The 57671-nt window shown below is 44.8% G+C and carries 53 protein-coding genes and 3 pseudogenes (1 of these 56 running past the window's edge); 20 read left to right on the top strand and 36 right to left on the bottom strand.

The window, feature by feature from the left end:
* The 5 genes from RIE73_RS25160 to RIE73_RS25140 form a co-directional block, all read right to left on the bottom strand.
* Positions 1-155 carry the 5' portion of a general stress protein gene (locus tag RIE73_RS25160; protein ID WP_446403780.1) on the bottom strand. Its footprint begins 424 nt before the window's first position, so 155 of the gene's 579 nt are visible here — the first part of the coding sequence; it begins with the start codon at positions 153-155; its stop codon lies off the left edge, out of view.
* Positions 156-594: 439 nt separating this feature from the next.
* Entirely contained in the window at positions 595-1353 is a 759-nt protein-coding gene (locus tag RIE73_RS25155) for a HEAT repeat domain-containing protein (protein ID WP_446403779.1), read from the bottom strand.
* Positions 1354-1519: 166 nt separating this feature from the next.
* A complete protein-coding gene (locus RIE73_RS25150) occupies positions 1520-2029 on the bottom strand; it encodes a GNAT family N-acetyltransferase (RefSeq protein WP_446403778.1) in 510 nt (169 codons plus the stop codon).
* 419 nt (positions 2030-2448) lie between these two features.
* Positions 2449-2613 (bottom strand): hypothetical protein, encoded by a 165-nt coding sequence (locus RIE73_RS25145; RefSeq protein ID WP_446344043.1) that lies wholly within the window; start codon positions 2611-2613, stop codon positions 2449-2451.
* Positions 2614-2664: 51 nt separating this feature from the next.
* The gene (locus tag RIE73_RS25140) at positions 2665-4458 is read right to left on the bottom strand and encodes a sodium:solute symporter family protein (protein ID WP_446403777.1); all 1794 of its coding nucleotides are present in this window, start codon (positions 4456-4458) and stop codon (positions 2665-2667) included.
* Between the two features lie 287 nt (positions 4459-4745).
* Between RIE73_RS25140 and RIE73_RS25135 the strand changes: the two genes are divergently transcribed.
* The gene (locus RIE73_RS25135; RefSeq protein WP_446403776.1) at positions 4746-6704 is read left to right on the top strand and encodes a BamA/TamA family outer membrane protein; all 1959 of its coding nucleotides are present in this window, start codon (positions 4746-4748) and stop codon (positions 6702-6704) included.
* A 319-nt stretch (positions 6705-7023) separates the two neighbouring features.
* Here the strand turns inward: RIE73_RS25135 and RIE73_RS25130 are convergent, their stop codons facing one another.
* From RIE73_RS25130 to RIE73_RS25090, 9 genes and pseudogenes are all read right to left on the bottom strand, one after another.
* Positions 7024-7695 carry a Na(+)/H(+) antiporter subunit B gene (locus RIE73_RS25130; protein WP_446403775.1) on the bottom strand — a complete coding sequence of 224 codons (672 nt, stop codon included), beginning with the start codon at positions 7693-7695 and terminating at the stop codon, positions 7024-7026.
* Complete coding sequence (locus RIE73_RS25125) at positions 7695-8300, bottom strand: DUF4040 domain-containing protein (RefSeq protein ID WP_446403774.1); 606 nt, start codon at positions 8298-8300, stop codon at positions 7695-7697. The genes RIE73_RS25130 and RIE73_RS25125 overlap by 1 nt, the downstream gene beginning before the upstream one ends.
* The gene (locus RIE73_RS25120; protein ID WP_446386262.1) at positions 8293-8577 is read right to left on the bottom strand and encodes a monovalent cation/H(+) antiporter subunit G; all 285 of its coding nucleotides are present in this window, start codon (positions 8575-8577) and stop codon (positions 8293-8295) included. The genes RIE73_RS25125 and RIE73_RS25120 overlap by 8 nt, the downstream gene beginning before the upstream one ends.
* Positions 8561-8842 (bottom strand): hypothetical protein, encoded by a 282-nt coding sequence (locus RIE73_RS25115; protein WP_446403773.1) that lies wholly within the window; start codon positions 8840-8842, stop codon positions 8561-8563. The genes RIE73_RS25120 and RIE73_RS25115 overlap by 17 nt, the downstream gene beginning before the upstream one ends.
* A complete protein-coding gene (locus tag RIE73_RS25110; RefSeq protein ID WP_446403772.1) occupies positions 8839-9228 on the bottom strand; it encodes a cation:proton antiporter in 390 nt (129 codons plus the stop codon). The genes RIE73_RS25115 and RIE73_RS25110 overlap by 4 nt, the downstream gene beginning before the upstream one ends.
* A gap of 92 nt (positions 9229-9320) precedes the next feature.
* Entirely contained in the window at positions 9321-10754 is a 1434-nt protein-coding gene (locus tag RIE73_RS25105) for a cation:proton antiporter (RefSeq protein ID WP_446403771.1), read from the bottom strand.
* Positions 10751-11113, bottom strand: a complete 363-nt coding sequence (locus RIE73_RS25100) for a cation:proton antiporter subunit C (RefSeq protein WP_446403770.1) — start codon at positions 11111-11113, stop codon at positions 10751-10753. The genes RIE73_RS25105 and RIE73_RS25100 overlap by 4 nt, the downstream gene beginning before the upstream one ends.
* A 309-nt stretch (positions 11114-11422) precedes the next feature.
* A pseudogene (locus RIE73_RS25095) lies at positions 11423-11829 on the bottom strand (four helix bundle protein).
* Between the two features lie 101 nt (positions 11830-11930).
* Positions 11931-13370: a cation:proton antiporter gene (locus RIE73_RS25090; protein WP_446403769.1), complete on the bottom strand. Its 1440-nt coding sequence runs from the start codon at positions 13368-13370 to the stop codon at positions 11931-11933.
* 425 nt (positions 13371-13795) lie between these two features.
* Here RIE73_RS25090 and RIE73_RS25085 point away from each other — a divergent pair, with 425 nt between their 5' ends.
* Entirely contained in the window at positions 13796-14905 is a 1110-nt protein-coding gene (locus tag RIE73_RS25085; protein ID WP_446403768.1) for an AAA family ATPase, read from the top strand.
* Between the two features lie 154 nt (positions 14906-15059).
* Here the strand turns inward: RIE73_RS25085 and RIE73_RS25080 are convergent.
* The 7 genes and pseudogenes from RIE73_RS25080 to dnaK all read right to left on the bottom strand — a co-directional run.
* Positions 15060-15347: pseudogene (locus RIE73_RS25080) on the bottom strand (type II toxin-antitoxin system RelE family toxin); the annotation flags it as partial.
* Positions 15340-15594 carry a hypothetical protein gene (locus RIE73_RS25075; protein WP_446403767.1) on the bottom strand — a complete coding sequence of 85 codons (255 nt, stop codon included), beginning with the start codon at positions 15592-15594 and terminating at the stop codon, positions 15340-15342. The pseudogene RIE73_RS25080 and the gene RIE73_RS25075, both read right to left, overlap by 8 nt.
* 402 nt (positions 15595-15996) lie before the next feature.
* Positions 15997-16650 (bottom strand): restriction endonuclease subunit R, encoded by a 654-nt coding sequence (locus RIE73_RS25070; protein WP_446403766.1) that lies wholly within the window; start codon positions 16648-16650, stop codon positions 15997-15999.
* A gap of 91 nt (positions 16651-16741) precedes the next feature.
* A complete protein-coding gene (locus tag RIE73_RS25065; RefSeq protein WP_446403765.1) occupies positions 16742-17671 on the bottom strand; it encodes a hypothetical protein in 930 nt (309 codons plus the stop codon).
* A 17-nt stretch (positions 17672-17688) separates the two neighbouring features.
* The gene (locus RIE73_RS25060) at positions 17689-18996 is read right to left on the bottom strand and encodes a DEAD/DEAH box helicase family protein (protein WP_446403764.1); all 1308 of its coding nucleotides are present in this window, start codon (positions 18994-18996) and stop codon (positions 17689-17691) included.
* Between the two features lie 110 nt (positions 18997-19106).
* Positions 19107-20102: a DnaJ C-terminal domain-containing protein gene (locus tag RIE73_RS25055; RefSeq protein ID WP_446403763.1), complete on the bottom strand. Its 996-nt coding sequence runs from the start codon at positions 20100-20102 to the stop codon at positions 19107-19109.
* A gap of 196 nt (positions 20103-20298) precedes the next feature.
* The gene (dnaK, locus tag RIE73_RS25050) at positions 20299-22362 is read right to left on the bottom strand and encodes a molecular chaperone DnaK (RefSeq protein ID WP_446403762.1); all 2064 of its coding nucleotides are present in this window, start codon (positions 22360-22362) and stop codon (positions 20299-20301) included.
* Positions 22363-22435: 73 nt separating this feature from the next.
* Between dnaK and RIE73_RS25045 the strand changes: the two genes are divergently transcribed.
* Positions 22436-22594 (top strand): hypothetical protein, encoded by a 159-nt coding sequence (locus RIE73_RS25045; RefSeq protein ID WP_446403761.1) that lies wholly within the window; start codon positions 22436-22438, stop codon positions 22592-22594.
* A gap of 319 nt (positions 22595-22913) precedes the next feature.
* Here RIE73_RS25045 and RIE73_RS25040 read toward each other — a convergent pair whose 3' ends face one another.
* A complete protein-coding gene (locus RIE73_RS25040) occupies positions 22914-23261 on the bottom strand; it encodes a hypothetical protein (RefSeq protein WP_446403760.1) in 348 nt (115 codons plus the stop codon).
* Positions 23262-23454: 193 nt separating this feature from the next.
* Here RIE73_RS25040 and RIE73_RS25035 point away from each other — a divergent pair, with 193 nt between their 5' ends.
* From RIE73_RS25035 to RIE73_RS25015, 5 genes are all read left to right on the top strand, one after another.
* Positions 23455-25431: an AAA-like domain-containing protein gene (locus RIE73_RS25035; protein ID WP_446403759.1), complete on the top strand. Its 1977-nt coding sequence runs from the start codon at positions 23455-23457 to the stop codon at positions 25429-25431.
* Positions 25432-25948: 517 nt separating this feature from the next.
* Positions 25949-28324 (top strand): WD40/YVTN/BNR-like repeat-containing protein, encoded by a 2376-nt coding sequence (locus RIE73_RS25030; RefSeq protein ID WP_446403758.1) that lies wholly within the window; start codon positions 25949-25951, stop codon positions 28322-28324.
* 96 nt (positions 28325-28420) lie between these two features.
* On the top strand, positions 28421-29527 hold the full coding sequence (locus tag RIE73_RS25025; protein ID WP_446352127.1) for a glycosyltransferase family 61 protein: 1107 nt from the start codon (positions 28421-28423) through the stop codon (positions 29525-29527).
* Between the two features lie 12 nt (positions 29528-29539).
* Positions 29540-29884, top strand: a complete 345-nt coding sequence (locus RIE73_RS25020) for a hypothetical protein (protein WP_446403757.1) — start codon at positions 29540-29542, stop codon at positions 29882-29884.
* Between the two features lie 17 nt (positions 29885-29901).
* Positions 29902-31542 carry a glycosyltransferase family 39 protein gene (locus RIE73_RS25015; RefSeq protein ID WP_446403756.1) on the top strand — a complete coding sequence of 547 codons (1641 nt, stop codon included), beginning with the start codon at positions 29902-29904 and terminating at the stop codon, positions 31540-31542.
* Between the two features lie 23 nt (positions 31543-31565).
* Here RIE73_RS25015 and RIE73_RS25010 read toward each other — a convergent pair whose 3' ends face one another.
* The 5 genes from RIE73_RS25010 to iscB all read right to left on the bottom strand — a co-directional run bounded on the left by RIE73_RS25010 (position 31566) and on the right by iscB (position 37980).
* Positions 31566-32432 carry a sulfotransferase gene (locus RIE73_RS25010; protein WP_446403755.1) on the bottom strand — a complete coding sequence of 289 codons (867 nt, stop codon included), beginning with the start codon at positions 32430-32432 and terminating at the stop codon, positions 31566-31568.
* A gap of 40 nt (positions 32433-32472) precedes the next feature.
* A complete protein-coding gene (locus RIE73_RS25005; RefSeq protein WP_446403754.1) occupies positions 32473-33426 on the bottom strand; it encodes a hypothetical protein in 954 nt (317 codons plus the stop codon).
* Positions 33427-33755: 329 nt separating this feature from the next.
* Positions 33756-35123, bottom strand: a complete 1368-nt coding sequence (locus RIE73_RS25000; protein WP_446403753.1) for a protein kinase domain-containing protein — start codon at positions 35121-35123, stop codon at positions 33756-33758.
* A gap of 147 nt (positions 35124-35270) precedes the next feature.
* Positions 35271-36653: a serine/threonine protein kinase gene (locus RIE73_RS24995; RefSeq protein ID WP_446403752.1), complete on the bottom strand. Its 1383-nt coding sequence runs from the start codon at positions 36651-36653 to the stop codon at positions 35271-35273.
* A 7-nt stretch (positions 36654-36660) separates the two neighbouring features.
* Entirely contained in the window at positions 36661-37980 is a 1320-nt protein-coding gene (gene iscB, locus RIE73_RS24990) for an RNA-guided endonuclease IscB (protein WP_446403751.1), read from the bottom strand.
* A 448-nt stretch (positions 37981-38428) separates the two neighbouring features.
* On the opposite strand from iscB, the gene RIE73_RS24985 reads away from it, so the two are divergent.
* Positions 38429-38926, top strand: coding sequence for a hypothetical protein (locus tag RIE73_RS24985; RefSeq protein WP_446403750.1), 498 nt, complete (start codon positions 38429-38431; stop codon positions 38924-38926).
* Positions 38927-39039: 113 nt separating this feature from the next.
* Here RIE73_RS24985 and RIE73_RS24980 read toward each other — a convergent pair whose 3' ends face one another.
* The 4 genes from RIE73_RS24980 to RIE73_RS24965 all read right to left on the bottom strand — a co-directional run bounded on the left by RIE73_RS24980 (position 39040) and on the right by RIE73_RS24965 (position 47252).
* Positions 39040-40434: a hybrid sensor histidine kinase/response regulator gene (locus RIE73_RS24980; RefSeq protein ID WP_446403749.1), complete on the bottom strand. Its 1395-nt coding sequence runs from the start codon at positions 40432-40434 to the stop codon at positions 39040-39042.
* Positions 40427-41638 carry a hybrid sensor histidine kinase/response regulator gene (locus tag RIE73_RS24975; RefSeq protein WP_446403748.1) on the bottom strand — a complete coding sequence of 404 codons (1212 nt, stop codon included), beginning with the start codon at positions 41636-41638 and terminating at the stop codon, positions 40427-40429. The genes RIE73_RS24980 and RIE73_RS24975 overlap by 8 nt, the downstream gene beginning before the upstream one ends.
* A gap of 144 nt (positions 41639-41782) precedes the next feature.
* Positions 41783-45850: a PAS domain S-box protein gene (locus tag RIE73_RS24970; RefSeq protein WP_446403747.1), complete on the bottom strand. Its 4068-nt coding sequence runs from the start codon at positions 45848-45850 to the stop codon at positions 41783-41785.
* Between the two features lie 322 nt (positions 45851-46172).
* The gene (locus RIE73_RS24965; RefSeq protein ID WP_446403746.1) at positions 46173-47252 is read right to left on the bottom strand and encodes an alpha/beta hydrolase family protein; all 1080 of its coding nucleotides are present in this window, start codon (positions 47250-47252) and stop codon (positions 46173-46175) included.
* A 219-nt stretch (positions 47253-47471) separates the two neighbouring features.
* On the opposite strand from RIE73_RS24965, the gene RIE73_RS24960 reads away from it, so the two are divergent.
* The gene (locus RIE73_RS24960; RefSeq protein WP_446403745.1) at positions 47472-48239 is read left to right on the top strand and encodes a DUF7453 family protein; all 768 of its coding nucleotides are present in this window, start codon (positions 47472-47474) and stop codon (positions 48237-48239) included.
* Positions 48240-48460: 221 nt separating this feature from the next.
* Here RIE73_RS24960 and RIE73_RS24955 read toward each other — a convergent pair whose 3' ends face one another.
* The gene (locus RIE73_RS24955; RefSeq protein ID WP_446403798.1) at positions 48461-49090 is read right to left on the bottom strand and encodes an alpha/beta hydrolase; all 630 of its coding nucleotides are present in this window, start codon (positions 49088-49090) and stop codon (positions 48461-48463) included.
* Between the two features lie 285 nt (positions 49091-49375).
* Here RIE73_RS24955 and RIE73_RS24950 point away from each other — a divergent pair, with 285 nt between their 5' ends.
* A complete protein-coding gene (locus tag RIE73_RS24950) occupies positions 49376-49798 on the top strand; it encodes a hypothetical protein (protein WP_446403744.1) in 423 nt (140 codons plus the stop codon).
* 49 nt (positions 49799-49847) lie between these two features.
* On the opposite strand, the gene RIE73_RS24945 is transcribed toward RIE73_RS24950, so the two are convergent.
* A complete protein-coding gene (locus tag RIE73_RS24945; RefSeq protein ID WP_446403743.1) occupies positions 49848-50048 on the bottom strand; it encodes a hypothetical protein in 201 nt (66 codons plus the stop codon).
* A gap of 370 nt (positions 50049-50418) precedes the next feature.
* Here RIE73_RS24945 and RIE73_RS24940 point away from each other — a divergent pair, with 370 nt between their 5' ends.
* Positions 50419-51405 carry an NACHT domain-containing protein gene (locus tag RIE73_RS24940; RefSeq protein WP_446403742.1) on the top strand — a complete coding sequence of 329 codons (987 nt, stop codon included), beginning with the start codon at positions 50419-50421 and terminating at the stop codon, positions 51403-51405.
* Entirely contained in the window at positions 51335-51514 is a 180-nt protein-coding gene (locus tag RIE73_RS24935; protein WP_446403741.1) for an NACHT C-terminal helical domain 2-containing protein, read from the top strand. The genes RIE73_RS24940 and RIE73_RS24935 overlap by 71 nt, the downstream gene beginning before the upstream one ends.
* Before the next feature lie 304 nt (positions 51515-51818).
* Here RIE73_RS24935 and RIE73_RS24930 read toward each other — a convergent pair whose 3' ends face one another.
* On the bottom strand, positions 51819-52370 hold the full coding sequence (locus RIE73_RS24930) for a response regulator (protein WP_446403740.1): 552 nt from the start codon (positions 52368-52370) through the stop codon (positions 51819-51821).
* A 197-nt stretch (positions 52371-52567) separates the two neighbouring features.
* Between RIE73_RS24930 and RIE73_RS24925 the strand changes: the two genes are divergently transcribed.
* The 3 genes and pseudogenes from RIE73_RS24925 to RIE73_RS24915 all read left to right on the top strand — a co-directional run bounded on the left by RIE73_RS24925 (position 52568) and on the right by RIE73_RS24915 (position 54157).
* Positions 52568-52828 (top strand): helix-turn-helix domain-containing protein, encoded by a 261-nt coding sequence (locus tag RIE73_RS24925; RefSeq protein ID WP_446403739.1) that lies wholly within the window; start codon positions 52568-52570, stop codon positions 52826-52828.
* A pseudogene (locus tag RIE73_RS24920) lies at positions 52824-53021 on the top strand (NACHT C-terminal helical domain 2-containing protein); the annotation flags it as partial. The gene RIE73_RS24925 and the pseudogene RIE73_RS24920, both read left to right, overlap by 5 nt.
* Before the next feature lie 209 nt (positions 53022-53230).
* Entirely contained in the window at positions 53231-54157 is a 927-nt protein-coding gene (locus tag RIE73_RS24915; protein ID WP_446403738.1) for a histone deacetylase family protein, read from the top strand.
* A gap of 64 nt (positions 54158-54221) precedes the next feature.
* On the opposite strand, the gene RIE73_RS24910 is transcribed toward RIE73_RS24915, so the two are convergent.
* Positions 54222-54899, bottom strand: a complete 678-nt coding sequence (locus RIE73_RS24910) for a hypothetical protein (RefSeq protein WP_446403737.1) — start codon at positions 54897-54899, stop codon at positions 54222-54224.
* Positions 54900-54928: 29 nt separating this feature from the next.
* On the opposite strand from RIE73_RS24910, the gene RIE73_RS24905 reads away from it, so the two are divergent.
* Positions 54929-55093 (top strand): hypothetical protein, encoded by a 165-nt coding sequence (locus tag RIE73_RS24905; protein ID WP_446403736.1) that lies wholly within the window; start codon positions 54929-54931, stop codon positions 55091-55093.
* Positions 55094-55204: 111 nt separating this feature from the next.
* Here the strand turns inward: RIE73_RS24905 and RIE73_RS24900 are convergent, their stop codons facing one another.
* A complete protein-coding gene (locus RIE73_RS24900; RefSeq protein WP_446403735.1) occupies positions 55205-55405 on the bottom strand; it encodes a hypothetical protein in 201 nt (66 codons plus the stop codon).
* A gap of 219 nt (positions 55406-55624) precedes the next feature.
* Here RIE73_RS24900 and RIE73_RS24895 point away from each other — a divergent pair, with 219 nt between their 5' ends.
* The 3 genes from RIE73_RS24895 to RIE73_RS24885 all read left to right on the top strand — a co-directional run.
* Entirely contained in the window at positions 55625-55795 is a 171-nt protein-coding gene (locus tag RIE73_RS24895; RefSeq protein WP_446403734.1) for a hypothetical protein, read from the top strand.
* Positions 55796-55836: 41 nt separating this feature from the next.
* On the top strand, positions 55837-56499 hold the full coding sequence (gene msrA / locus RIE73_RS24890; protein ID WP_446403733.1) for a peptide-methionine (S)-S-oxide reductase MsrA: 663 nt from the start codon (positions 55837-55839) through the stop codon (positions 56497-56499).
* Positions 56500-57600: 1101 nt separating this feature from the next.
* Positions 57601-57671, top strand: a 71-nt coding sequence (locus tag RIE73_RS24885) for a DUF2887 domain-containing protein (protein ID WP_446403797.1), incomplete at its 3' end; no start/stop codon positions are given.

Below are 57671 nucleotides of genomic sequence, written 5' to 3'. Positions count from 1 at the left end.
CCAATTTTCTCATTGAGACTGGCGTCTTTAGCAATCACGGAAACTCGATCCAGATCAAATCCTCTATCTCTGAGTTCCATGAGCGCATTTTCTGCCTGTTGACGGCTAGGAAAGACACCAATTGCATGTCTTAATTGTGATTGTGCTACAGCCATATTTTTTCTCCCTATACTTCAAAACCGATCAACCTGTCAGAATGCAGGACTCGGATTATTGTTGCGTTGTTATTCACCTTTCTATTTTGGGAAAAGAACACGAAAAGTTCATCAGTCTGTAGAGAGAATCTGTTGATAGGCAATAGGGAATAGAGAGCAGGGGGAGCAGGGGGAGCAGGGGGAGCAGGGGGAGCAGGGGGAGCAGGGGGAGCAGGGGGAGATAGGGAAGATGAGGGAGATGGGGGAGATGAGGAAAATGAGTAAGTAAACTCAAAACTCTATCTTACCTGTTAAGCTGTCATGCATTTAAATTGGGAATGGGTAGCTACAAGGATTTCGCCATTATTGACATTAAGGTTTAAATGCCGAACAGCTTAACTGTTAACTGTTCCCTGTTCCCTATTCCCTGTTCCCTGTTCCCTAACATAAGACAAATCCCCTAAAACAATCCATCTAGTTCAATTGCCTCAATCATCTGTAAGGCACGAGGATCGCCCACTCTCAACAAAGCCGCTTTTGCATCTTCCCGCACGCCCATATCTTCATCTTCGGCAAAGGCTTCAATTAAACCATCAACCGCACCCGCATAGATAGCATTAGAGGGGAGTTCTCGACAAAGTTGCCCTAATGACCAAGCACAGTTACTGCGTACTGCTGCCATAGGGTCTTGCTTTAAGGCGGTAATTAACGGCGGAATACAGGCAACGATATCGTCATAGTCTAACTTCGCCATCTGTGCCAGAGAACTTGCTGCCCACAAACGCACGGCAGAGATATCTGTAGCTAAGGCATCAATCAAACTGGGCAATGCTCTGCGATCGCGGCAATTGCCTAATGCCCAAACAACCCCTTTACGCACATACCCATTCCAATCCCGGTTCAGTTGCCCAATTAAGGGATCGACGGCTGTTGGATCAGGATTGCGTCCTAATGCATAAGCCGCACTAACCCGTACTAAGGGACAGACATCGTTTAACAGATGAATCAGATGAGGAATTGCCCGTTCATCTTGAAGTTCACAAAAAGCCCGCGCCGCCAGCATCCGTTGGGGCGTTTCTGGAGCGGTTAGCAAAGCCAGCATTGCTTCTGGATCGGGTTGAGTCGCCTCTGAGTGGTCATCAATTGGCTCTATTTCATCCAGAGGGCTTTCTAGCTCACCTGCTGCCTCGATTAATCTTAGCTCGTCATTATCATACATATCTAAAAAAATATCTTATTCCACGGTTATTTGTCATGGGTCATGGGTCATTGGTCATTAATCCTTGGTTAACTTAATTCTCTCACTCAAAAGTATGCCCGTGAACAAAGTGAAGGGTCAAAACTCAGAACTCTTATCCAACCGCCAAAGTTCTACGCTTCTATCCCTAAGGATGAAGTGCGGATCGTTGACAGAGCGGTTTCACCATCCAAAGGGACTGGGTTTGGAATCCTAACTTATCGTAAAGGCTGACAGCCGATGGATTAGACTGAAACACTTGCAACCCAATTTGGCGATCGCCCCGTTCTCTCGCCCAGTTCTCAGCATGGCACATCAGTGCCGAACCAATACCCCGACGCCGATGCTCCGGCATGACATAGAGTAAAAAAACATGAGCATGGCGATCGCCCCTGACCTGATCCACGGCATTTCCCAGCCACAGACAAGCGACAGGTTGATGCGATGGCGCGACGTCACCCTTAGAATTGGCTACGTCTACCCACCACAAGGGTGTCTCTTGACAAAAATACCGCCGTATTGTTTCCTCTAAATGAGAAAAATCCTGCTGTTGAGGAAAAAGCTCTTGGTAACTCAGTTGGAGAAGCTTCAGCAGGGTGGCTTTCTCTAATCGAGAGCCAACTCGTAGCTGATAGCCCGGGATTAAAAATTTACGCATCTGATCGCAATAAGGGAACAGGGGTATGGTTGTAGGGGCGGGTTTTACCGATAACGTTTCGCAGACAACCTCAACTGAACTAAACCCGCCCTTTTTCAGGTGAAAGGTAAGGTGGAACGATGGCGAGCCGAGGGGGACAAGGAATTAGGGGCTGCTGAATAAGTCTTGTGGGAGGCTAGGAAGTTGGGGGAGCAATGATGCATAACACGAGTCATATCATGTCCGCCGAAATAACCGTAATATCCTTCTTCCTTGCAACCTTCCTCCTTCCCTTGGAGCCTTGGAGCCTTCTGCCCTCTGCCTTGTCTGCACCTAAATGTGAGTATTCAACCGGACATAATATCAGGGCGGATTTTGCACAACAGTTATCATGAACAGCGAGACGAAAGTCCCTAAACCCGCCCCTACAAACTCAATACTCAAAACATCCCCAATTCCCTCATACTTACTGAATTGGCATCTTCAATAGGTGCAGGCGCTGCCATATCATTGGGCAAAAAGATGCGAGCGCTAACGGCGAGTAACGCGACGACAAAAACTAAGACGATCAGAAAAGGGGCAATATACTGACGGAAAATAGACATAGGTATCCAATTGGATAAAGATTTGTAACGCCATTGTTATCTATCTTATAACTACTTGGAATTATCGTCTTGATCATCTAATCCCGGTCTGGGCATCGGTACAGCTTTTTTCCGATTAAGCTGACGTAGCAACATTGCCCCAACCACAGCGATGACGAGGGACACCCAACCCGTCAGGGATTGCAGCAGCAAAAACCCTCCGATCGCAAACATAGTACCAAACAACAATAAAATGGCGGCAAATACCCGTTGAATATCCTGTCTCAGGTTTTGAACAGGTAATAAACCCGTGCTTTCCTGTTGACGTTGCCAACCCGGACCGGCTGGACGCACCCGACGATAAAATTCATCTAGAGTTGCCTCAGATTCTGGCGGTGTCACTAACATGGCTGTAATCCATAACCCACTGGTAATAACTGTCGTCACCAATAGACGCAAACCAAACTCCTCAATCTGGATAATCGGGACGATACTGGTGGTTAACCCGACAATAAACCCACCCACCATTGCCGTCAGTTCAGCTATGGCGTTAATTCGCCACCAAAACCAGCGTAAGATTAAGACTAAGCCAGGACCTGTGCCAATGGCAATCACTAACCGAAAAACGGTTGCCACATCCTGAGAAAAGAACGCCGCCATCGCCCCTAATGCCGTCACCACCACTGAAGCAATCCGCCCCGCTAATACCAACTCTGACTGTTGAGCATTCGGTCTGATAAAGCGCTGATACAGATCATTGGTTAAATAAGACGCGCCCCAGTTAATCGACGTAGACACCGTACTCATAAACGCAGCCAGTAGAGACGTAACCACTAACCCCAACATCACCGGGGGGAGGAAATCCAGCATCAGTTTCGGATACCCCAATTCTCGGTCGGATAAATCGGGATAGACGACAATCGCCACCAGCGCCACGAGTATCCAGGGCCAGGTTCTGATCACATAATGAAGAATATTAAATAACCACGCGGCTTTCTCGGCTTCCGCTTCATCCTTAGACGCCGCTAAACGTTGCACAAATTCCCCACCGCCATCACTACGACGAAATGTCCACCACTGGAGAAAAACGTAAGCAAAAAAGGTACTAGAGGTAATTCCCGCCGTTTCACTCCAACGAAAATTATCAGTTATCGGAAAAAAGGATAAACTATCATGTCCAGTCATCTGCTGCACTTTTGGCACAAGTACATGAATTCCACCCACATGATTCACTGCTGCGATCGCGACAACAATTGCCCCAAATAGTGCTAAAAAGAACTGAAAAAAATCGGTAGTGACGACACCCCAAAGCCCCGCAAAACCTGAGTAGATTAAAACCAAAACGCTAACACCAACCACACTCCAAATTTTCAAATTTTCTCCCGGTTCAATCCCCAAACTCTGCCAAAGTTCCAAGGCATCCACCACTTTAATCATGGCAAGCATAGCGTAGCCAATGGCAATACAGTTAATCGGTACGGCAAATAAAAAGGCTTTAGTTCCCCGTAAGATGGCGGCAGGTTTTCCACCATAACGGAGTTCCGTCAATTCGGCGTCAGTGACGATTTCCGAACGTCGCCACAATCGGGCAAAGATATAAATCATCACCAGATGGGCGATGGCAAAACTCCACCATTCCCAGTTTCCGGCAATTCCTCGATTGCCCACCACCCCGGCAATATAAAGCGGTGTATCAATAGAAAACGTCGTCGCTGCCATACTTGTACCCGCTAGCCACCAAGGGAGCGATCGCCCGGAGACGAAAAAATCGACCAAACTCCCTGAGGCTTTGCGAGATAGATAAAGTCCTAACCCCATTGAACCAATCAGGTAGAGCAGGACAATCAGCCAATCAACCTGTTGCATAGTTTTGCGATAACGTTTGACCTGAATTTGATATGATACATCGCTTTTAGGTCAGATAATTTTAGAGGTTAGATTTTCATGTTTGATCAACCTCTCTCAACTTAGTCGGGGCGGGTTTATTCATATCTGGGTGAGGTAAAAAACGATAATAGTGAAACCCGCCCCTACACAGATTGTGTCAGATAGAAAGGTGGCACATCGGTTGGAACTCCACAGGTTTAGCCTCGGTCAGGTTAACCAAACGTAAGACAATTTTCACTAACGAACGGACGATTGAGGCTAATTTTATGCTATATAGAGCTGTTGCCTTTTCCACTTTGGCTGTGCTGGTGGGTAGCGAGTTAACTCAGCCAGCGATGGCGACTCCCGATTCCCCGACAACTAACCCACCATCGGAAACCCGAAACTATGTTGTTCCCACAGAAGCCACCTCAGCCACGCCTTCCCCTAGAACCGTCGCCTCTCCAGAAGCAACGCCAACCCCAGAATTTGCCCAATCTGTTCCCACCCTAAATCAATCGGAACGGTCTAATGATTTAGTTGTCCTGGCGACGGATGTGCAAGTCGTGGGTGTGTCTGAAGAATTGCAGCAGCTTGTCTTAAAAACGATTCGCACTCGCCCAGGGGGTCAAACCAGTCAAAGCCAACTAGATCAGGATATTCAAGGGATTTTAAATACAGGGTTCTTTGCCAACGCCAGTGTCACGCCAACCGCTAATTCTAACGGCTGGGAAGTGGTTTATCAGGTTGAATCCGTTATCGCGCGATCGCTTGAACTATCCGGTAACCAAGTTCTCACTCCAGACGTGGCTAATTCTATTTTTAATCCGCAATTGGGTCAACCCGTTAGTCCCGCTAACCTACGTCAAGGCGTACAACAGTTAGACCAATGGTATGAAGACAATGGCTATATCTTGGCACAGGTGTTAGACGTGCGATCGACATCCGATGGCGTGATTACGGTTGAAGTAGCCGAAGGCGTCGTCAGTGACATTAATTTCCGCTTCCTCGACGAAGAAGGCGAACCCACAGACGGACGAACTCGTGAGGATTTCATTAATCGCGAATTGAACCTACAACCCGGTCAAGTCTTTAATGTAGAGGTTGTCCGCCAAGACTTGCAACAGCTTTACCAATTAGGATTATTTGAGCAGGTAGACATTTCTCTAAATGGTGATGCGAGAAACGTCGATGTTATTTACAATCTGATTGAACGATCAGCTCGTGGCGTCAATGCTGGCGCAGGATATAGCAATGATAGCGGTGTTTTTGGCACACTCAGCTATAACGACTTCAATCTCGGCGGTGTGAACCAGAAACTGGGATTGAATATGCAGTTTAGCCGTCGCGACTTCCAGTTTGATGGCAACTATGGTAGACCCTATCGGGCGAGTAATCCAGAACAACCGGGATATAACGTGAATACGTTTCGCCGTCGTACCGTATCCCGAACCTTCGATGGTGATGTTGATCTCGCCAATGGGGATGATCCCCGTGAAGGACAGTTTGGCGGTGGTGTCAGCTTATCCAAACCCGTGAATGAGGAATGGGATGCGTCGGTAGGCGTCAACTATACCCGCACCAGTATCCGTGATAGTGACGGCGAAGTGAAGGCGGTTGATGAATTCGGAAATCGTCTCTCCTTCAGCGATAGCGGAATTGATGATTTAGTTACCGTTTCCGCCGGAGTGACACGGGATAAACGCGACAACCCCGTTAATCCCACCCAAGGTTCTTTGGTGCGTCTGAGTACGGAACAGTCTGTACCGATTGGTAATGGCAGCATTTTGATGAATCGGCTGGAGGCGAATTACTCCCAGTATGTTCCCGTTGATGTCTTTAATGGCAATAGTCAAGAAGTCTTAGCGTTTAACGTTCAGGGAGGAACTACGATTGGTGACTTACCCCCCTACGACGCCTTTAACCTTGGCGGTCAAAATTCGGTGCGAGGCTACGGTACCGGAGATGTCGGAACAGGGCGCAGTTATGTGTTAGCGTCGGCGGAGTATCGGATTCCTATCTTTAATCCGGTTGGCGCGGTTGTCTTTGCTGACTTTGCGTCTGATTTGGGTTCGAGTGAAACTGTACCGGGAGAACCCGGTGTGGTGCGGGGTAAGCCGGGAAGTGGCTTTGGTTACGGTGCAGGATTGCGTGTTAATTCCCCGGTGGGTATCATCCGCGCTGATTTAGGATTTAATGACCAAGGAGATAGCCGAGTCCAGTTTGGTTTGGGTCAACGGTTCTAACATAGGGACTGGTGAATAAGTCTTGTGGTGGGGTAGGGAGCAGGGGAAGCGGGGGAAGCTGGGGAAGCTGGGGAAGCAGAAGAGAAGGTTATATCTTGAGAATGCAACTTGGTATCAAATCCTTACCGTTCCCTGTTATATCAAATCCGGTTAAACAACCTCACTAAAAATGGCTGAAATCCTCATTCTGACGTGATTGCATTTGTGTTCAATCAACAGGATTCGATATTAACAGTTAACTGTTAACTGTTAACTGTTCACTGTTCACTGTTCACTGTTCCCTAATCTCAACCTTTAATTTTTGTCCAAAGTCCAATGATCACAATAATCCCCGATAATGAACAAACACTAAAATAGCCGCCCACGAACCCAAGGCGACTTTGACGGCGACTAGGATATTGAGTAGAGGGATAATCCCGCCACTGAGGAGTTTGCCTAACTCTCCATGGGGTAACTCGATTCCAACCAGAGTGATGGCGGCTAGGACAATGAAAACCAGCACCGAAACCTTCTCCCATCTAGAGGCGTGCCAGCGCTTATAGATCCCCTGCATCCACTCCGTTGATGAAGTAATCGCCACCAAACCGATCGCGGTTCCTCCAGCTACCCCAGCCGCAAATCCACCACCAGGGCTAAGATGTCCCCGAATCGCCAATTCGATACCCACCAAAGCGGAAATGGTTGCTCCCAAACGCGCCAGAATGATCGAGGGTTGATCGCTAAATTGATAGACGGTGCAGAATGGCTTCTCATCCGCCAGCAGAAACCGCACACCCATAATCGCGATCGTAAATACCACTACTTCAAAGATCGTGTCATACAACCGATTCCGGAAAATGATACCCGAAACCACATTGGACACGCCACTGTCTTCGACAACGGCTTCAACGATAGAAATATCCGACAAATCCGGTGCCGAATTGGGCATATTGCGCGTGATCAGGAATATGACGTACAGCGCTACCCCGGCTGCAATGTAAACCCATTTCATTAGTGTCCCTCTCCTGAATCTGGTGTATTGATATAGGTTAAATGTGTCGCGGGTGACGACAGTTCGGTTCGCATGATGTCATAGAGACGTTGCACCCGAGTCGCGGTGTGATAAGATGGCGTCTCAGACTCCGGTACTGTCGGGTCTTGAGGCTCTAGTTCGGTTTCGTGCGATCGCGTACAGGTGGCATGAATTTCTTTCTCCATCAGCGCCCGATGCAACGCCTGCTGATCCGTGTACGGGACTAACTCGACACGCATATAATGCTTGCCAAAAATGCCGCGTAAATCATCCATCAGTTCCCCAAAATGCTGCTCAACTTCTTCCGTAGTCGGCACTTTATCGCCACTTTCTTCAAGTACACCCAGACGCATCGTTAAAGATGAACGCACCGCCACGGCATACAGCGTAATCGCCAGCATGGTACCAACTAAAGCTTCGGTCAACGCCACATCTGCCGCGCCTAACACGGCATAAACCAATGCCGCTACCGCTCCCAAGATACCCCGAATCACCAAAGCATGGTAAGGATTCACCTGAAAGATCAACATACAAGAAGCCAAAGGCAGCAGCGCAATAATCACATAGATATCACTTTCATTCATAGTCAACCTCTTTCCCACTACTTGAACAGTACGCCAACACATACCCCAGCACCGTATTCCAAATCGCCAAGGAGATGATGGCGAGAATCAGTAGGGGCCACTCACTGGGTATTTTTAGCAACAATCCGACGATAATACTCATTGAGCCAAGAGTATCTGCCACCGAAAGAGTATGGAGTTTAAATAATACCGATCGGTGACCAATCAACGGAAAAGTTCCCCAAAACCAGAAGACAATTCCTAACCCAATACAGATATAACTAAGCACGTTGATCATAATAGGACTCTTCTGCTAAATCACTCATGCGTTTCAGGATATGTGCCAACAACATTAATCCGGCATTTCCCACACTCAGAATAATCACCCCGACGACTCCGATCATCCAGTCATCCCGTAAGACAGAGACAACCAGAATCATGATTGAGGTTTTAGTCGCAATACTGGCAAATGCCAACATTTTTTGCCAAATATCATCATCCTGCCATGCCTCATACATGGGGATTAGCAACGCCAACAGCATAGTAATTAAAATCAAATTCATGTTCGTTTTCTCCGGCTAATTCGGTGGACTTCATAAGACCCTTCCTCGTGGTATTTTAAAACAATTGTTTTGGGTGTAAACGTAATTAAAAATATATCGAGGAAAACCAGTCCAGGTGTGCGCTGGGGTTTGACTCGTTCCAGAATTACATCTTCATATTTATGAGGACGGAACATAATTTCAAATGCCTCAAAATACGCCTGGGGAATCGCCACAAGTACCTCCCCCAGCACCCGCAACCAATCCTTTAATGATTCCGGAGTTTTGGGACGTCCCGGCAAGAGAAGGGCAATGGCGATGCCAATGATGATATTTGGTACACTCAGACTAGCGGTGAGCAAAAACCAGATGGTTAATCGCAATATCAAATTCAGATGTCCAATCATTTTTCGTCATTTGTCCTTTGTCATTTGTCACTGCGGAATAGCTAGAATAGAATTGATCACATAAATTTTTCTACTTATATCGTCATTAAAATTCAAGCGAATACCATCCCAAACAACAGCAGCAACATTAAACTCATCAGCCCAATCAGATGATCGAATTGCTCAAGCATACGAGGGAGTTTGATGGCAAGTCGTTTGAAAATCAAAAAATATGCCAACCATCCAAGTGCGATGGTGACTAGGGGTTTCACGATATTCTTAACCGTATACGCCTCGTAATACACAGCATTTGCTAAAATTAAACCCCCGATTAATAGGAGCATGGCTAACCAGAAACCGGGCTTGACATTTCCTTCTCCTTGTGTATTGTGAGGCAGAAAAATGAATTTAGCAAAGGATATTGCCGTTCCCAACGCTGCAATATTCATGCCAATCACTTGCCAGGGCAAAAGATTTTTCATCGTCAAAACCTTCGCCCCAAAACCAGACAATAGGGGAAAGCCGGAGATAGAGAAACTAGCGATGACTAGGGCAATCCAAATTGGGGTATTAATCGGCTTATGGTGCAGTTCTTTGAGGTTACGGCTGGGTAAGGTTCCCGCAATTAGGAACAGCGCTGATTTGACTAACCCGTGGGTTAGCCCATAAAAACCACCGACTTCGGGTGCTGCTAGGACAAAGCCTAACTGCGAAATCGTGTGAAATGCCAACATTCGCTTGGTATCTTTCTCAAAGACGGCATAACCGACTCCCAGCACCGCTGTGCCCACGCCGAAGAATCTGACAATGGGATCAATCTCTGGCATCATTAAAGCAAAGCGCATCAGGGGAAACACGCCGGCTTTTACCACAACCCCTGATAGCAATGCTGACACGGGTGTCTCGGATTCCGAGTGGGTCAACGGTAACCATAATCCCGATACAAAAATACCCCCCTTACTCAACAGTCCCAGAAAAATCAAGGCAATTGCCTCGATGGGTGCATTGCTTAACCCCGCATAAGCAAAGGAATAATTCGCCTGATACACCAACACCGCACCCATCAGATAAAACAGCATTGCTACGTTGCTGATCAACAGATAGCGCAACGCCACCCAAATCGAACGATTGGTTCGGGGATAGGCAATTAACAGAAATGCGGCAATACCAATGACCTCTAACGCCACGTATAAGCTGATGAAATCGGCGCAGATAAAGGCGGCATTAACACAGCCATGTAAAATAATCATCTGTGTATAAAAAAAAGCCGTCTTATTGGTGTGCCAACAATAGAGGATAACAGCGGTTGTGACTAGGGCATTGGTGAATATAAAAAAACCGCTCAATTGGTCAGCGATTAAGGTGACGCCGAAACTATCCAATAATTGCAGGGTTAATGGCGATTTAGCCACAAATAACTGCAACGCATATCCAGCCGAAACCAGGGCGACGCCCAGTGCGAGATAGCGGTCAAGTTTAGGGAACAGATAAATGCTGAACCCCACAAATAGCGGTAGTGCGATCGAGACAATTGTCAATGTACTCATGGGGTATTGTGCTTCTCAATCTCGCTGCTTTCTAACGTCGGATGATCCCGTGCTAGCTTCATCACACCGACTAGCATCAGAGCTTGAATCGAAAAGCCGATCACAATCGCGGTTAAGATCACCGCTTGGGGAACTGGATCAGAGTAAGTGCCATTTTCGACGTGGGAAATAATCCCATTTTCGACGGAAATAATCGGTGTGAACAAGGCTTCACCTTTGCGTGATGCGATCAGCACGTAAAAGGCAATAACCCCCGTACTCATCACATCCATGGAGATGATCTTCATCACCAGGTTTTTTTTCAGGATGATGCCGAAAAATCCGCACAGGATGGTGGCAAATATGCAGGCTTCTAACACGGGTATGCTGTCCTGGAAAAAGGTGCTAAAACATATATAGCACGTTTTAATAGTGCTAACCAAGACGGACACTATTGGAAAGTGTCAATGCCAACCATAGACTTATACCACAGCAAAGGATTGGTTTGAGCAGGGGAAGCTGGGGGAGCAGGGGAAGCTGGGGGAGCTGGGGAAGCTGGGGGAGCAGGGGAAGCTGGGGGAGCTGGGGAAGCTGGGGGAGCAGGGGAAGCTGGGGAAGCTGGGGGAGATGGGGAAGATGAGGAAGCTGGGGGAGCTGGGGGAGCTGGGGGAGATGGGGAAGATGAGGAGTTATTTGGATTTGTTAATAATCCAATGATGGGAATTGTTAATTAAATGTACTAAACCACTGAGAACTTGATTATAAGTCCCATAGAGTTCTCTTCCTTGTTCTAAATCTAAATACTGACATTTGACAGCAAACTTTATCCAGACTTGAGTTTCAGCCGATTCAGCTTCACTATCATTCAATTTGGCAATAAAAGCCGCCTCATAGCGACGTTTCCTCCATGCTTCTGCCAGATTAGCACAAACAGAACGTGAAGAACGACGAATCTGATCAGTTAATGAATAGCGTTCTTCTACAGGAAACCGTTTAGAAAGTTCAAAGATTTTCATTGCCACGTCATAACCATTTGATACACAGCTAAATCTTCATGACTTTTAACCAGTTCTTTCCTTTTTTTCCGTTCTTCCATATTGACCCTATCTCCTCATTTTCCAGACGCACCATGGCACATCTCCCCTATCTCCCCTATCTCCCCTGTCTCCCTCATCTCCCTCATCTCCCCCATCTCCCTCATGCCAATACCATCTTGAATAGAAGAATCAACGCTAGACTCATCACTCCCATGAATCCGATCAGATGTTCCAATTGCTCAAGCATACGGGGAAGTTTGAGTACCACTCGTTGAAAAATCAAAAAATATGCCAACCAGCCAACGGCGATGATTGCCAGGTTTTTGGTGATATTTGCTAGGGTGTATCCCTCTAAATAGATCCCGCTTGCGGCAATCAGCGCACCGAGCAGTAGTAGGATTGGAGTCCAGAAACTGGCTCGCACAGGCTTCCCTTTCCCATGGGGCAGAAGGATGAATTTGGCATACACCATTGCGGTTCCCACCGCCCCTAAGTTCATGACAATCTCTTGCCAAGGTAGGACGTTTTTCAACGTCAAAACCTTCGCGCCAAAGCCGACGAATAAGGGAAAGCCCGAAATTGAGAGGCTAGCCATGACTAGGGCAATCCAGAGTCCAGTATGCATGGGCTGCTCTTTAAGTTCCTTAAAGTTTCGGCTGGGTAAGTTACCCGCGATCAGGAACAGCGTTGATTTCGCCAATCCATGGGCTAGGGCAAAAAAACCGCCAACTTCTGGTGCTGCGAGTATCCAGCCTAATTGGGAAATGGTGCTAGATGCTAGCGTGCGCTTGGTATCTTTTTCAAAGAGGGCAAATCCAACTCCTAGCAGCGCGGTACCCACGCCGAAGATCCTGACAATCGGATCGATCGCCTCCACCATCAACGCAAAGCGCACCAGGGGAAACACGCCCGTTTTCACCACCACCCCCGATAGCAGTGCGGATACCGGGGTTTCGGATTCCGAGTGGGTCAAAGGTAACCACAATCCCGATACAAAGATACCCCCTTTACTCAGCAGTCCCAGAACGATCAGGGCAATTGCCTCAATGGGCGCATTACTCAACCCCTCATAAGCAAAGGAATAATTCGCCTGATACACCAACACCGCACCCACCAGATAAAACAGCATTGCCACGTTGCCGACAAACATATAACGTAAAGCCACCCAAATCGAGCGATTGGTGCGGGAATAGGCAATTAACAGAAATGCCGCAATACTAATTACTTCTAACGACACGTATAAGCTGATGAAATCGGCACAGATAAACGCGGCATTGACACTGCCATGTAAAATAATCGTTTGTGTATAAAAGAAAGCTGTCTTATTGGTGTGCCAACAATAGAGAATAACGGCGGTTGCGACTAGGGCATTGGTTAATATAAAAAAACCGCTCAGTTGGTCAGTGATTAAGGTGACGCCGAAATTATCCAATAATTGCAGGGTTAACGGCGCTTTAGCTACAAATAATAACTGCAACGCATATCCAGCCGAAACCAGGGCGACGCCCAGTGCCAGATATCGGTCAAGTTTGGGGAACAGATAAATGCTGAACCCCACAAACATCGGTAGTGCGATCCAGGCAATCGTCAATGTACTCATGGGGTCTTTTATTTCTCAATCTCGCTGCTTTCTAAGATCTGATGATGCCGTGTTAGCTTCATCACCCGCTTTTTTTCAGGATGATGCCGCAAAATCGCACAGGATTGTGGCGAATAAGCAGGCTGCTAACACGGGTATGCTTTCCGGTGAAAAGGTGCTAAAACATTTATAGCACGTTTTAATAGTGCTAACCAAGACTGACACTATTGAAAAGTGTCAATATCAACGATAGACTCATACCACACCAACGGGTTGGTTTGAGCAGAGGACGACATGATAAAACATGCAATAGCCGGATTAAAGAACCGATTCGTGGCAAGTCAATACTTAACCTCAGCCCTGAATTGCCGCATACCGTTGGCGGCTGAAGGACTGAAGGTGTACCGCCGGAACCTGTCTACTCTTGCGATCAGGACACTAAAACCGTGACCATTTTGGATGTATCAACACCGTTTCAATTGGTTGGACGGCAAGCGCAATTCCAACGAATCACCCAGGTTTTAGCCCATGAGGGCAATCTGTTGATTGTAGGAGTACCGGGAAGCGGACGGCGGACTCTGGTACGACGGGCGGCTGGGGAAGTTGGCGTGAAAATTCTGGAAGTTGACTGTATCCGGGTGACTGATGGTCAGCGCTTTGTGCAACTGCTGTGCGAGAGCATCAATCAGACGTTTCTCAGTGCAACGGCTCACACTTTAATGCAAGAGTGGATTGAACACAAGGCGGCTGAATTATTTGTCCTCAACGATAACCGACGAGGTAGAGCGCAGCTAAAACCAATTCGGGCAAAGAGTCAAGAGCAGCAATGGAAAGCATTTGAGGGATTACTGGAACTCCTACAAGAATTAACCGAATCTACAGGTGAACGGGTGGTGCTGATTTTGGAAAGCTTCCCCCACATTCGCTCTTGGGATCGCCATGGGGTGTGGGAAAATTTTTTGAAGCAAGAGATCGAGCGTCAGACTCAGGTGAGTTATGTATTGGTAGCAACGATCGCAGAAATTAGCATTCATCCTGATGAACCGGGGAATAGTTTAGAAATCGTGCAGCTAGCCCCCTTAGCCGATGATGTGGTGGCGGCTTGGGCGCAGGAGGTTCTGTATCGGGAAGGGCTAACCTTCGATCCGCGATCGCAAGCTTTGGAACTGTTTGTCAATGCAGTGCAGGGACATTTAGGCGATGCTTCCGCACTGGTACGACGCCTCCAGTCGGTGCGAGTGGCTGACGGATTAATTCGCGATCGCCACATCCAGCAGGCAATTCAAGAGCTATTATCTGACCTATCCATGGTTTTCGAGTCATTACTGATGCTGCTTCCGGCGAATCAGGCGCATCTGTTGGAGTCTCTAGCGTTAGATCCGACTGACAAGCCCCAAAGTCGCGATTATATTCACAAACATTACCTATCCAGAGGCGGGAGTCTCCAAGGCGCGATCGCCGGATTACAACACAAAGGCTTGATTTATGGCTCCGAGCAAAATTATCGACTAGCTCTCCCTCTGTTGGCATTGTGGCTACGCCAACGTTTGAGTTGATTTCAAATTTAGCGCCATGCCCTCAGAATAGAATTGGAGGGGCTATACAAACCAAGTCCGCAAGGTAAGGACTGACAAAAAAGGTTGGAAACCCACGTAGGTGGGTTTTGTTTGTGTAGCCGCGATTTCTAATCGCCAAGTGCAAGATATCAGTAGACTTAGCGTAAATGAGTAGTAGCAAGACACATTGCGGTGACACTAACTGATAAATCAAGCGATACCCACCACTTTTGCCAGCGGGAATATCACTATTCTTTGCCCGCACCTTGAAAACAACATAGTTTGTCCCAGCAATCTGAGCGCCAACAAAATTTCCAGCCTGAAGCTCATCAATTATGGGTTGAATATCCTTACGAATCTGACGATAACGCTTGGAGAGGGATTTCAGCCGACGCTTAAACGGCAACGTAAATCGAACCTCAACAGCCGAATTTTCAGACATCAATTTCATCCCATAATTCAGAGATAGGTAACGTTTGCCCTGCTTTCACATGACGAAGGGAATCCTTCAAATCTGCTAGAATTTGCTCATTAGGTTCTGCTTCATCAATTTGTCCAAGCTCATCGGCACAAGCCTGCAACGATTTTAGAAGCTCTTCCCAAACATTCAGAGGAACTAATACGCCCGTTGTTTCACCATGAGCGTTGGTGACATATTGCACCAGCTCACGAACCTCCGCAATCGTCATTTCACTATCCTCACCGCTACACATAAATAATAGCAATCTGGTTTTCCTGTGTGGTACAACTAAAAAACTCCCATACCTGGAGACAGACCCCTCCCTGACCCTCCCCTTACCAAGGGGAGGGAATAACGGAACATAACTTGAAAGCCTGTTCTTTGAGTTCTTGTAACGACATGGGAATGACTCCAGCTTTCTACAGATGCCAGTCATTATATAATATAGCGATTTCCAGTCTGATGCGGTACTTCGGTAAGGGCGCAAGCCTAGATTCCCTACATTCAGGTGTACGGGTTTTGTTGATCAATTATCGGCTCTTAAGGGCGGGTTTTGTTGTTCAGTTATCGGCTTTTAAGTTAGATTTAGTCCCTAAACCCGCCCCTACAATTAGTTACACCGACTGACGCTCTAGCCAACTTGCTGCCCTTGCCAATCTTCACTCAGCACCAACTCCCTCAAATGCTTCAAAATTCCCACAACTCGATACAGATCATTCTCCTGTCGCAATAATGTAAATAATTCTGATAAGCCATAACTCGGTGTCTCCTGCTTGAGCAGCTTTACGAAGAGAAAATGATTGCCATTCGTCAACAATCCAAACAGGGGAAGGGAGTTAGTCGGACTTGCCATCATGTAAAGCAAAGCTTGGGGTAAAGCTGTGAGTACGTCTGCTTGTTTGGGTTTGGTTTCAATTGTGGCAACCCAAAGATTACGATAAAGTACCAGCAAATCGACTCGTCCTCGAATCACCTCATCTTCATCTTCAAATGCAATTTCTACCTGCTTTTCAGCCGCAGGAACAAAAGGCGCACGACACAACCCGGCTATTGACAAAACCGGAGCTAACACGGCAATTTTGACAATTTCTTCGTGCAGTGGATACTCAGCAAGGCTGAGAAAATCTGCCTTAGCCTGATCAAGCCAATGCTGTTCATAGGCTGTCAAGTCTGATGATAAGCCTTGCCATTCTGGGAAAAACTGAGAGTCTTGAATCTGTTGCAGACCAAATTTCTGTTTGATCTCATGCAGACTTAGACGGCTTGCCTGAATAACTTCAACCATAGATCCTTTAGATGCGTGGTGGTATCATAGCCTTTATCCTATAGTAAATTAATGTTTGTGTCGAAGAATTAATCCACCTCACAGACTAATCTTATTTATCAAACGGCACAAGATACTGTTCAATCAATGAATTAGGTTTCAGCATAGAATTAGACAACAATTGCTCACAGCGAATAATGAGTTCCTTGTCCGAGATAACCGCTTCACATAATTCAATTAATAGGCTTCGACTATCTGTGATTAGTTCGTTAAGCTTCTCAAATGTTAATACTTTGGAGTCATCCGTCACTGTAGCTGTTGTAGTAGCGGTATTTGGATGAACAGAAACAAGAACAGAAGAATAATTGGGATAATTTTTGTTAAACCAAGCTCCTGCATTTAGTAGTTGACCATGTTCCTTCTTTGTTAATGCATTGCCTTGCTGCTTGCGGCTCTTAGCTTCAATCACTAGACCAAGACGATCATCTAGTAACCAGAGTACATCTGGTCCTTTACTATAAAGGTTATCTGGGCGTTCTGTACAGAAGCCAAGTATAGAGCCTAAGTCGGCGAGGGCTTGTTCAAACAGATTGGAAGATGCTTCCGGAACTAAATGTGAAACTACTTTATCAAAATAGGTAGCATAGCCTCGACGAGGATCGTATTCGATAAGCTTACTTACAATTGCATTAGCTTGCTGACCTGGCAGTGTAAGCGGGATGTATGGTAGAGTGGTTTTCGGACGTAACAAACTTGAATTATCAGCATAGGCATACTGCTGCAATTCTTGAGCTAAGTCAAAATCACCCCAATAATGAGCAATGCGTGCTGAAAATTGTTTCAGCCAACCTCTACTATTCTTCTCTATCTCTATCTCTTTTTCTTGCTGACAAGCCTTGTCTAGCTTTGCAATTGCCTTTTCAAAATAACCGTCACGCAAAAGTTTAAACGCCTTACGTTCTACAGCAGCATGACTCAGTGAAGTATGATGTGCTTGAGCCGTTTCAGCTAGATCAGCCAATCTTTCAGCATGATATTCCATCCAATCTTTGTCTCGATTCAAGCACAACATAATAGTCTCTCGAAACTCTTTTTCATCGGTAATACTTCTGCTAGTTTCTTCTCCAATATTCCGTCATATCGATTAGCAAATGTCACTGGACCCCTTAACTCTCCGTCTTGAAGTTTTTTGACGAGTTCAGTCACCTTCTGAGTTGAGTTGGCTAGTTCTGCAACATCTTTCCAGGCTTGGGCAGATGAATCAGACGGTACAAGAATTACTGTCCCTACATTATTGTCTTCAGCTATCGACTTAGCTAAACCACGAAGAGTTTTTGGAATATCATCCTTTTTGGGAAACTGCATCCATTCTGGAACAAGAATCATACGTTCACTGACGCCAGCCAGTGAGTCTGACGTAATGGGTTTAGCAATTGAATCTTGCTGGGCATCAAAAGTACGCACGATAGCACTGTCATCACTAATGGTTGCAGACATAAAGATACGTCGAGGACAATCTGCAAATGTTGGAATCATATCCACTAATGGGAAAATAGGCGTAATCACAAATGCTCTGCTGCTTATTAGACAGTGACAGTAATCAAATGCATGGCGAATAAATGGCCAAACAAAGAGAAAATTATCTTGTTTACTACGCAAATAGTCACGTACTTGATTCGATTTAACCTGCCAATTCCAATAAGGAATTTCCAGAATACTATTGCGTTCTTTCCCACTTACAATATCATCGAAAGTACCCACTTTTCCAAGTTCTTGGAAATCGCCACGAAACAGATTGGTTAGGTGATCATAATCGTTAGAGTAATTTTTTCTATCAATGCTGAGGGTGAAAGAATCACGTACTGTTGAAAAAGCAACATGAGCATCGTCTAGGATTATAGCTACTGCCTTTATAATTTCTTTAGGACTGCCCCTAACTCCAAACTTGCTAAGACCATTAAAAACAGCGTTGTATGTACAAATTAGGACACTTCTGCCTGCCAGGAAATCCTCTGATAAATCAGCATTTTTTTGATAGGCTACTGCTGGGATTCTATAGTCTTGAGCTTTAGTCAAAGCTTGTTCAACAAGTTGATTTGTTGATGCTAAGTAAATAACTGGCTCATGGTGTTCGTTGAGGAGTGATTTGGCAATAAGCAAGCCGACGAGGGTTTTGCCACCTCCAGTAGGTAACTTAATAACGAGATCGCGTTCATTTCGACGCTTAAACCATTCTTCGAGAACTTGGGTTTGACTTCCATATAAACCCGAAATATTGGGTGGTTTTGGTGTGCGTTCAAAGATGTCAATTGGGTTTATAACGTTAGCTTGAGCTTTAGATTCACGTAACTTTTTAAAATCTACCATAGTTATGACCGCCTCTTCTATAGATTCTATTAAGCATATCTTAGGTTTTTTGCTTCACGAGCGCCTCATTTAAAGACGCGATCGCTCTCCCTTCATCTTCTACCTTTCCCTCAAATCGGCAAATCCCGCCGAGGATTAAACCGTTCAATTTCTAACAATTTCTGATACAATTCCCGCGCTTGGGGACTTGGCGTTTTCGGCACGACAATTTGGATTTCAACTAACTGATCGCCCCGTTCTCCCTCTATCGGATACCCCTTATTCGCAAGGCGTAATCGTTGACCAGATTGCACCCCCGCCGGAATATTCATTTTCACCCGCCCATCCAGAGTTGGTACGTCTACAGGCGTTCCTAATACCGCTTCGGCTGCTGTCACGGGTAACTGGCAAATAATATCTGACCCTCTCAGCTTGAAGAACGGATGCGGCGAAACCGTAATAATTAAAAATAAATCCCCACCCGCGATTCCCTGACCCTTGAGGCGCACTCGCTGATTTGTGACCATATTTCCGGGTAATTCAACTTCTAAGGATCGACCATCTTCGAGGCGGATTCGCTCAATTCCCCCGGTATAGGCTTTTTCTAATGGCAATGTTAATCGCGCCTCTACATTTTTCGGCTGGGCGCTGGAATTAACTCGATAAGCGGTTCTGCGGGTTCCAGGACGAAACGAATCTGAGGACTCAACTCGCCCCCCTGTCCGTTCCGTTCCCATACCAGGACGAGGCGGACGGCGTCCTAGCAGTTGTTCAACGAAGCTGTTAAAGTCACCAAACTCACTATAGTCCACTTCTTGGCTAGAAGTACGCCCCCGACCATTACGGGAGAAGGCGGTTCTGACTGGACTGGTTTTCGCCGCCTTACGGGTAAATCCTTTCTTCTTAAAGAAGTTGCCAACCTGATCATACTGCGATCGCCTGCTGGGATCAGATAGGACTTCATGGGCTTCGTTAATATCCTTAAATCGTTCCTCAGCCACCTTATCCCCTGGATTTACATCCGGGTGATATTTACGGGCGAGTCGTCGAAATGCCTTTTTTATCTCATCACTGGATGCATCGGGGGAAACTCCTAAAATCTCGTAATAATTCCGAAAGTTTTGCATTGTCAGTCATTTGTCATTTGTCATTTGTCAAATGGGTCTCGCCCCTACACACCGGGCGGGTTTTGCTGCCAAGCTAGGGACAACAATCAATATTAGTCCCTAAACCCGCCCCTACACACCGGGCGGGTTTTGCCGCCAAGCTAGGGACAACAATCAATATTAGTCCCTAAACCCGCCCCTACACACTCAACACTATTTAAAACCAATCATCATCCTCTTCATCCCAATCATTTTCTAAGGGGGCGGAACGGACATCGCGACGGGAATAACTTCTCGGTCTTTCGTAATCGTAATCGCGTCGGCGACTGGATCGACTGGTCCCTACACCATAATCATAAGGGTCACGGGGTTCACGCCGTCTGGGTTCCCAATAGACGTCCTCTTCGTCTTCTCCGGTGAAGACACGGCGAATTGAGCCAAAAAAGTCATCATCCTCATCTTCGGCGTAGGCTAATCGTACCTCCCGTTTGAGTTCATAGAGAGTATCTTGTAAGTCCGATTGCGCCCGGTCAATCCCCCGATCATCATTTTGGGCGATCGCGTCTCGTAATTCCAAGACTAGGGCTTCAATCCGTCGCCGATACGCACTGGCAAATTGGGTGCCAAAATCCAGGGTGACTTCCTTGAGTTGACGTTCCGCATCCGTCGCCATGGTTTCGGCGCGATTGCGCTTCTCGACTCGTTCCCGCCGTTGACGATCTAATTGGGCATTTTCCTCGGCGTCGCGAATCATCTGTTGCACTTGCGACTCATTTAAGGTTGATGCACCTTGGATTGTCACACTTTGCTCCCGTCCCGTGGTTTTATCCAGGGCGGTGACTTGTAAAATCCCATTGGCGTCAATATCAAACGCCACTTGCACTTGGGGAACACCCCGGGGCGCCGGCGGAATCCCGGTCAGTTTAAACCGTCCCAGGGATTTGTTATCACTTGCCATTTCCCGTTCCCCTTGCAGGACATGAATTTCCACCAGGGTTTGATTATTTTCGCTGGTGGAGAAGATATCGGATCGCCGCACCGGGATCGTCGTATTCCGGGGGATCAGCTTTTTCATCACCCCACCAATGGTTTCCAATCCCATCGATAACGGCGTCACATCCAGCAACAGCACATCCTTGACTTCATTACTCAGGATACCCGCTTGAATGGCGGCGCCAACGGACACTACTTCATCGGGATTCACATTTTGATTCGGTTCCCTGTCAATCAAACTCCGTACCAATTGCTGAACTAAGGGAATCCGAGTCGAACCCCCCACCAAAACCACCTCATCAATTTGCACAGGCGTCAATCCCGCATCTTTGAAGGCGCGTTTCAGGGGACGACGTAAACGACTGACCAAATCCCCACACAATCCCTCAAATTCGGGACGAGTCAGGCGGGTTTCCAGATGCTTGGGTCCCTCGGCGGTGGCGGTAATAAAGGGTAAATTAATCTCCGTTACTCCCACCCCCGAAAGCTCAATCTTGGCTTTCTCAGCGGCTTCCATCAATCGCTGTAGTGCCTGGCGATCGCGGCGTAAATCGACTCCTTCGGCTTCCAGGAACTGTTCGGCGAGCCAATCGACGATTTTGCGGTCAAAATCATTTCCCCCCAACTGGGTATCGCCACTGGTGGCTTTCACCTCAAATACGCCATCCCCCACATCTAGAATCGAGACATCAAATGTACCCCCGCCCAAATCAAAGACTAAAATCGTCTGACTGTTTTCTCTATCCAACCCATACGCCAAGGATGCGGCTGTGGGTTCATTGAGAATTCGCAACACCTCCAACCCCGCAATCCGCCCCGCATCTCGCGTCGCCTGTCGTTGGGAATCATTAAAATAAGCGGGAACCGTAATCACCGCCCCCGTCACCTCCTCGCCCAGATAGCGAGTCGCCTCATCCGCCAACTTCCGCAGTACCATCGCCGAAATCTCTTCCGGGAAAAATTCCTGCTTCAGCCGGGGACAGCGAATTTTAATCGCGTCTTCTGGATCACGGCGAATCGTATAGGGGACGCGCTTCGACTCCGGATTGAGTTCGCTATATCGACGCCCCATAAATCGCTTAATCCCATAAAACGTATTTTGGGGATTGAGAACCCCTTGGCGGCGTGCCATTTGTCCGACTAAGCGTTCCCCCTCCTTGCTAAACGCCACCACAGAAGGGGTTGTCCGCATACCTTCTGCATTAGCAATGACAACCGGCTTGCCACCCTCCATGACGGCTACCACAGAGTTTGTTGTCCCTAGGTCAATGCCGACTACCTTGCCCATGCGTAATTTTGTCTCCTCTCGCTGTTAATGCCAAATCGCTATATACAATAACTTTAGAGATTTTAGTAGATAGTTGACCAGAGGCAGTGCGATCGCTGGTCATCTTACCTATTCTATCGTGAGGAAGAGGGGGAGCGGAGGGGCTGGGGAAGATGGGGAAGCTGGGGAAGCTGGGGAAGCTGGGGAAGCTGGGGAAGATGGGGGAGCTGGGGGAGCTGGGGGAGCAATGTAGAGACGTAGCATGCTACGTCTGGAAGATGGGGAAGATGAGTAAAAATCACAAGTTTTGTAGGGGCGGGTTTAGGAATTAACCTTGATGATTTCTGATAACTGTGATGAAAAACCCGCCCTTGTTCTATTATTTGAGTAAAAAAATTCCCTTAACATAAACATAAGCCCAATCAAACTGATCTATGGATGGGAGCAATAACATAGTGGTACATGAGTTGGAGTGAGTTCCGCGATAAGTTGCATTGTTTTAACCCAGAGGGGCAAAACAACCACGTATCCGTAAGAACCCTTCAGCCTTCTGCCCTAGAACCTTTTGTCTTTTACTTTTCCTGAAACAGCGAATCAAACTGGGCTTTGAGCGATGGCATATCTGCAATGCGTGACACCAGCACACTGGCGTTTCCGGAATCCTCTAGACGCTCTTTCCAATAGCGTATCCGATCTGGGTGATTCATCCAAAATTGAATCACGGTATCTACGGCTCTATCTATATTCCATCCTTGCTGAGGGGGAACTGTTTCAACCGATTCTAAAAAGGCGTCCAAGGTACATTGATAGGTTCCTAGGTATTCAACGCCTGGAGGAGTTGCTTTTTCACTGATCCGCTGTTGATGATTAAAAAAGTCTAGGACTGGGGAAACGCCTAAGATATCAAATGTATAGTTCATGGTATTCAACCTCTGCTTTTACAGCCGTTATCCCCGATTTTAATCAAATAGATTGATTCTAGATTATCATTGTGAACAATTTTATAAGAATTTTATTTAACGGTCGAGGGCAAATTTAAAGTAGGTTGTGAAATTAGCACTCAATGGCATAGAGTGCTAATAAAAATTTGTAAGGGAATGACCAATAACTAACATGAACACAGTCTTGGCGGGTCACTATCAAATCATCAAATATCTAGGCGGTGGCGGTTTCGGTCAAACGTTTCTGGCTAAAGATAGCCATTTACCCGGGAATCCCTTGTGTGTGGTTAAGCAACTCAAACCTCAGCTAAACCAGCCGCAAGCCTTGGACACAGCGAAACGCTTATTTGAACGGGAGGCGCAAACGCTATATCGCTTGGGAACCCATGACCAAATTCCCCGATTGCTGGCGCACTTTGAGCAAGATGAAGAGTTTTATTTGGTGCAGGAGTTTGTCGAGGGTCAACCCCTGAATCAGGAACTGGCGACCAGGAAACCGATTGGGGAATCCGAGGCGATCGCACTCCTAAACGATATCTTACAGGTACTGGCTTATGTTCACCAACAGCAGGTGATTCACCGCGACATTAAACCCGCCAACTTGATCCGCCGCCGTCGCGATCGCAAAATGGTGTTGATTGATTTTGGTGTGGTTAAAGCCGTGAGTACACCCACCTCTACCCTTTATGGCGCCACCAGTATCACCGTTGCTGTGGGTTCCCCCGGTTATATGCCTAGCGAACAACAAGCGGGTCAACCTTATTTTAGTAGCGACATCTACGCCGTGGGGATGGTGGTATTGCAAGCCTTAACTGGATTAAGTCCCAGCCGTGAGCAAACCGCTCAAACACTCCCTCGTGATCACGATGGAGAATTTTCTTGCGCCTTACTACGCGATCGGATGACGATTCACCCCGGTTTAGCCGCTATTCTAGATAAGATGGTGCGCTATGACTATCGACAGCGATACCGAGACGCCAGTGAAGCCCTAGAAGCCCTAGAGCAATTCCGCCATCATAGGGAAGATGAACCCATCACTCATCCGCACACCCTGGTTATCCCCCCAACTCATCCCCAATCACAAATCACCGATCACCAAACCCCCACATTACCCCTGTCTTCACCTCCGACGCTAGATGAACCCGAAGGACAGGTGAGTCTGAATTCAGGCTTTTACGTCGAGCGTCCTCCGGTAGAATCAGACTGTTATGATGCCATTCTCAAACCCGGTGCTTTAATTCGGGTGAAAGCGCCGCGACAGATGGGAAAAAGTTCTTTACTATCACGAATTCTTAACCATGCCAGTCAACACAACTATCGCACCGTTTGCCTGAATTTTCAGTCGGCGGATGCCGAGTTTCTCACCAGTTTAGACCAATTTTTACAGTGGTTTTGTGCCAGTGTCAGCTGGAATTTAGGCTTAGAGGATCGCTTGGATACTTATTGGCGGGGAATTTTAGGCAGCAAGAACAAATGTACTGATTATTTTCAACGCTATTTATTATCACAAAACTCCAGTCCATTGGCATTGGGATTAGATGAAGTGGATCAAATCTTCCAATATCCAGACATCGCCACCGACTTTTTTGGACTATTGCGAGCATGGCACGAGCAGGGAAAAAATCAGGCAATTTGGCAGCGCCTGCGATTAGTCTTTGTCCATTCTAAAGAAGTTTATATTCCCCTGAATATTAATCAATCTCCCTTTAATGTCGGTATACCGATTGAACTCCCGGAACTGACTCCGGTGCAAGTCTGGGATTTAGTCCAGCGCCATTCTCTAGATTGGCAACCTCACCAAGTCGAGGAATTAATGAACATGACCGGAGGACATCCCTATTTAGTGCGAGTGGCACTTCATCAAATCGCCCGAGGAAAGATGACAGTGGAGAAATTGCTGCAAATTGCGCCAACGGAAGAAGGACCCTTCTACGACCATTTACGTCGCCATTTATTAAATTTAGAAGAAAATGACGAATTAGTGACAGCGATTCAGCAAGTCGTGGCGGCGAATCACCCCGTTGAAATTAAAGCCGCCGCCGCGTTTAAATTACGCAGTATGGGACTGGTGAAGTTTCAGGGAAACGCCGTCACGCCCTTGTGTCAGATGTATCGCCACTATTTCCGCGATCGCCTCAGGAGTTCATAAGCCAGGAATTGGCTGCACCCTGGTTTTTCCAGGATGGGTCTAGTGCAAGAAGGCAGAAATAACTGAACAGCTAACATCTCCCCCAGCTCCCTCTGCTTCATCGTATCTACGAAGCTGCTCAAGTATTTTTGCCAAGCTGCACTAGACATCCCTGGAGGAAGCCGATAAAATCCAAGCGGACGAAAAACCGCAACATGCAGATTTGTTGGGGCGGGTTGGTGAACAACCGGGTCAACTTAAGTAAGCCAAAACCTTTGCCAATTCTTTCCTCCAGCAACCCAGGTAGCCTGCGATACTTACCTATCCCACTTATTGTTAGCAATTATTTACATTTGGTGTAGAATTTTATCCAATCTTGTCATATCCTTTATGATAGTCAGAACAATTTAGGGTAGCAACCTGCTGCAATCAGTGAGTAATCTCCGGTCGATCAGCAAGTCGAGACGTACCCTTCCCTTGTCTCCGCCGATAAACGCATGGTTGTCTTTATTAATAGTTTATTAGGATTATTTATACTATGGAAGTCTCTGAAAAAAAGAACATAAATAAGGTTTTAGCTATTGTTAAAAGCATTTGTTACGTATTGTTGCTCAGTTTTATTTTCTGCTTCGGTAATGTGCAAGCGGCATTAGCTCATACTCCACACGATGATATTTATCAGGTAGAATTATCTCCCACCTATGACCAAGATGAAACCTTGTACATTATAGTCAGAGGCATCTATTTGAAATCAACCGATGGGGGTCAGAGCTGGAAGAGAATCGTGAGAGGTTTGGATAATATTAATAACTTAGCGGCGTTATCCACCTATGCTCAAACTAATAAAACTCTCTTTTTATCATCATTTGGAGATGGGATTTACAAATCAGACGATGCCGGAGAGTCCTGGATGAAAACTAACAAGGGATTGGATAGCTTAGATATTGACTTAATTTCTATATCTCCTCACGATGCTGACGTTGTCTTAGCTACTGGCAGTCAAAAAGGACTCTATAAAACTAATAACGGTGGTGAAGATTGGCAGAAAGTGATAGAGAACGATAAAATTACGGCGATCGCTTTTTTCCCGGAAAATAAAAATAAAGTTATTATCGGTAACAATCAAGGAAAACTTAACTTGTCTACCGATGGAGGCGAATCTTGGCAGCAACTTGCTAATTTCCGCCCAAGTGGTGCAGTAACTGCTATCGCATTTTCTCCTAATTTTTCTTCAGACCTTACTTTTTTTGTAGGAACGGAAAAAGCGGGAATTTACAAAACGGTGGATCAGGGTCAGTCTTTTTCAAACGTCAATCAAGGACTTTCAGATCCCTTGATTAAGGATATAGCTGTTGTATCGGATAGTCCAAATAATTTGACTTTATTAGCTTCCGCCGGAAATCAGGGAATTTTTCGCTCGAAAAATGGGGGAAAAACTTGGCAGAAATACAGTCAAAGTCTGACTAAAGATGTTCAAGCCGATTCACCAAGTTTTGAGGATAGAGATCATTTCAGTTATTTAGAAATTTCGCCAAATTTTACTGAAGATAAAACAGTATTTTTGGCGGGATTTAATGGGCTGTTTAAATCGACAGATGGGGGTCGGGTTTGGCAAGAGCTAGAAACCTTGTCTCCTCGAACGATTATCGCCTTAGACGTATCACCAGATTATCAGCATGATTCGACAATTGCGATCGCGGCTTACAATAAGGAGGCGTATATCAGCAACGATCAAGGACAGAGCTGGCGTCCAATTAACAAAGGTTTAACTATTCCTCGTTACAAAAAAGATTTAGCCAACCCAATTTTCATAGAAGTCCCCCGTTTTTACGAAATTATGTTTTCTCCCAATTATCGTAATGACCAAACTATATTTGCTATTTTGTCTTATAAAGTTTTAAGGTCTACAGATGGAGGAAACAATTGGGATTTAATTCCTATAAAAACAGTATCTGGCTATTCAACGAGGGGAATGACTATGGCTATTTCAGCGGATTTTGTTAAAGATAAAACAGTTTATTTAGCTACTAAATATGGCGGAATTATTTACAAATCAACGAACGGAGGTAAAAACTTTTCGGTCGCAGGTAAGATAGATCATGCCCTAAATGCTTTGGTAATTTCTCCCAATTTTTCATCGGATCAAACTCTTTATGCATCAAGTCCTGACGGGATTTACCAAACCGTTGATGGGGGGGCTACTTGGGAATTAACAACGGATAGTCCTGAGTTAGGAGATAAAACGTGGTCACAGTTAGCGATTTCCCCGAATTATCAGGCTGATCAAACGGTTATAGCCGGGAGTGATAAAGGTCTCTTCAAAACTAAAGATGCAGGAACAACGTGGGAAAAACTAGTCGGTTCTGCTTACGGCGGTAACGGCTATGTAGAAGCAATAGCTTTTTCACCCAACTTTAAAAACGATCAAACCTTCCTGGTTACTATTCGAGGAAAAGGAGTCTTTAAAACTGTTAATGGTGGGGAAACATTTAGTCAGATTGATGCTCTGATCGAGCAAAACCATTCATTGTCACCTCTACTCACCATATCCACTTCATCAGTTCCGATCAAATTTTCTCCATCCTACGCAACTGATAACACTATTTATGGATTTGGTACGGCTGGAGCAGATGTGTTGAAATCAACAGATGGAGGTCAAACATGGCAAATAATTTCAGTTCCCAGATCTGAAAGCCAAATCGATAATTTTGTTACTTCTTTAAAAGTTGTAAATTTGGTTTTCCACATCTATCCTTTCCTGGGATTTATTGCTGCTCTAGTGTTAGCTTTGCCAAGTTACTTATTGCTCGGATATTTAGGCTTAGAAAAAAAATTACCCTTGCATAAATGGCAAATTAAAAGCGGTGGTGCATTTGTTGTATTTCTGGCAGTGTTACTTGTACTATATACCTAGGAAAAGTATCCCTTAATCCTGTCTCCATTTAATCGTCGCTAATGTTCTTGTAAATACCATCAGCAAAACAGACTATCTTAATTGGCAGTAATAAAGATGCTAAAAAAAATCTTGAGGAGTTTCTTGCAGTATATAGACAACCCATATTTGCGTAAAATTTTAGTGCGGATAGGAACGATTGATGAGTTCTACAGTAATCTTCAGAAAAGTCATCCAGTTTCTCCTGAAACCATTACTACGCCAGAAGTTAAGCATACTCTTTTTCACTGGAGAGCTGAATACCTGCAAAAGGAAACGTACTCTCTTCCACCTATCTACTCAGTTACTCTCAGGAATGTAATCTACTCTCCTAAATACAACATTATTCTGACTAATTCACGGAAAGTAATATCAGATTCCATTAATACAGATTTTTTTAAAGATCCAAAACAATTTAGTCTTTCTCATTTGTTTTTTAAAAAAGTTAAAAAAATACCTGGATTTTGTAGTATATTTAGATCAACTAATAATAGCTACTATCACACATTAATTGATAATATTCCCCGGCTATACTTGCTCGCTCAACCCGAGTATAGTAAAATCCCTGAAATTAAACTCCTCTTTTCTAATGAACTGACCAAAGCTGAAAAATTCTTTATAGATAAATGCTGTCCTAATAATGTAAAACCTGTCGTAGTTAATCCTCATCAACTTTATTCCTGTGAAGAGGTTATATTTCCCAGTTTTATGAGTCAACCCTGTGCTGGTTATTTACCAAAAGTATACCTAAAGTATTTTTTGGATAAAGTTATTCCCCAACGTTCAAGGCGGAAAAAAAATCGCATTTTTATTTCTAGAGGAGAAACAAAAAAAGGGAAATTACGCTGTATTTTAAATGAAGATGATCTTTTTCATGTTTTGAAAAATCATGGTTTCCAAAAATATAATCTGGAAAGGATGTCAATTGAAGAACAAATAGAAACTTTTTACGATGCTGACTATGTTGTAGCCGCCCATGGAGCCGGCTTATCTAATATCATTTTTTCAGATGCAATTAAACTGTTAGAGTTATTTCCAACACAGTTTGTATTACCACATTACTATTATCTATCAAAAGCACTGGATCATAGCTATCGATACTGGTGCGGTGAAGAAGAGAGTAGAGATGCAAACTTCCAGGTCAATGTTTCAGAGATTGAATCAATGTTAAATAGCTTTGAATAATAGCTTAAACCTATGCACATAAAACTTTATCTTAAGCAATTCATTGACCGATTAGGGTACAAAGTTTACAAAAAAGGGCATGTACCTATAGGTGTAGATTTTGACTCTGATATCGTCAGATTTTCTAGAGACTTACAAGTTAAGACTATTTTTGATGTTGGTGCCAATATTGGTCAGACAGCATTACGTTTCTATAAAATATTTCCTCATGCTAAAATTAACGATTATTTAATTGAAAAAGAATTTAGATTTTGTGGATTCTATGATTTGCATCACTCGAATAACAAGGGGCGATTTCTCTTAACCTATTGTAATGCTCTATTTGTAAATTTTAGTCCAGTAAAACCTCTTTCTTAGACAAAATGATTCACAGAATGCACTACCGTCATCTGATCCCTAATTCAACGGCTAAAGTTTTGCTATTTTGTTTGCTAATTCTATTAACATTAGGTGTATTTCTTCGCTTTGCTAATCTTGACCGCAAGGCTTACTGGTACGACGAAACCCGTACTTCTATTCGAGCAATTGCAGCTTATATGCCAACCAGTCCGGAAGCGGTTTTTGATAACCGGATTACTGGGATTGAAGATATAAAAAAATATCAGGAAGCTGACCCGCAAAGAAGCATAACTGACAGTCTTTACGTTATGGCGAAGGATGATCCCAAGCATTCACCTTTATACTATATCTTAGTCGGGATTTGGGGCAGAATTGTTGGTGATTCAGTAGGTACAGTTAGAGCTTTATCCGCCATAATTAGCCTGCTAGGATTTCCCTGTATCTATTGGCTAGCGATTGAACTATTTGGCTCAAATCTAACAGCGGGAACAGCCACAGCTTTAATGGCTGTTTCTCCGGTATTTGTTCTCTATGCCCAAGAAGCTCGTCCCTATACTCTTTGGACAGTTACTATTTTATTGTCAAGCGTGACATTACTCAGAGCAATACGTTTAAACAATCGAGCAAGTTGGGTAATTTACGCTTTATCTATAGCTTTGGGGATTTATACCCATATTTTATTTAATTTGGTTATTTTATCCCATGCAATTTATGTACTAATCATAGGTTATCCAGCAGTAGCCAACATTTTTGCTAAGAAAGAAAATACTCGAAAAATTTGGCTACCTCAAGTTTGGATAAATTACTTACTCTCGACTTTTTTGGGGTTAATAACTTTTACACCTTGGGCTAAGTTTATCTGGGATCACCGCGATAATTTCCGTATGTCCTATTTGACTGAACAGAAAGGCAGTTTATCTTTTTTCATCAAGAGTTGGGTTCTGGAGATTAGTGCTTTATTTTTGGATTACAAGGGTTCTAGCTTTATTGATTTAAGTCAAGGAAAAGATAATAAGTTTCACTATTTAGTTTACCTACCTATATTGATATTAATCGTCTATTCGATCTATTATTTAATTCGTCGTACTCCCAAACAGATATGGTTATTTATTTGTACATTAATTGTCGTACCAATACTAGCATTAACATTACCAGATTTAATTTCTGAAGGAATTCGTTCAACTGTCGTTCGATATTTTTTCCCGTCCTATTTGGCTATACAGTTAGCCGTTGCTTATTTGCTAAGTTCCAAGTGCTTTACGGCTAATGTTTCACATCAAAAGTTATGGCAGTTAATTACAGTCGTATTAATTTCTGCTGGAGTTGTCTCTTGTGCAATTAGCTTGCCCGCCAAGACATGGTGGAGCAAATCTTACAGCTATTATAATGCTCAAGTGGCTGAGATTATTAATCAAGCCAACAATCCCCGCTTAGTGGTTAATTACTCTTGGTATAACTCGACTCAGTTGCTCTCTATGAGCCACATTCTCGAACCAAAAGTTAAGCTTCAGTTATTAGCAGAACCTGAAGTCGAGCAAATATCTCTAAATTTTAGTCCTGAACAAGATATATTTTTATATAATCCTAGCAAAGACTTTCAAAAAGACATTAATCAAGCTGGTTTTGAGCTAAAAAATATTCATGAGCGGGGTCAGCTTTGGCAGTTGAAAAAATAATGATAATTTATTGTTGACATGACTCAATTCAAAAATCCAATCATTTTTCCTACAGGAGTGCAATATTCAGATAGTGTTGCCGAACACTGATTAAAGGACTGCATTCCTTTTTCGACTAAATCTGGAGAAATTTTGTTTTTTAATTTTCTTGGCGTTCGTATTATATGACCTGCTTTAATATTGCCTTTATGATCTCCCACATCCCGCATCCCGGTTGTTCGGAGAATTTGATAGTCTTCGGAAAATCCTTGTCTCGTGCCTAAAAAATCATGTAAAGCGTCAAAAACTAAATCTGTCTGCTCTAAAAGCTGGTTATGTGTGATAAATAAGCTACGCTCTTTGCTATTAATTAGCTGGGCATAATGTTCTAACATGGATAACCGTTTGACATAATAGTCAAGGACTTGTTCTTCACTCAAATGGGGTTTGAGTTCAGCGATACTCGCTAAACTTCTTTGCGGTTCTCTTAATAAAAAAATGCTGTACAGATTTGGGGAAACCAAAAAGCTTTCACTCAAAAATTTGTTGTTGTGTAGAACTTTATCTAAAATATATTTTTGGTGCATGCTAAAGTTTTTTATGTCCGAGAGCTTTCTAAATTCTTGTGCTTGCCAATAAACTTTTAACATTAAACACTTAAAATCCGCTTCTGAAGCATATTGAATGTGAGTTTCCCCATAGCCGATAATGTCAGGGTTTGAATTTAAAATATGAGTTAATAAGGAAGAGCCAGAGCGCATGTGGCTGAGGATAAAAAGAATTCGATAGGGTTGACTTCTGCCAATGATATGATAAGGACTTTGAGTGGTGTCAATTCTAAATCGGTGATAATTTTGAATAACTTCGTTTTTTGTCACCCGAATCAGTTGACGTATGTTTAAATCTTTCATTTGAAATGCTCAATCCTTTATTCAAGTTTAAGTCAAAGAATTATTCCTCTGCCTTTTCGCCGTTCAGCAATTCCGACCATTCATCTAGAAGCAGGTCATAGTGACCCGCTTGTCCCTGGGGATACTTTCCTTGCTCGACGAGTTTGATTAGATTAGGCAACGCTTGGATATAGTCAGAATCGTGTTTGGGCGGATGTAACGTCCAGGCTTGAGTTGAGGATAAATCTGCCCTAACAAAACTTGTATCCCGTAGCTTTTGACTCGTCATCGGTTCAAAGGATTCAATGGCGCCTTGAATGGGTTTAACTTGACGGCGTAACTTGCGCTCAACTTTAGCACATAATGGTTGAAATGGCTGGGGTAACTGTCTAGACAGCATCGGGTAATATTTCCACATCAAGGGGATGGGGGCAAGTTGGGCAAAGCGTTTTCGGTCAACGAGGTATGCCCTCATACTAAAAAATTTATGGGCATAAAAGCCTCGTTCATCTTTGATAAAAGGATTGGGGTGAAAGGCTTTATCGTCTGGGTGAGGAGGACCACAACGGGGACGTATCGCCGCGATTGTGGGGATTGATTCCATTAACTGTATGGCTTGGCTAATCCAGTTATAATCGGCGTCTTGGTGCAAAAGCATGTCCGCATCAAAATGGAGGTAATGATCCGTGGCGGATGCTTCTATACAGTACAGTGAAGCATAAACGGTTGAACCTTTCCAATTGTGTGTATGGTTGAGCATCTGCTGGGCTTGCTCAGTGCCAAAATACTTTTGATAGACATTTTTAATTTTTTGGGGATCGTAATCTATCTTGACGATTTTGTCGATGAACCCTTGGTCTATTAGAGTTTGGCAGGCTAATTCTAATTGTTGTTGAGTTCCTGTATTGTATCGATAGCGCTTATCTCCACTCAGCGGTGCCGTATCCATCGCCAAAACCCGCTCGGTAAAGGGGTAATGACAGGCACGAATCAGATGTGGAATTGTTTGTAACATGTAGGGTACATCTGTTCTAGCTATAAGAATCCATAGTGACACGGGAACATTCATTGTCCTCCTCCAAAATCATTTTCTAGATGGGAAATTATCGACTTAATTTTCACTGATTTATTTTTCCTAAGGAGCCACAAGTAGGGCATGAAAAACATTCGAGAGGCAATCAGGCGGTATGGGGGGATAGAATCAGAAACGAAGGGCTAAAGCCCGTAAAACGCTTTCATCCCCGGGCTAAAGCGCGGGGGTTCTCAGCGTAGGTTCTGATAGCCATAGGTTCCGACAACCCATCCCATTGTACCTTTTCTGTTCCCTGTTTCAACCCATTACCATTAACGATACACTCGTTGAGTACCACGACTACAAGCAACTTTTCCGGATGAATAGGTGGGTTCTGGAAGTTTAGTCGTGCCAGAAACATTGGCTTTACAGAGAATTTTTCGGGTTGTCATTGTTCCTGGTGTTTCATGGATATTGAAGTCAGTGGTAGGAATACGAAAAACGCCACCGACATAACTTTTCCGGTTAGGTTTACGGGAAATGGCGTAATTAAAGACGGAAGAACCCTGATTGTGAGTGGAATAGCGATAGTTATTCGTCTGATGCGGAATACCTAGATTCAGTTGAGACAGGGAATCGGCAAAAACTGAGTATTTTAAATAGTACGCTTGCTGACTGCGGTTCATCGAACTTACATAATCTTTAGCATCCGGTTCAGGCGTTTTTTGGGTATACAAAAAATTTGGCACAATCAGACTGATTGCGATACTGGCAACGATAAACTGAAGGAAGGTCAAGCCAGCGAGACGACCATAGCGCACGCGATCGCGAAAGGTCAAACCATCTTGATGATCATAACCCACGCGAGACTGCCCTGGCTTTCTAATGGAGTCGCCGCCTGATTTTAAAGTCGATAGCGCTTGACGCGCCCCCGTAAACCGTCGTTCTGGTGCCGGTTCGGTCAGACATTCCAACCATTGTGCAAAATGGGGAGTGAGATTGACATAATCGCTAAATTGTAAGCGCATCTGATGTTGGGGTAAATCAGCAGGTGCTATTCCCGTTAATAAATGAATTAATGTTGCTCCTAATGCATAGAGATCCGAAGCAGGAACGACTTTTCCCCAAAGTTGTTCCGGTGGTGTATAGCCACTGGTTCCTACTACTGTAAAGGTTACACCTTCTGCTGTCGCGCGGTCTTGTACAGCACCAAAATCAACCAGATAAACCTGTTTATCCTGGCTCAAAATTAAATTACTTGGTTTAATATCACGATGAAATACAGGGGGCGATAGTTCATGCAAATCGATGAGAATCTCTAAAATACTCTCGGCAACTTGACAAACTTCTGCTTCTGTGAATCGTTTTTCCTGATCCAATAGCGTTTGTAAAGAGTCTCCAGGAATATAGTCTTGGACTAAGCCAAACCAAGGTAATCCCTCTCCGAATTGCTTTTCAATGGTGAAGAAATCACGATACTCCGGAATTCGGGCATGATTAAGATGCTGAAGCACTTGCGCTTCTCGTTCAAATAGCTTTAACTCATCCCAATGCATCTGGGGATTAAACGCTAACAGCTTTACCACGACAGGTTGCGGCGGTGACAGGCTAATATCTTGGGCTAACCAAGTTTGACGCCCCGCATTCTGTCCTAATTTTCTTTCGAGTTGATAACGTTCCGCTAACAGTTGTTTTTTCATTTGCCATTCGTCATTTTCTTCAAATATAAACGACGAGAGGGCGGGTTTTGTTGATAAGTTATCGGTAGACCCGTCAATTAAATCTCTAAACCCGCCCCTACAATACCATATAATTTTTATTTACTACCCTTTTCCCCTTCTCCCTTCCTACCCTTCTACCCATCCTTGAAGTTCCTGAATTAACCAACGCCGCTCGTTTTCGGTTAAGGTTTGCCCAAAGGAATAGTAAATCATCCATGTTTCTAACCTTATCTCTGTAAAAGGAATTAATTGGAGTCTTTTGATGTCAGCAATTTTACCAATATGACGCTGATAGGTTAATCCCAAGAGTTCTCGTTCAATAATGAAGTGTTCTGGAGTCAAATAAAGACAATAACCTCCGAACAGATGACGCAAATTATAGTCCACTTCATTTTGAACTTTACCTAATTCCTGATTGGTAGCCCGCCAGAGCCATCCCATAAACACAACCAGGGGGAGCAAGACAAGAAATAATGTGCCATTGTGGGATAATGTGGCACATAGCCCGATACCTAAGCCTAAAAAGATTAACCCGAATAGTAATAAAAGCGGGAGTGAACAAGCGGTGAGCAGTAAGTCACCTCCTAGTTTGAGAATATCCCGGAGCGATCGCTTGGGTTGGGGAATTTTCAGGATAAGCTGCTGGGGTGATTGCTTAAGCTGAACGCGGCTACCTTTCGGTTGAGGGCGGTTGGTTAGGGAAGGTTGGGAATAACGCTGGTGATGCAGCGCCTCTAGCGCCTCCGCCGCGCTACTAAATCGTTGGTCTAAATCCGGTGCAGTCAAGACGTTTATCCAACGAATCAACTGGGGATCAACCGAGACGCGATCGCTCCATTGTATCCGTAAATCTTGTTGGGGTAAGTCAGCCGGGGTAATCCCAGTGAGTAAATGGATTAGGGTTGCGCCTAAAGCATACAAATCAGAGGCGGGTACAGCCTTTCCCCAAAACTGTTCTAAGGGAGTATAGCCCGTCGTTCCCACTACCGTAAACGTTACTCCTTCTGTCACCGCCCGATTTTGCACCGCCCCAAAATCAACCAGATAAATAGGCAAATCATCCGCCAAAATTAAGTTACTGGGTTTGATATCCCGATGTAGCACTGGCGGTTGTAAGCCATGCAGATAACTGAGAATCTCTAATACTGACTCAGCAATACGCTTCACCTCTTCTTGAGTGAACCGTTTACCCTGATCCAATAATTGCCGTAAGGAAGCCCCCGGAATGTATTGTTGAACTAATCCGAACCAATACAAACCCTCTCCAACCTGGCTATCCAAGGAAAAATAATCCCGATAGCGGGGAATTTGAGGATGGGTTAGCTGTTGAAGAACCTGGGCTTCGCGTTCAAATAACTTAAACTCATCCCACTGCATCTGAGGGTTAAATGCCAACAGCTTAACAATCACTGATTCTGGCGGGGATACAGAATGGTCAAACGCCAACCAGGTTTGGCGTCCAGGGTTATTGCCAAAGGGATGATGAAGGTGATAGCGATCAGTAAGCATCTAGTCGCTAAATTAATGGACATTTCTGGACTTTGTGGACGTAAGCATAACCATCTGCTTTCCAGATTGGCTTGAAATACTTCCAGTTAATGCTTTGCAGTTTCCCTTTTGCTGTAGTCAAGTCAAAGACTCGACCAGCTCTCACTGTCACTCGCCCAATGTGCGTTCCTTGATTTTTCCCGGTGGGGACAATGGCGCGGACAATATCGCCTGTCTTAAATCCATGAAACTCTTTGATGCGAGTTCTAACCCTATAACTGCCATCTTTTTTTCGGCGTGGGAAGCCAAATTTATTGATTTGTGCCATTTGCCGATTCCCATGTCCTGTTGCCTTGATCACCAAGGGATTGATATTTCGAGCGATTAGATTATCTGGAGTTGATTGTCCAACACAAGCAGCATCGAGCCAATGGGTTTTCGGTAAACCTAGGCGGGTACGATTAAACTTTGTCCTGGCACCTGTCCCCGTTTCAACTGGTAAACCTGTAGCCATTAACTGGCGATACAACTTCCATCGGGTAGAATTGACGGCAGCCGCGTCCAATTGGGGACGTTTGGCGAAAGCTAATATCCGCTGTAAACTATCCGGTTTTTTCTTCAGAAATTGTTCAATCGGTCGGGTTCCTTTTTTCACGTTGCATGGTTGACAAGCCAAACACAGGTTAGAAACCCGATTACTGCCACCTTTAGCTTTGGGGTGGATGTGTTCAATCTGCAAAGGAACCTTAGAGGCTCCACAGTAAGCACATTGGCGATTCCACTTAGTTAGCAGATACTCCCGGACTTCGTAACCAAACAGCTCTCCCTGCTGGTACTCGATGCCAGCTATTTCCGGGTTATTGAGTCGCTGAGTATCGAACCGTACCAATTCCATTGAAATGCTGGAAATTGGAGTCAACTTTCTCAACCGATTCACCCAAGTCAAAGTGGTGTCTACCCTATGCTGAAGACTGGGAGCTAACCAACATGCAGGACGTTTACGGTCAAATCGAGGTTGGCGGTATCGAGTTTTTCGGCTACGACGTCCCCGGCGAATAGCACGACGGGAGTATAGAGTTGCCTTTATTGCCGATCCACGATGGGTTAACTCAGCCGCAAATACGACTCGGTTTCCTTCTAGGATGGCTAGTCCAGTTACTTGGGAACCGGGGTCAATTTTCAATCGATGTTCTGTAACAACAGGATTTTTCACCTCCTGTGTCATGATGATGGTAAAAGGGTATCGCTTCCACACGGCTGCCTTACCGCAAGAAAGTAGCTTTCTGGCTTTAGCGGGATGGCAAGGAGAGAGTGGTTCCTGGTTTTGGTTGATTACGAAAACTCGCATAATACGAAAACTCCTGTTGCCAGGGTAAATTGTGCCTCGTCAATGTTATTAGGGCTTGTTGTGCCTAAGTCACTGGCTAGACCTAAATCACCTGTTTAAACCTAGACGGCTTTTAGACTATAAGCTGGCAAGCACTTATAGATTCCATGACCCTAATAACGTAGCGTTTGCTTAGACTGGCTATCCATCACTGGAATGGTTGTGTTGTCCACAGTTGTCCAGTGTTAGGCGGATAGCATAAGACCTGTTCTGCTTGCAGCATTTCCCGGTAAGTCCTGATCAAGCCGCTTTCTTTACTTTAACCGTATTCCTTCCTATCGGTTTACCCTTTCTCAGGAGATGATATGCTCCCCCTGCTCCCCCTGCTTCCCCGTGTTTTTCCCTCATCTGCTTGAAAACGGCTGTAAATCGGCTATCCTAGCGTAGGATATCGTTCACCAGAAAACCCATGAACAGGAAAAATCGTGTTGGTAGTCGTCATTTTTGGCAAATTTGTGCCAGTCAGCTCGTTACAGCAAGTTTATTTACCCTAGCCTTTCCTGCTAGTCCTGTCAGTGCTGGTGTCGATCAGTTTCAAATCTGCGCCGCCGAACTCCTACGGGCGGGTATCTCTAGGGAAAATGCAGCCATAACTTGTGCTGAGGCGCTTGAACCCAAAGATTTATCACTCTGTGTGCTGAAAATCGAAGAGTTAACGCCAATTGCGGCTGATGATGCGTTATTCGCTTGTATGCGCGTCCGGCGTCCCAAGGAATTGGCAAGCTGTACTGTTGATATTAACCAGCATACTCAAGGGTCTGATCCGGTTTCGGTGCTGGCAAACTGTGGTCGCAGTCTCCTACCCTTGCGTTTTTCTGAATGCGTAATTGGTTTGAGTCGCGAAATTGATTTTTCTGTAGAGGGTGCGTTAGCTACTTGTATTGATGCTGAGGATTTTCCCCGTTAATTAACTTAAGTAGGTGGGCAAAATTATAGGTGAAAACTTAGCTTTTGAGCTAAGTCTGTTGGGTTTCCTTGGTCAACCCAACCTACAACCATTACACTATTGCCTGTTGCCTTTTACGACTGAATCGGAATCTCAATTACAAACTCTGTACCGTTTCCCCTCTCACTCGTGACACCTAATTGACCTCGGTGCTTTTCCACGATGATCTGGTAACTAATCGTCAATCCTAAACCCGTTCCAGAACCGACGGGTTTGGTGCTAAAGAATGGATCAAATAGCCTCTGACTTACCTCCTCTGTCATTCCTGATCCGTTATCCGCAATACGGATAATAACCTTCGCCTCGTCTACACTCTCCGTACTAATCTCAATCGTAGGGGTTTGGGAGTGATCGGGAGTGAGTGGCGATCGCACAAATTCTCTCTCTTGTTCCTGATCTCCTCTAACTGACCACATATCACTGTCTAATTTGAGTTTGCCATACTTCTCATCTAACGCATCAATCGCATTGGTAAGCATATTCATAAATACTTGATTGAGTTCACTGGCATAACATTTCACCAGAGGCAAATTACTATAATTTTTGATCACGTTAATTTTTGCTCGTCCAGCTTTAGCATCCAAGTGGTACTGTAAGAGAAAGAGTGTGTTATCAATATCTTGATTAATATTGACAAACTTCAACTCAGCTTCATGTAAATGGAAGAAATTCTTGAGCAACGATACAGTTTGGCGGATTCGTTCAGCACCCACCTGCATTGATTCTAGAAGTTTAGGTAAATCAGATTGGATAAAATCTAGCTCAATGTCCTGAATTTTGCGATTAATTTTCTCAGTTGGCTGGGTATAGGTTTGGGTGTAAAGTGTAATCAGCTCAAACAGGTCTTGAATATATTCATTGGCGTGGTACAGGTTGCCATAAATAAAGTTAACGGGATTATTAATTTCGTGGGCAATACCTGCCGCTATTTTGCCAAAGGAAGACATTTTTTCAGCTTGAATTAATTGCACTTCCGTTTGTTGCAGCTTGTGTAATGCCTCTTCAAGTTCTAATGTTCGCTGCTTCTCTTGCCGTTGGGATGTTAATAAGCGTTCATTTTTTGCTTGCAGTTCCTTTTGCAAATTTCGCAACGTCAGGTGAGTTTGGATGCGGCTAACAACCTCTTCTGGCTGAATCGGTTTGGTAATATAATCAACAGCGCCAATCTCAAACCCATGAACCTTATTCAGAGTATCTGAAAGGGCAGTCATAAAAATGACTGGAATATCCCGCATTGAAGGATTGTCTTTAAGTCGTTTACAGACCTCAAACCCATCAATTCCTGGCATCATCACATCCAGTAGGATCAGGTCAGGTTGAGCCGCTTCAACGCGCTGGATCGCTGTTTCGCCATCCGTTGCGACCAGTACCTTGAATCCGGATTTTGTCAAATAATTAAACAGAAAACTCAGATTCGTGGGATTATCTTCAACAATTAATAAATTCCCTCTGTCTACTTTTTTATCCATTGCTTTGCTTGGGTATTCTTACGGTAAAAATACTTCCTTTGTTGAGTTCACTGGTTACTTTGATATCCCCCCCGAAACCTTTTAATATCTGCATACAAGTATAAATACCGAGTCCTGTGCCTGTGGGTTGATTTCGCTGTTTTTCCTCACCCTTCAACGGTTTAGTGGTATAGAATGGATCAAAAACTTTGGATAGATTTTCTGGGGCTATTCCACATCCTGTATCTTGGACATCAATGTAAAGATTGTCTTCATCCTGCCGGGTGATAATTGTTAGCGTTTGTTCTTCCTTATCCCACATAGCATCTAGGGCATTGCCGATTAAATTATCCAGGATTTGGGAAATATCAGTATAAACTAAAGGGATGAAGGGAATATGCTCATCCAAAACATATTTTTTTTTAACCTTATGTTTAAATTGAAGGTTAGCCTGCCAAAACTCGAGTTCTTTTTTTAGGAGATCATTAATATTCAGCGAAGTTAACTGCAAGGAGTGATCCATTTTGCTCTTGTGCATAAGATTATCCAGGATTTGACTCATATCCCAGGTAGCTTCCGCCATCTTTTCAAGATAAGCAAATGTCGTTTCTGGAGAAACCGCTTCTTCGGTCATTTCTCCCGTCGCTAAACATTTATATGATAAAATAAGCTGAATACGATTTCGTAAATTATGCACGATCCCCTGAGTAAGCCGTCCAATTAAAGCGGTTTTTTCTTGCTCGATGAGTTGTTGCGTTCTAGCTTGAACAATTTCTTCTAGATTCTGATTTAAGTGGGCAAGTTCTTCGGTTTTAGTTTGCAGTTGATTTTGCAGATAATATAGCTTGATGTGAGTCTGAATTCGACTCAGCACTTCTTCTTGATGAATGGGTTTGGTGATATAATCGACAGCACCTAGCTTAAAGCCTTGAACTTTATCTACTGTGTCTGAAAGTGCTGTCATAAAGATGATTGGAATATCTTGAGTGGATGGATTTTGTTTCAATCGTTTACAGGTTTCAAAGCCATCAATTCCTGGCATCATCACATCTAAAATAATCAGATCAGGCTTAGTGACTTCGGTTCGCTGAAGGGCACTTTCACCATCTAACGCCACAAATATTTTGAAGCCAGATCGCGTCAAGAAATCAAACAAAATGCCTAGATTATGAGGTTGATCGTCAACGATCAATAGCTTGGGGGTTTTGGGGATTGAATTATTCATAAAGGGTAATTAGTTAAACCTATATTTTATTGAGCAAGTAATATAATATATGAATTAGCCTAACACAAGCAATGATATTTTGTTTATACCTTATGGCTGATTAATTAGGGCTGATAAAATTAGGGCTGATAATTTAATGTTTATTTAAGAGATATATTGATTAATAAGTTGCTCTATTTCTTTTAGCTGAAAGCCTCTAGCGAGGTGATGAATGTGTTTGGCAAAGGGAATCCATTGACTGTTTACGTCTTGCCAATGCTGCGCTTGATCGATCATGCCTTGAATATCCCCCATTACCAACAAGTCCGACAAAATAGCTAGTTCTGAAGCAGGTGGCGGAACCAGCGGGATAGTATTGGTTTCCAATTCAACCGTTTTTGAATCTCTGGGTTCTTCATAAATGCCTTCCACACCTAAATGAACCATCAATAATTCCAGGAGTTGCTGGATTGGTACAGGTTTTGAGAGAAAGTCTTGGCATCCAGCCGCTAAACTCTCCTGCTGGGTCGTCTCGAAAACATTAGCGGATATGGCAATAATAACCGTCTTTTCGAGCTGAGGCAATTGGCGTAGTCGCCGTGTTGCAGTCAAACCATCGAGTCCCGGCATGATTAAGTCCATTAAGATCAGATCAGGCTGAATCTCAACTGCCTTTTGTAAACAATCTTGACCATCGACGGCTTCAACAATGTTCAAGTCGAACGGTTTGAGTAATTCTCGTAAGAAAGACCGATTAATCGCATTATCATCAACAATGAGAAGCGTTTGCTGTTGTCCTTTAACGCCAATGAGTCGGCGATCGCTTAACGGATTCGAGGCTTGTCCGCCGGACACATCAGACAACTCTAAATCGAACCAAAATATACTGCCTTGACCCAAAGTACTACTTATCTGAATCGTGCTACCCATCAGTTGAACCAATTTCTGACTGATAGCCAGTCCCAATCCAGTCCCTTCAACAGCATGGGTGCGATCGCTGACTTGATGGAAGGGTAAAAAGATTTCGCTTAATTGTTGCGGATCGATGCCAATCCCTGTATCTTCGACTTGGAAACGAATCTTGGTGATTGAGGATTGGCACAGTATACCCTGTTCCCTAAGGGTAACGTTATCCGTCAAACTCGTCCCTACGCATTGAGACGCGCCATGGCAAGACGCGCCATGGCAAGACGCGCCATGGCACGTCTCTACATCTTCAACATTACCAACTTTAAACGTCACGCTACCCTGATCCGTAAACTTCACTGCATTACTGAGTAAGTTGATCAGAACCTGTCGTAACCGTTTCTCATCAGCGATAACATTCTGGGGAAGAGGAGATAAGAGTTTGTATGTAAAGTCAATCTCTTTTTGGCTAGCACGCAGACGGAAAAGACTGCCGATACTGCTGAGAAAGGTTGGCAAATGAAACTCAGTGGGGTTAAGTTCTAATTTCTGGGATTCAATCTTAGAGAAGTCTAAAATGTCATCAATTAACGTGAGTAAATGTTCACCACATTGATAAATAATTGTTAAACTCTCTCGTTGCGTTTCAGTTAAATTGGTATCGTTTTGCAGAAGTTTAGTATAGCCTAAAATGCCATTGAGAGGGGTTCTGAGTTCGTGGCTCATCGTTGCCAAGAATTCGCTTTTCGCCCGATTTGCGACTTCGGCGGCGTCTTTGGCGTGTTGTAGTGCCACTTCTATCTGTTTATGTGCCGTAATGTCCCGGGTAACACTTAACACAGACCGAATTGTGCCATCAGCATTAAATTCAGGGACGATGCGAGAGTGAAAAAATTTCATCCCGTTGCTGGTGGGAAAATCAAACTCAATCAGTTGTTCTTGTCCGGTTGTCAAGACAGATCGGAGGGCTTCATCCCAAAACTGGGCTTTGTCTGGCGGCATTCCCAACTCCTCATTGGTTTTACCGATAAAGGTTGGAGGGGAACATTTTGTGACGTGTTCGATTGCTGGATTTACATAGAGATGACGCAATTGGTGATCGAATCGGGCAACAATATCCGGTGAATTTTCCACCAACGCCCTAAATTGTTGTTCGCGGTAATAGAGTGCTGCTTCCGTTTGCTTGCGATCGCTAATATCACGGTTGCTGGCGCGTTGACCTAGCCATCGTCCATCCTCACTATAGACAGGTTGACAAGCATGGGCAATCCAACGGATCGATCCGGTGCGAGTAATGATGCGAAAGTCGGTTGAGTAGATATGGGGATTATCTAACTGTTGGCGTATATGTTCAGCAATTCTCTGGCGATCATCGGGATGAACAATTGCTTCAAACAAGCGAGGATCATTGAGGAATTCCTCAGCCTGATAACCCGTGATCCGTTGACAAGAAGGAGAAACATAAATAAAGCTGCCATCGGGATCTCGCCAATATTCCCAATCATAAGTAAAATCGGCTACGGTGCGAAAGCGCTGTTCACTTTCTTGTAGGGCTTGTTCTGCCTGTTTACGTTCAGTGATATCGTGAGCAACCACATAAACTAATCGTTCTTGCACAAACGGTACGGCTGTCCAAGAGAACCATTTGTATGACCCATCTTGACAACGATACCGATTCTCAAAGGACTTAATGGTAATCCCAGATGCCAGTTTTTTCATTTGCGCCTGAGTTGCGAGGCGATCCTCAGGATGAACCCATTGGATAAAGGATTGGGTTTTTAAGGCTTCAGAGGTAAAACCTAGGGTTTTCTCCAAAGCAGGGTTAACATCGATAAAGTACCCCTCAAAGTTGGCAATCGCCAGGATATCCAGGGAGAGGTTAAACAAGCGATCGCGTTCTTGTTGGATGTGTTGACGTTCCCTTAATTCAGCTTGAAGCTGGGAATAGAGTTCGGCTTGTTGGATGGCGATCGTGACTTGCGTCGTTAATGACGAGAGGAGTTCAGCTTCCCACGGCTGCCATTTTCTGGTGGTGGTATAGTGATGAGCAATCAGTAATCCCCAAAGGGTTTCATTCTCCAGAATCGGCATCACGAGTTTGGATTTAACCCCAAACTGCCTGACGGTATCAGCCAAACAGGGTACGATGTCATCCTGTTCAACATCAGCAATGGTATGAATTCCGCCGCAACAGTAAAATTGATGACAAGCTGGGGGAAAGATTAATTCAGGCAGGGAATTTTCCTGGGGAACCGAACAGTCTGAGGCTAAGGCTTGGGCGACAAGGTTTCCTGTACCATCGCGATGAGTCTGGTAAATCACCACCTGATCGCAAGCCAACAATTGCTGCACTTGGGTTACGGTGGTGTTCAGAATCTGATTCAGATCTAAAGACTGGCGAATCTGTTGAGCGATCGCACTGATTAACCGTTCTTGTTGAGCTTGCAAATGCACCGCAGCTTCGGCGCGTTGGCGTTCCTGAATTTCATGGTTTAAGTTGTCGTTAGTCCGCTGGAGTTCTTGGGTACGCTCAATGACTCGTTGTTCTAACTCAGCATTCAACTGATAGATTTGGGTTTCAGCTTGTTTGCGATCGCTAATATCGATAACTGTACCAAGCATCCGCACCGCTTGACCTGTTTGATCATAGATATATTTTCCCTTCCCCTCAATCCAATGAATACTCCCATCTGACCACACTACCCGAAATTCATGATCATACTCATGCTGTTCTAACCGAGAATGGTTCACCGCTTGTTTAACGGCTTCTCGGTCATCCGGATGAATACAAGCCTCAAACGTCTTGTATGTGCCATCATACGTCCCTGGAGTTAAGCCAAACAGCACTTCATGATACTCTGACCAACGAATTTGATTCGTCAACAGATTCCAGTCCCAAATGCCCATCTGAGCCGCGTCTAGTGCTAGGTTGAGGCGTTCTTCACTTTGGCGCAACTCGGCTTCTACCTGTTTGCGTTCGGTAATATCTCGCAAAATGGATAAATGGTGATGGGGGATCACATTAGCGGTTGCAGCATATTCCGTTTCCCGGATTGTCCCATCCCGACGCCGGAGACGAAACTCCCCCTTTACGTGTCCCTGTTCCAGAAAAATACGCCACGCCTCTTGGAAATCAAACTCCATGTCAGCAAAGTCTGAGATGCGGCATCCTAAGAGTTCCTCACGAGATACACCAAACAGCCGACAAGCCGCCGGATTGACCTCAACATACTGTCCTTGATCATCCGCGATCGCCATGGCGTCAAGCGCTTGATTAAACAGTGCCTGAAATAGGGATAAAGAGTGACTGTCACTGTGGCTATACATAGCGTATACTATTGATTGACTCTTATCGGTTTGGATGTGATGTGAACAACCGCTGCTTATCCCATTGACTACAGCACCATCACCATACATATCGGATAAGGTCTAATTTGAGTTGATTTCAAACGTTGGTAGACAAATATCCCCCAATAAACGATTTAGCGGTAAACACAAAAAATTGGGGGTGATCTATCCAGTCTTTGTAATCTACTATACTGTAACTTAGAAACATATATGCTAAATCTTGCACCATCCCCAGGCAAGTCGATTGATATAGGATGGGCAAGGGTGAGAAGAATTAAAACATTTGTACTATAATTTTGGGTTATTTCCCGCCTCTACTAAGCGCTTTTGTGCATTTGCCGATCATACCCGTCCCGCCGATACTAAAGGCTAATAGACTCCACACCGACGTGAATTCAGGAATAGGCTGGGTTTGGCTAATCACAGTGACATTTTCATCCAAGGCATCCCCAGTGTTGTACACATAATTAAATGCATCGGCATCCTCTAGAAGATGCGATCGCAAAAATAGCGCACTCCAGCGAGCAATGGTTTCTGTTGCGATCGCTTGGTCTATGGTGGGTGTATTGGGATCGCGAATCGGATTATCTTCATTGGTGATGCCATAATGATTCGCACCATCAACGGTAATCAAAGCCTTGGGGGGATTTTGAATCTGATTATATGTCGCCTCGGATTCAAAAAGTTCAGCCACACCATCCCGACTCCCGGCAATTAAAGCGGTGGGAATAGTGCCATTATCTACAGGAGGAAATGCGCCAACTTCTGGAGGATTCCGGAAATTAGTGCCATAAAATATACCTGCCATCAATTCCGGTGGCTGAGAGAAACTACCTGTACAAATTCCGGGAAAGCAGATGTCTTGAATGACGGCAAGTCCTACACCTCCGCCAAAAGAATGCCCCAGCAATCCTAACGTATCTGTATCAACAATGCCATGAATTGGTGAGGAAGAGTTGGAGTTTTCCTCAACCATGTAAGTGAGAACATCATTGACTTGCTGCTGTTCGGGAAAGAACCCTGTGAATGATCCGATTGGAGTGACTAATGTTCTTTCATGATTCGGAACAACCACCACAAATCCGTACTGGGCGACAGTGCTAGCAAAATTGGAGTAATCTGATTTATCGACTAATGCTCCTTCTAGCATTAGAGCAATGGGAAAGGTTTCGGTGTTACCATTAGCCTCTGACAAGGCTGGGAAGTAGACATCTGCGGCATCCCCATTCGTCGTGATTGTTGTGCTGTAGGTTTGAATATCCTCAAATAAAGGCGCCGGATTAAACGTCCCCGCCGCCGCAGGTATCCCTGTGCCTAACGTGATAAAGCAGGCTCCCACTAGAGCCACTGATGATTGGGTTTTGGTTGAAGGGTAGAGCATGGGCGTCAACAAAGTAAATCTTCAACAGTACAGAACGATTCCATGGGTTTCTCTAAAATCTAGGAAAGTTCCCAATAGTTCAAGGTAATTTTACCTTAATTTGCCGATTTATTTTTAGGGATGGTGAAATACTTGACAAAATCTTTCAATTTGTTGACGCTGCCAATAAAATACAGATATAATCCCCAGCAATGGTTTATTATGTTTATGTCAAATAAAATGGTTATTCGTTTCAGCAAGCCGTTATCAGTAGCTGCAGTCAGCCTTTCTCTAATCTGGCTGCCCACAGATAAAGCCATCGCATTCAGCTTCACCAAAATTGCTGATACTAGCGATGGTTTTAGCAATTTCGGATTGTTACCCGCCATTAATGACCAGGGAACTGTCGCTTTTTTTGCTATCTCAGATGAGGGGGATTCTGGCTACTTTACGGGCGACGGTGGGGGAATAACCCCAATTGCCGATACCCAGGGCATATTTGACCAATTCGGTCAATTTCCGGGTGCAGCGATTAACAATACTGGCACGGTTGTTTTCTTCGCTAGTTTAGATGGAGGAGAACAAGGCATTTTCACCAGTCGTGATGGGATAATAACGACCATTGCGGATAGTAGCAATTCTTTCCAAGAATTCGGGCAGTTACCTGGAATAAATGACCAGGATACGGTAGTTTTTCAAGCTAGTCTTGATACAGAAGAACAAGGAATTTTTAGCAGCAGTGGTGGACTAATCACTCCAATTGTAGATAGCAGTGATGTTTTTAGCAGCTTTGCTAGTGCCCCTACGATTAACAATAATAATTTGGTAGCATTCCGAGGTTTCCTGGATACGGGTGGCGAAGGAGTTTTCACGAGTAACGATGGACTCATAACTAAAATTGCCGATAGTCAGGGAATTTTTGACTTTTTTGGCAGTAGTCCTACCAGTAATGGGGAGGGTACTGTGGCATTCTTTGCTAGCCTCAATGAGGGAGAGAAGGGGATTTGAGTAAACGATTCGGGTCAAGTTACATTCTTTGCCCAACTAGATGATGGAAACCGTGGTATCTATTTTGCGAATCCAGATGCCCCTAAACCTGAGTCTGTACCTGAACCAACTGCGGTTTTTGGTCTGTTAGTGGTTCCTCTGTTATACCGAAGAAAGCGAAAGCGGTACTGCGATTAATTAGGGCAATGCAACGGATGAAAAAGGCTCAAACGTTTTCCAGTTCAGGATACAGAATTTGAGCCAATAACATCCAGCACAAAACGCCGTACCAACACTAAAACTTCTGGCAGAATCTGATGCGCCATATCAAATTCTTGATACGTCACCGCGATTCCCAACGCCTTTAAATTATCTCTGGCGTGTTGCGCTTTACTGATAGGCACAACCGGATCTTGTCTACCATGCACGATCAAAACTGGGGGTAACGATTCCCGCGTCAGTTGAGCTGAATCATGCCAGTAGCCACTCATTGCAACTAAGGCGGCGCAGGGTAATCTTAACCCCACATCTAACGCCATGGCTCCCCCTTGGGAAAATCCACTTAAAATGGTGCGGGATAGGGGAACGCCTGTACTTTCTTCCAGAGAGGTTAACCAGTCGATCAACTTTTGACGACTTTCCGCTAACCCCTGATTATCTTGGCTTTCCAGCGCATACCAGGCATTGCCCCAGGGGACATTGGGATGAGGAAACGGAGCATCGGGAAATAGAAACTGGACATTTGGCAAGTCTAATGCTGAGGCTAATGGAACTAAATCCTGAGAGTTAGCCCCCCAGCCATGTAAGCACACCATTAAATGGGTTGGGGATTGACCATTGGTGGGTCCAATAGTGACAGATTCTAAAGACAAAGAGTGAGATCCTAAATCAGAGGTTGTTGGATTTCTAGCAGATGGAGAACGGTTTTGGCAAGCGTTCAACCCCAAGACTGTTGCACATGCGGCACAGCCTCGTAAGAAAAATCGCCGTCCGATTTGTGTCATGTTGCTAACCAGGGTAGAGACGTTTCGCCGGAACGCCTCTACCTTTGTTTTTGATCACCTTTTTTATACGGACAACATAAATCCTCCATCAAGTAGAGGTCAAGAGAATCGCCAACTTGTCAGAATTGGAGTGTCTAGTATTCTTTATGAGTTATGAAACGATTAATGGTTCTTGCCTTAGCCCTACTGCTACCAACTCCAGCGTTAGCCCAAGAAGCTAGCGTGCCAATGCCAAATGACAACGGCGATTTTATGACAGCTAGGGTTCGAGGCGTGGCAGGTTACTATAATAATCGCCAATGGTTGGTTACTGACTTGATGGATGCAGTCCCCCTTAACTGTCGCCGTACTCCTAATGGTGAAGTACAAGCCCGATTGAAGTCGGGTGCAACGCTAACCGCCATTTTTGCCAGCCAAGGGAATCGCGATGCCATTACGATGAATAACGGTAAACCCTGGCTACGGGTGCGTAGCGTCAATCCTGTCTTTAATCGAGACTCTGGTATCTGCTACGTGCGTGCCAATGTTAAATATATTGCACCTATTAACGAAGAATATGTTTCAGACGTTAATTAGTGATCGCGGATTTCACGGATGAGTTAGGACAATTGAGTGGTTTGCCTGTCTAGGAATTAACCTGCCTGGAACGAGGGACTCTGGAATTGATTAGATGAGAACGTAGGATAGTAGCCAGTATAGCCGCACCATATTTATCTTGAATCTCATCACAGGTGGCTTCGCAAAGTCTCTCGACTTCATCGATACGCTGTCGAAGTTCAGCAATTTGTTGGTCAGTTTTGTTTCTCTTGGACTGTATCCCAAACATTTCGTCGTTCTCCTCAACGAATAAATTTTGCCAAGCTGATGTCCTAGCCCTCTATAAGGATAGTCGGATGTGCGATCGCGCGGTAGATCAAGGTGCGATCGCGTCCCCACTCTTCAATTTAACCCTACGGCTGATTGAAATTTGGATTGAGAAATGCTTGAGATTCCCCAATTTATATGTAAATTTTTTTAAATTATACCCTGTTTGGAGAAAAATAAACAATGATAAGATTTGGAAAAATCGGGTCAAACTTTGCTATGTCGCTGTCTTCACTCAGCGTGGCTCCAAGATACCTAGCCCAGGTTGAGGAGGCGCTGGGGCGGAGTAGGTAGACCGACTAGGATTGAATTAACGTCTCCAGAATTCTGCTATGCCGCGACGATGTGGAATCCAAGTAGCGCCCCAGTATATCACAGCCGTTAAACAGGCTTGCGATCGCCAGTTTCATCGCCAGCAAGATTTGGCTGAGGCTTTATCCGTCAGCCGTTCCACTGTTCAAAGCTTTCTTAATGGCAGAAGAGTTACTCATATCAACTTTGTCGAAATTAGCGAGAGACTAGGATTTGACTGGCAAGACATTGCTGCTCCTCCTATCGCGCCATCCTCTAACCCAGCCGAACCCATCCAATCCGATGAACCTTCGGAAAACGGACACAATGTTGATTGTGATTCCCTAGTGCAACAAGTTCGCCAGTATTGCCATGACAAAATTATTTCCTTGTATGGCAAAATGCAGCTATTGGATGTTTCCCAACCTGTTGATGTCGATAACTTTTACGTCGAAGTCAATATTCTCGAACAAGTAACCAGTCAGCAATGGTTGGAACTCGCCGATTTACTCCAGGATTTTAACCCCAATACCGATAATTTTGATCGCCTGGGTTTAGGTAGAGTCCGTCAACAACGAGTTCCCGGATTAGCCACCGTAGAAAACCATAATCGGCTGATGGTGTTGGGTAAACCGGGGTCAGGAAAAACGACGTTTTTACAACATCTAGCGGTTGAGTGTAATGGGGGGAAGTTCCAACCGGATAAAGCGCCAATTTTTATCCGACTTAAAAACTATGCCAAGTCAGCCAAAGATGAAAATGACTTTAAATTATTCAACTCCATTCATCGAGAACTCTATAGTTGTGGCATTTCCGATGAAAAGGTAACTGAAATAATTCTGATTCAGGGAAGAGGACTGATTTTACTGGATGGTTTGGACGAAGTACCTGCGGAAGATGAGTTAGAAGTCGTCGAGCAAATTCAGCAATTTTCTGAATATTACTACAAAAATAAATTTGTCATTACTGTACCAGCTCCACCAATTAAAGCAATATTACAATTGCAATCTTTTATTAGTCTATCTTAATCAATTTCCCAATGTGAGTCCTACAGTACGCCAAGAGATTGAGGATACCTTATTATTACCCATTGCCGAGAGCAAGAAAAAAAGTAGATGCATTGATAATTACATGTAAACAGAAGTACTTTCAGGTACATAGACAGATACCCGACTTCTTGGAGAAGTCGGGTATCTTGCTTAGAAGACTGGCGATCGCAAAACAAAGTAGAGGATGGAAGTTCATTGGCTCCTAGATCAGAACTTATCACCAGTACCATTGAGAGAGTGAATAGAATTGTTTTGAAAGGTCTAGTCAAGTTAAAATACATTTTATTACCCCATTGCCGAGATTAAGAAAAGAAGTAGATGCATTGATAATCAAATATAAACAGCAGCACTTTCAACCAGCCAATACTCCGATAACCCAAAGATGATACCCTTTAATCTAGCGCACAACTATCCCCACAAGACTGACACATCCTTAACGCTGCAACTAATTGATCAACTGCCAATGGCTTACTCAAACACTCATTCATCCCTGCTTTTAAGCATTCCTCACGCACCTGTGGCATTTCATCAGATGTTACCGCAATAATACAAGGACGCTGTTCCGGTAACCATTCTTGACATAAGCGGCGCATCATTGCCAAACCCCCCATCTGTGGCATTTGCACATCGGTTAAAACAACATCGTAATAGTTTTGGCGTAACGCTTCTAAGGCTTCTAATCCATTCCCGACAACATCCGCCTGATAGCCTAGCGATCGCAAAACTCGTAACGCCACGGTGCGATCGCCCCATTGATCTTCGGCTACGAGAATCCGCAGGGGTAATTCCTCGGCTAACGGTGCAACCGATTCAGCACTTGGCTGCGGCGTTTGATTAGTCTCCGATGGCTGACTAAACATCCGTGTCCAAATGTTACCAATCTGAGACAGTCGCAGGGATTGATCGGTGAATGTAGCACCATTAGCGATAGTTAAACTAGACATTGTTGCTACCTTATGAGTGGTAATGTACAGGTTGAGCAAGTGCGATCGCGTCAACCGCAGTAGTGCGATCGCCTCTCCATCTGATCAAAGCCGACGGTTGCTTGAGATTCTGCTTGAGAAATGCTTGAGTTTGCTTGACTTATGCCAGATCCGAAAAAAAGAACAGTATCATACAATAAAGTGCTTTCGATGGGATAATGTCACGGGGAATCAAAATTGCTCCAGAACATAAAAAAACCGTTAGACAGGCATTAAGGCGTCGCGGTTACTTCAGTCAGCAGGATTTGGCGAATAAGTTAGGATTATCGCTGTCTACAATTCACAGCTTTTTTAATGGTAAACCTGTAGATTCGATCAATTTTGAGGAAATTTGTGAAACGTTAGCATTAGATCGACAAACCATCCAAGACTACAACATAGACACTCTAGTACAACATGTCCGCCAGAAAATATATTAAGTATCGCCAGATTGGTTATCCTTGGCAATTTAGCTCTCAACAAAAGAAACTCCTCAAGCACTATTATGATGCCAATCGATTATTAGTGGATTGTCTCAATAGTGACTGTTATGTCAGTCGTGAGGTGCGACAGGAGATTGAGGATACCTTATTATTGCCAATGGCTGAAATAGAGAAATGTCGAGTCACTTAGGCAACCTATCTATAAATCTAAGTCCCTGAACATAAACTCTGTCCACTGTACTAAGAAATGTTAACAAGCGTCAAATCCTTACTGTTCCCTGTTCCCCGTTCCCTGTTCCCTAATTTCAACCGTCAACGTTAATTTTATCCGACTACTTACTGAACCAATAATTATACAATAATAGAAAGCACTATTTTGCTGCCAATTCTGCTAAACCTATGTTTCCAGTTATTTACTCCGACGAATTTCTCAATCATAGCAACGGTGGTTTCCACCCCGAACGCCCGGAACGGTTGACAGCTATTGTCAACGCCTTAAACGCTGCACCTTGGGCAGATCAAGTGGATTGGCAGTTACCCACACCTGTAGAGAGTCGTCCGGTAATGCCTCTATTGCAAAAAATCCATGACCCAAATTACATCAATTTAGTCAAACAACTCGCCCACGACGGTGGCGGAATGCTGGATGGTGACACCAGGGTTTCTCCCCGCAGTTTTGATATTGCCCTGTTAGCCATCAGCGCTTGGTTAGATGGGGTTGATCGGGTTCTCACCAGCAACAACCCGGCATTTGTCCTCGCACGTCCCCCTGGACACCATGCCGAAGGTCCACGGGGGATGGGATTTTGTCTCTTTTCCAATGTAGCGATCGCGGCTCACTATGCCCTAGACCAACCCGGTGTCCAAAAAGTCGCCATTTTGGATTGGGATGTTCATCATGGTAACGGCACTCAAAGCCTCGTGGAAAACGATGCCCGTATTGTCTACTGTTCACTCCATCAATATCCCTTCTATCCGGGCACCGGTAATCCTCGCGAACGCGGCTCGTACAATAATGTCCTGAATATACCCATGCCACCCGGTAGCACATTCACAGAATACCAACCCATGTTTGAGCAGGGGGTGATCCCATTTCTCACTGAATTCCAACCCGATTTACTCATCGTCAGTGCAGGCTACGACGCCAACGCCGATGATCCCCTCGCCAGCATCGCCCTGAAACCGCAAGATTTTGGCGTATTCACGGAGTACTGTTTGCAAGTGACTCACCGCATTTTATTTGGCTTAGAAGGAGGCTATGACCTAACTGCCTTAGCCAAGTCCGTTATTGCCACCATTGAACCTTGTTTAAACCTAGGTGAATAGTTGCCACTTCGTCATTGGTCATTGGTCATTGGTCAAAGAACAATCAACACTCAACAATGAACCATTAGAACAGCTTCAGATTGTAACCCACCCCTAAAACCAGTCCCACATCTGTTTCATCATCCTCAGGAAATGCCACATTGACACGCACTGTACCCGTAAATCGGGGAGGGATGGGAACATCGACACCCCCGGAAACCAACGGATCAGCTTCCCAGTCGTCATCGGGTTGTAGCAGCACACCCCCTCCCGCAAAAGGAATCACAATCGTTTGTCCAGTAACGGGAGTCTTGATCGGAAAATTTAGGCTAAGGGTAAGTGACGTGGTGGTTTCGTCACCAAACATGACCGCGTTGTGTACGGAAAAATTGTCAGTAAACCCTGCTTTACTGACAATGACGAAAGACCCTTCCCCTAAGTTGGTTTCTTCACCATCCAGACCAATATTTCCCCCCGCGCCGATATAGCTGCGTCCCAATATATTTAGGGGATTAACCACAGGGACTTGCGCCACCTCTGAAGTGGCGGCGGCGACAGTTTGGGGTTGAACCAAAACCAATGTGGGTTGGGTGTTATCGGTGGTTGAGCCAGACGATTGAGCCGAGTCAGAGGGAGTCACGGTTATATAACCATAATAGGCGGAGTCTGGCGTCTGGGCTTGAGCGGATAAACCACCACAAAGCAGTGACGAAGCGGTGAAACCGAATAGCCAGGAAAAAAGGGTTGCCGAGTTCGGTTGCATGGTTGTTCACTCGTTTATTTGATCAAATCATGCCACAATTCAACCGACCTTGGAAAGTCAAACTAGAGAAATTAACGGTAAGGTTTGGTTACCATGACTCAGTATTGAGTCCGATTCGTGTCAATTTTGATACTCAACCACCCAGCACCACCTTACTGGCGTGGCACACCTTATTTGGTGGATTAGAATTGTAGGGGCGCATGGCGTGCGCCCGATTTCACCGCCAAATCTATTCCACAATTTGAGCTGGGTCAAGCCACTACCCTATCCCGTAAGGCTTCCGGTGATGTTTGCTAAAGACGCGATTATGCCGCCTGTAGTAAATCTATACTACTGTGCTGGATTTGAGCCAGAATCTGCATCGCTTCCGTCAAATTCTCACAAAGATAATTTGTTTTGAAGTAAAAGGGTTTAAGACGCTCAGTCGTTATTTCAGCCGGTTCCCAAATGGTTAGCTTCAAGGGTTTTTGGGGATGATTCGTTGCACAAAGCGAGTGGAGTAACATCGTAGTACGCACCTCAATCGGTAGAATGCTCCGGGTTCAGAATCCAGATTCAGCGTCCCACCGCCAGACGGCTGACAGCGATCAGGAATTTCCCAGGTTCTTTACAAAACTACATTCACGCAGGTGTCTATCAGGACGTTTCGTTAAATCTTTACAATCGGAGAGATAGGGGAGATAGAGGAGATGAGGGAGATAGGGGAGATGGGGAAGCTGGGGGAGATGAGGAAGTTAACTCAAAACTCTACCTTACCTATTGCCTATTGCCTATTGCCTATTGCCTATTGCCTATTGCCTATTGCCTATTGCCTATTGCCTATTGCCTATTGCCTATTGCCTATTGCCTGTTCCCCGTTCCCCGTTCCCCGTTCCCTAACAAATGACAAATATTAAGTAAAGTAAAGATATAGCAGCAAAATCGGAGTCGTAATTTTATGGTGTTATTTGGATTTGGCGGATTTGGCAAAAAGCTCAACTTACCTAAACCCGAAGAAGCGTTACCGGGGCGGGAAGAACCTATGTCTGTCCCCGACAACCACTATGTCAACGGCAATCCTCTCAAACCCCCTTACCCCGATGGTATGGAAATGGCAATGTTTGGCATGGGCTGTTTCTGGGGGGCTGAACGCCGATTTTGGCAACAAGAGGGAGTGTTTGTCACGGCTGTGGGTTACGCAGGCGGGATAACGCCTAACCCCACCTATCAAGAAGTCTGTACCGGAATGACGGGTCACAATGAAGTCGTGCGCGTCGTATTTGACCCCAAGGTGATCAGTTATCAGCAATTGCTGAAAGTTTTCTGGGAGAGTCATAATCCCACCCAAGGGATGCGCCAAGGAAATGACACGGGTACTCAATATCGTTCGGGAATTTATACCTATTCCGATAGTCAAAAGGAACTCGCAGACGCTTCACGAGACGCCTATCAAAAAGCGCTGAGTGAGGCGGGTCATGGAGAAATCACCACAGAAATTGTTGATGCTCCAGAGTTCTACTATGCAGAAGGCTACCACCAGCAATACTTAGCCAAGAATCCCAATGGCTATTGTGGGCTAGGAGGAACTAACGTGACTTGTCCGACGCCAGTGGCTCTGTAGTGTTATAAATTCCATTGACCTTGATTTGACCCCACCCTAACCCTCCCCTTATCAAGGGGAGGGAACAACTTATTTTAGTGCAGTTTCAGCGATTATTGACAAAAAGTTGGCACGCTATCTCAGAAAAGCCAGCGTGAGAGATCGCTGGATCACATGGAAAGTATCATGGTGCCGCTACTAGATTACACCATTGCGGGGATGACTGAAAACAGGAGGTTTACAGTTTGATACTTTCGCCACAAAGGAAAAGCCGGATTTATTTTTTTCTGTGTTAATTTATGGGTCTTTGAATCGAAGTTACCCCCTTTTTGAGGAGGCGATTCAATCGCCCAGTCTAGTGGGTTTAGGAGTTGTGCGATCGCGCCCCATCCACTCGATCAAATCTGGTCGCTCTTTCCTCAACTCTCTGGTTTAAAGAGATATTACCTCATGTCTGTGGACGTGCGATCGCACCTCTTCTAACAGGTGGATAATTGCATCAGAGGGCAGAAGGGAAAAGATTGACTGGTCAAGGTTTCAGTACCTTCCTTTGTCCTAATCGCCTTGGCGACTGCTATAAAAGACGCGATCGCACAACTCAATCAATCCCAACCCACACCCTAAAAACCGTAGGGTACGCCCCGTGCGCCCTTTGTCAACGTGCGCCCGACAATTGTAGGGGCGGGTTTAGGGATTTAATGTCGATACCCACCGATAACCTTTCAACAAAACCCGCCCTGATCAGGTTGGCTTATAGTTCCCTTGATGACGGCGCTGTCGTTGTCAGGTAGGCATTGCCCACCTTACCTAAAAAGGGAATGCAAAAAGAAGGATGAATTATATTCTGTTTAGTTTGTCAAGACAGTCATCAGAGAAAAATTTCCCGTCAGGGATGGCACAGTAGCCCTTGTCAACTGTGTGATATTTGCTCCAGGATCGCGTGAAAACGGACACGATCAGCAGGCGATCGCATCAGGAGAGAATTCTAATTAGCGATCGCCTGTTGGTTCTCGATGCCTCATAAGGGGTTCAATTTGTCAAGACCGTTATTGTAGGAATTTTCCACTTCTGGGGTGGCACAGTATCAGGTGTCAACTCTGTGCTGGAAAGCCCTAGGAGAACGTGAAAACGGACACGATTTTTTATAGCCTGTTTAAGGAGTTTCCCAGTATCTTCTTTGAACTGATTAATCA

This window comes from Coleofasciculus sp. C1-SOL-03 (assembly GCF_040220555.1).
GTDB lineage: Bacteria > Cyanobacteriota > Cyanobacteriia > Cyanobacteriales > Coleofasciculaceae > Coleofasciculus.
Note: the sequence above shows the minus strand (reverse complement) of the source record. Positions and strands in the feature narration are given on the sequence as shown.

What these genes read in the sequence shown, in the direction of transcription:
- RIE73_RS25130 (WP_446403775.1), bottom strand. Translation starts at nt 7,695, where the DNA reads ATGAAATGGGTTTACATTGCAGCCGGGGTAGCGCTGTACGTCATATTC.
- RIE73_RS24905 (WP_446403736.1), top strand. Translation starts at nt 54,929, where the DNA reads ATGCCACAATTCAACCGACCTTGGAAAGTCAAACTAGAGAAATTAACG.
- RIE73_RS24945 (WP_446403743.1), bottom strand. Translation starts at nt 50,048, where the DNA reads ATGTTTGGGATACAGTCCAAGAGAAACAAAACTGACCAACAAATTGCT.
- RIE73_RS24915 (WP_446403738.1), top strand. Translation starts at nt 53,231, where the DNA reads ATGTTTCCAGTTATTTACTCCGACGAATTTCTCAATCATAGCAACGGT.
- RIE73_RS24985 (WP_446403750.1), top strand. Translation starts at nt 38,429, where the DNA reads ATGAACAGGAAAAATCGTGTTGGTAGTCGTCATTTTTGGCAAATTTGT.
- RIE73_RS24950 (WP_446403744.1), top strand. Translation starts at nt 49,376, where the DNA reads ATGAAACGATTAATGGTTCTTGCCTTAGCCCTACTGCTACCAACTCCA.
- RIE73_RS25075 (WP_446403767.1), bottom strand. Translation starts at nt 15,594, where the DNA reads ATGACGATTGCGGAGGTTCGTGAGCTGGTGCAATATGTCACCAACGCT.
- RIE73_RS24975 (WP_446403748.1), bottom strand. Translation starts at nt 41,638, where the DNA reads ATGAATAATTCAATCCCCAAAACCCCCAAGCTATTGATCGTTGACGAT.
- RIE73_RS24940 (WP_446403742.1), top strand. Translation starts at nt 50,419, where the DNA reads ATGCCGCGACGATGTGGAATCCAAGTAGCGCCCCAGTATATCACAGCC.
- RIE73_RS25005 (WP_446403754.1), bottom strand. Translation starts at nt 33,426, where the DNA reads ATGTTACAAACAATTCCACATCTGATTCGTGCCTGTCATTACCCCTTT.
- RIE73_RS25115 (WP_446403773.1), bottom strand. Translation starts at nt 8,842, where the DNA reads ATGAATTTGATTTTAATTACTATGCTGTTGGCGTTGCTAATCCCCATG.
- RIE73_RS24925 (WP_446403739.1), top strand. Translation starts at nt 52,568, where the DNA reads ATGTCACGGGGAATCAAAATTGCTCCAGAACATAAAAAAACCGTTAGA.
- RIE73_RS24910 (WP_446403737.1), bottom strand. Translation starts at nt 54,899, where the DNA reads ATGCAACCGAACTCGGCAACCCTTTTTTCCTGGCTATTCGGTTTCACC.
- RIE73_RS24970 (WP_446403747.1), bottom strand. Translation starts at nt 45,850, where the DNA reads ATGTATAGCCACAGTGACAGTCACTCTTTATCCCTATTTCAGGCACTG.
- RIE73_RS25020 (WP_446403757.1), top strand. Translation starts at nt 29,540, where the DNA reads ATGCACATAAAACTTTATCTTAAGCAATTCATTGACCGATTAGGGTAC.
- RIE73_RS25025 (WP_446352127.1), top strand. Translation starts at nt 28,421, where the DNA reads ATGCTAAAAAAAATCTTGAGGAGTTTCTTGCAGTATATAGACAACCCA.
- dnaK (WP_446403762.1), bottom strand. Translation starts at nt 22,362, where the DNA reads ATGGGCAAGGTAGTCGGCATTGACCTAGGGACAACAAACTCTGTGGTA.
- RIE73_RS25090 (WP_446403769.1), bottom strand. Translation starts at nt 13,370, where the DNA reads ATGAGTACATTGACGATTGCCTGGATCGCACTACCGATGTTTGTGGGG.
- RIE73_RS25155 (WP_446403779.1), bottom strand. Translation starts at nt 1,353, where the DNA reads ATGTATGATAATGACGAGCTAAGATTAATCGAGGCAGCAGGTGAGCTA.
- RIE73_RS25135 (WP_446403776.1), top strand. Translation starts at nt 4,746, where the DNA reads ATGCTATATAGAGCTGTTGCCTTTTCCACTTTGGCTGTGCTGGTGGGT.
- RIE73_RS25125 (WP_446403774.1), bottom strand. Translation starts at nt 8,300, where the DNA reads ATGAATGAAAGTGATATCTATGTGATTATTGCGCTGCTGCCTTTGGCT.
- RIE73_RS24960 (WP_446403745.1), top strand. Translation starts at nt 47,472, where the DNA reads ATGGTTATTCGTTTCAGCAAGCCGTTATCAGTAGCTGCAGTCAGCCTT.
- RIE73_RS25070 (WP_446403766.1), bottom strand. Translation starts at nt 16,650, where the DNA reads ATGGTTGAAGTTATTCAGGCAAGCCGTCTAAGTCTGCATGAGATCAAA.
- RIE73_RS25000 (WP_446403753.1), bottom strand. Translation starts at nt 35,123, where the DNA reads ATGAAAAAACAACTGTTAGCGGAACGTTATCAACTCGAAAGAAAATTA.
- iscB (WP_446403751.1), bottom strand. Translation starts at nt 37,980, where the DNA reads ATGCGAGTTTTCGTAATCAACCAAAACCAGGAACCACTCTCTCCTTGC.
- RIE73_RS25015 (WP_446403756.1), top strand. Translation starts at nt 29,902, where the DNA reads ATGCACTACCGTCATCTGATCCCTAATTCAACGGCTAAAGTTTTGCTA.
- RIE73_RS25065 (WP_446403765.1), bottom strand. Translation starts at nt 17,671, where the DNA reads ATGGAATATCATGCTGAAAGATTGGCTGATCTAGCTGAAACGGCTCAA.
- RIE73_RS25110 (WP_446403772.1), bottom strand. Translation starts at nt 9,228, where the DNA reads ATGATTGGACATCTGAATTTGATATTGCGATTAACCATCTGGTTTTTG.
- RIE73_RS25150 (WP_446403778.1), bottom strand. Translation starts at nt 2,029, where the DNA reads ATGCGTAAATTTTTAATCCCGGGCTATCAGCTACGAGTTGGCTCTCGA.
- RIE73_RS25060 (WP_446403764.1), bottom strand. Translation starts at nt 18,996, where the DNA reads ATGGTAGATTTTAAAAAGTTACGTGAATCTAAAGCTCAAGCTAACGTT.
- RIE73_RS24895 (WP_446403734.1), top strand. Translation starts at nt 55,625, where the DNA reads ATGAGGAAGTTAACTCAAAACTCTACCTTACCTATTGCCTATTGCCTA.
- RIE73_RS24995 (WP_446403752.1), bottom strand. Translation starts at nt 36,653, where the DNA reads ATGCTTACTGATCGCTATCACCTTCATCATCCCTTTGGCAATAACCCT.
- RIE73_RS25120 (WP_446386262.1), bottom strand. Translation starts at nt 8,577, where the DNA reads ATGATCAACGTGCTTAGTTATATCTGTATTGGGTTAGGAATTGTCTTC.
- RIE73_RS24965 (WP_446403746.1), bottom strand. Translation starts at nt 47,252, where the DNA reads ATGCTCTACCCTTCAACCAAAACCCAATCATCAGTGGCTCTAGTGGGA.
- RIE73_RS24900 (WP_446403735.1), bottom strand. Translation starts at nt 55,405, where the DNA reads ATGTTACTCCACTCGCTTTGTGCAACGAATCATCCCCAAAAACCCTTG.
- RIE73_RS25010 (WP_446403755.1), bottom strand. Translation starts at nt 32,432, where the DNA reads ATGAAAGATTTAAACATACGTCAACTGATTCGGGTGACAAAAAACGAA.
- RIE73_RS24980 (WP_446403749.1), bottom strand. Translation starts at nt 40,434, where the DNA reads ATGGATAAAAAAGTAGACAGAGGGAATTTATTAATTGTTGAAGATAAT.
- RIE73_RS25145 (WP_446344043.1), bottom strand. Translation starts at nt 2,613, where the DNA reads ATGTCTATTTTCCGTCAGTATATTGCCCCTTTTCTGATCGTCTTAGTT.
- msrA (WP_446403733.1), top strand. Translation starts at nt 55,837, where the DNA reads ATGGTGTTATTTGGATTTGGCGGATTTGGCAAAAAGCTCAACTTACCT.
- RIE73_RS25140 (WP_446403777.1), bottom strand. Translation starts at nt 4,458, where the DNA reads ATGCAACAGGTTGATTGGCTGATTGTCCTGCTCTACCTGATTGGTTCA.
- RIE73_RS25040 (WP_446403760.1), bottom strand. Translation starts at nt 23,261, where the DNA reads ATGAACTATACATTTGATATCTTAGGCGTTTCCCCAGTCCTAGACTTT.
- RIE73_RS25055 (WP_446403763.1), bottom strand. Translation starts at nt 20,102, where the DNA reads ATGCAAAACTTTCGGAATTATTACGAGATTTTAGGAGTTTCCCCCGAT.
- RIE73_RS24930 (WP_446403740.1), bottom strand. Translation starts at nt 52,370, where the DNA reads ATGTCTAGTTTAACTATCGCTAATGGTGCTACATTCACCGATCAATCC.
- RIE73_RS25035 (WP_446403759.1), top strand. Translation starts at nt 23,455, where the DNA reads ATGAACACAGTCTTGGCGGGTCACTATCAAATCATCAAATATCTAGGC.
- RIE73_RS25105 (WP_446403771.1), bottom strand. Translation starts at nt 10,754, where the DNA reads ATGAGTACATTGACAATTGTCTCGATCGCACTACCGCTATTTGTGGGG.
- RIE73_RS25030 (WP_446403758.1), top strand. Translation starts at nt 25,949, where the DNA reads ATGGAAGTCTCTGAAAAAAAGAACATAAATAAGGTTTTAGCTATTGTT.